This window comes from Achromobacter sp. CF-sbj1-Ac2-l (assembly GCF_052698165.1).
Genome location: NZ_CP199855.1, coordinates 897,661 through 953,687, shown reverse-complemented (window position 1 = coordinate 953,687; position 56,027 = coordinate 897,661). Strand labels below are relative to the sequence as shown.

The window sequence follows — 56,027 nt, the reverse complement described above, 5'->3', positions numbered from 1 at the left end:
CCGCACGATGGCGCGCTTGCCATGGTTGGGCATGATGAACGACAGCGACGAGCGCCGCACCTGGCGCCCGTGCAGCGTGACGCCGTGCGCGGCCGCCATGTCGGTGTACATGTGGCCGAGCCAGTCCGGCGCCAGCGAGCAGATCAGGTCGGGCTTCGTGCCCAGCTTGCCGCAGGCGAACGCCGCGGTGACGGCATTGCCGCCGAACGACACGGCGTAGTCACGCGCCACGCTTTTCTCGTCGCCGGTGGGCCATTCGTCGGCCAGCACGGTGACGTCGATGTAGGTATGCCCGATGAAAAGCGCTGCACTCATGAGACCGTCCGCGGAAAGATTTGCCGGATTGTAGGCCGGACACCGCCGGACGGGATCAAGCGGCGCTGGCTTCGCCGGCCTGCGCCAGCACGCGGCGGGCGCGGGTGATGACGGGCGCGTCCACCATCTTGCCGTCCAGCATGAAGGTGCCGGCGGCCTTGTCTCGATGCGCGTCAACCACGCGGCGGGCCCAGGCCAGCTCGGCCGGATCGGGCGCGAAGGCGGCGTAGATCACCGGCACCTGCGCGGGATGGATGCACAGCATGCCGCCGAACCCCATCTGCTGGGCGCGCGCGGCGGCGGCGGACAGCCCGGCGTGGTCCTCGACCCCCGGGAACACGCCGTCCAGCGCCGGCGCCAGCCCGGCGGCGCGGGTCTGCAGCAGCACCTGCACGCGGGCGTGGTCCAGCACGGCTTCGGCGCCGGCGGTGTCCGGCGCCAGGCCCAGGTCCAGGCCGTAGTCGAGGCTGCCGAACGCCAGCCGCGCCACGCCGGGCGTGCCGGCGACCTCGGCGGCGTTGAGGATGCCGCGCGCGGTTTCCAGGATCGGAATGACCGGCAGCCCCGCCTGCGCCACGTGGCGCACCTGCGCCAGGCTTTCGGCCTTGGGCAGCAGGATCCCGGCCACGGCGGGCTTGCCGCGGCAGGCCTTCAGGTCGTCGTCGTGCCACGAGGTGGAGGCGTCGTTGATCCGCACCCACACCCGCGCCTGCGGCTGGGTGCCGAGGAAGTCGCAGAGCGCTTCGCGGGCCGAGGCCTTGGCCAGGTGCTCGACCGCGTCTTCCAGGTCGACGATGACGGCATCGGCGCCGCTGGCCAGGGCCTTGGGGATGCGTTCGGCACGGGAGGCCGGCACGAACAGCGCGGTACGAACGACGGAATGCATCACACCACCTCCGAAGCATGGAATCGCGCCACCTGTTCGGGCGCGTATCCTAGTGATGCTAGCACCGCATCCGTGTTCTGGCCCACGGCGGGCACCGCCGCCATGCGCGGCGCGAAGGCGTTGCTGCTGGCCGGCGGCAGCAGCGCCGGCAGCGCGCCGGCCGGACTGTCGACCTGGCTCCAGCGGTCGCGCGCCCGCAATTGCGGGTGGGCCCAGACCCCGGCCATGTCGTTGACCCGGGCGTTGGCGATCTGCGCGTCTTCCAGCCGGTCGGTGACCTGCTGCACGCTGAGGTCGGCGAAGGCCGCGACGATCAGCGCGCGCAGGGCCTCGCGGTTGGCGGTGCGCAGCGAGTTGGTGGCGAAACGCGGGTCCTCGGCCAGCTCGGCCTGGCGCAGCACCTGGGCGCAGAACACGCGCCATTCGCGTTCGTTCTGCAGGCCCAGCATGATGGTGTTGCCATCGCCGGTGGGGAACGGGCCGTAGGGATAGATCGAGGCGTGGGCCGCGCCGGCGCGCACCGGCGGCGCCGCGCCCTCGAACGCGTAGTACATCGGGAAGCCCATCCACTCGACCATGCTCTCGAGCATGGAGACGTCCAGGCGGCTGCCCAGGCCGGTCTTCTGGCGCAGCAGCAGCGCGTTGAGAATGGCGGAATAGGCGTACATGCCGGCCGAAATGTCGGCGATGGAGCAGCCGGCCTTGACCGGGTCGTCGGCGGTGCCGGTGACCGACAGGAAGCCGCTTTCGCTCTGGATCAGCAGGTCGTAGGCCTTCTTGTCCTGGTAGGGGCCGCCTTCGCCATAGCCTGAGATGTCGCAGACGATCAGGCGCGGGTGCCTGGCGTGCAGCGCCTCGAACGACAGGCCCAGGCGCGCGGCGGCGCCGGGCGCCAGGTTCTGCACCAGCACGTCGGCCTGTTGCAGCAGGCGTTCCATGATGTCGCCGGCTTCGTCGCGCTTGAGGTCCAGCGTCAGGCTTTCCTTGGAACGGTTGGTCCAGACGAAGTGCGACGACAGGCCGCGCACGCGCTCGTCATAGCCGCGGGCGAAGTCGCCCGCGCCGGGACGTTCGATCTTGATGACGCGTGCGCCCATGTCCGCGAGCTGGCGGGTGCAGAACGGGGCGGCGATGGCGTGCTCGAGGCTGACGACGGTGATGCCGTCCAGCGGGCGGGGGGCTGGCGTGCTCATGCGGTGAACCTCAGTTCGGCCTGGTGGGCCAGCGTGCCGTCCTGCTCGGCCCAGAGCCGGGCCAGACCCGGCTCGTCGATGCGGCCGGCGACCTGGAAGGGCGTGGGCGCGATCAGCGGCCGCAGGCCGCGGTACGACAGGTGCGTGGGGCGCGCGCCGGGGTGGGCGCGCAGGAAGGCGGCGACCATCTCGGTGGCGATCAGCGGGCCGTGCACCACCAGGCCCGGATAGCCTTCGGTGGCGGTGACGTAGGGATGGTCGTAATGGATGCGGTGGCCGTTGAAGGTCACGGCCGAATAGCGGAACAGCAGCACCGAGGTCGGCTCGATGGTGTCGCGCCACTGCGCCTGCGGCGCCGGCTCGGTGCCGGCGAGCTTGGGCGGCGTGGGCTGGCGGTAGACGATGTCCTGCTCTTCCAGGATGGCCACCTCGCCGTCCTGGCGGTATTCGTGGCGCACCGTCACGAACAGCAGCGCGCCGGTGCGGCCGGCCTTTTCCTTGACGTCGGCCACCACCGAAACCCGTTCGGCCGGCACGCCCACCCTAAGCGGCTGGCGGAATTCGACGCGGCCGCCGGCCCACATGCGGTTGCGGTCCTGCGCCGGCGGCAGGAAGCCGCCGCGGGCCGGGTGCCCATCCGTCCCCAAGCCATCGGCCGCGACCGTGCTGATGAAGAACGCCCATTGCCACAAGGGGGGCAAGGGGTCGCCCACGGCGGGCGCGGGGCCGCCCAGCGTGGCGGCGATGCGCGCCGCATGGCCGGGGTCCATCGCGTCCGCCTGGCGCTCGCCGCTGCCGATCCAGCCGGCCGGGTCTGTCGATGTCATGCCGATATTCCTCTGATGATTGATCTGGTGGCTAGCATCCCGCATGGCGGGGACACTGTGAATTCATTTTTCCTCAAGGCCGGCTTTGGGGCGCCTGAATCGTGCGCCCGGCGCCCGCCGCCGTAATATAGGCGCCATGCACTTCGATCTCGCCGACCTCCGCCTTTTCATCCACATCGCCGAATCCCCCAGCCTGACGCAGGCCGCCAAGCGCGCCCACCTGTCGCTGGCCGCGGTCAGCGTGCGCATCAAGGCGCTGGAGAACCAGCTCAACACCCGCCTGTTGTACCGCGACAGCCGCGGCGTGGAAATCACCCCGGCCGGCCAGCGGCTGTTGCAGCACGCGCGGGTCATCATGCGCCAGGTCGATCACCTGAAGCACGACTTCCAGGAGCAGGCCGACGGCGATGCCGGCCACATCCGCATCTTCGCCAACACCACGGCGGTCACCGAATTCATGCCGGACATCCTGGCGCGGTTCCTGGCGGGCCATCCCGGCGTCACCGTCGACCTGCAGGAACGCCTGACGCGCGACATCGTGCGCGGCGTGCTGGACGGCACCACCGACCTGGGCATCGTCGCCGGGCCGGTCGACGCGCCCGAACTGCAGACCATCCACTTCAGCACCGACCGGCTGGTGCTGGTGGTGCCCAATGGCCATCCGCTGCAGGAGCAGGACAAGGTCAAGCTGGCCGACGCGGTGCGCTATCCGTTCATCACCATGCATGAGGGCTCGACCCTGGTGGCGTTCCTGCGCGACCAGCTCGAGCGCATCGGCCAGCGCCTGCCGCAACGCATCCAGCTTTACAGCTTCGATTCCATCTGCCGGATGGTGCAGGCGGGCGTCGGCGTCGGCGTGATCCCGGATTCGGCCGCGCGCCGCTACGGCGCGGAGATGAAGCTGCGCGTGGTGGAGCTGGACGAGCCCTGGGTGGTGCGCGAACGCAAGCTGCTGGTGCGCGACATCGACGCCCTGCCCGGCTGCGCGCGTGAACTGATCGAGCAGATCCGGCAGCCGGCGGCGGCCTGACGCGCTGGCGGCGGGAGGCGCCCCAACCGTCCCGCGCGCAGCGATGCCTCGTCCAGCAGGTTGTTCACACGACACGCCGCCTCGCGCCGCAAGCCCTAGCGCCCCGTGAACGCCGGCGCGCGCTTCTGCGCGAAGGCGCGCATGCCCTCCAAGTAGTCGTCGGTATAGCCCAGCTCGCGCTGCAAGGCGCATTCCAGGTCGAACTGCTGCGCCAGCGTGTTGCCGCTGGACGCATGCAGGGCGGTCTTGGTCGCGGCATAGGCGCGAGTCGGTCCGGCGGCCAGCGTGGCGCGCACGTCAGCCAGGGTGGCCTGCAGGTCCGCGTCCGGCACCACGCGCCAGATCAGCCCCCAGGCCTCGGCCTGGCGCGCGCTGACGGCCTCGCCGAACAAGGCGGCGCCCATGGCGCGCGCCGAGCCCACCAGGCGCGGCAGGAACCAGGTGCCGCCGGCGTCCGGCAGCAGGCCGATCTTGCTGAAGGCCTGGATGAAGCGCGCCGACTCCACCGCGAACACCACGTCGCAGGCCAGCACCAGGCTGGCGCCAGCGCCGGCCGCCACGCCGTTCATGACGCACACCACCGGCGCCGGCAGCGCGCGCAGCCGCAAGATGAGCGGCTTGTACAGTTTTTCCAGGTTCTCGCTCAGGTCGCGGCGCGAACCGTCCTCGGCCGGCTTGCGCTCGCCCAGGTCCTGGCCGGCGCAGAAGCCGCGGCCGGCGCCAGTCAGGATCACGCCGCGCAAGCCGGCGTGCGCCTCCAGCGCATCCAGCGCCCGCGCCAGCTCGGCGTGCATGACGGCGGTAAAGCTGTTCAGGCGCTCGGGGCGGTTGAGGGTGATGAGGCCGACGCCCTGCTCCAGCGTGAACGTGATCTCGGTGTAGCGGTCATGGCTCATGCCAGTTCCTCCAGCACCGCCAGTTGCTCGGCGCTGTCGCCCAGCAACAGGTCCGCCACCGTCAGGCGCTTGAAGTAGTCGCCCACCTCCAGCTCGTCCGTCATGCCCATGCCGCCATGCAATTGCACCGCCATCTGCGCCACCAGCCGGCCCGCGCGCGCGATTTCGAGCTTGGCCGAGGCCAGCATGCGGCGGCGCTGCGCCGGGTCGGGTTCGGTCAGCGCGGCCACCGCCACGTAGGCCATCGATAGCGCCAGTTCCTTGGCCACCAGCATTTCCGCCAGGCGATGCTGCAAGGCCTGGAACGCGGCCAGCGGCTGGCCGAACTGCTTACGCGTCTTGAGATAGTCGACGGTGATCTCCAGCAACCGCTCCATCGCGCCCGCCGCATGGGCGCACAGCGCCGCCGTCCCCCATTGCAGCGCCTGCGCCAGGGCCGCGTCGGCCGTCTCGCCCCGCGTCAGCAGCGCGTCCGCGCCAAGCGATGCCGCGTCGAAATCCAGCCGGGCGCAACGCGCGCCGTCCAGCGTCGGCGTGTCGGTGACGCGTACCCCAGTGACATCCGCCGGCACCGCCAGCAGCAGCGTGGCACCGTCGTCGGCGCGCGCGCTCACCAACCAGGCATGGGCCGCGGCGCCATGCCACACCAGGTGCTTGGCGCCGTCCAAACGCCAGCCGTTGCCGTCGCGCGTTGCGCGGCAGCCATTCGGATCGGCCTGGTAGCGGCGTCCGGGTTCCTGGTACGCCACGCTGACCACCTGCTCGCCCGAGGCGATGGCGGGCAACCAGCGTTCACGCGCGGCGGCGTCGCAGGCGCCGATCAGGGCCGCGCCCATCACGGCGCTCGGGATCACCGGCTCGGCCACCAGCCCGCGCCCCAGTTCCAGGTGCACCGGCAGCAGGCTGGCCGGCACTTCGCCGAAGCCGCCCGCTTCCTGCGGAATGTTCAGCCCCAGCACGCCCAGCTCGGCCAGCGCGCTCCAGGCCGCCGGATCGAGCCGGCCGGCGGCCTCGCGGGCGCGGCGCCGAGGCCGGGTCCACGCCTGGTCCACCAGGCGGCGCAGGCTGTCGGCCAGCATGCGCTGTTCTTCGGTATAGAGGAAATCCATGTGTCGTGCTCCTTGCGGCGCGCGCCTGTCTTGCAATCCAGGCGGGCGTCCGGATTGGCGGATTACAGGCCCAGCACCAGGCGGGCGATGATGCCCTTCTGCACTTCGGTGGTGCCGCCGTAGATCGAGGTCTTGCGCATGTCGGCATAGCCCGCGCCCGATGCCGCGGCCATCTCCGGGCCGGGGCCGTGATAGGCGGCCTCGGCCAGCATCCATTCGGGGTCGTACGGCCAGGCATCGGGGCCGGCCACTTTCATCTGCAGCATAGCCAGGTCCTGCTGAATCTCGGAGCCGCGGATCTTCAGCACCGAAGCCTCCGGGCCGGGCGTGCCGCCATTGCTCGCCGCCACGCGCAGCAACAGCATTTCCAGCGCCATGATGTCGACCTCGATACGCGAGATGCGGTCCCGCATGCGGCTGTCGGCCAGCAGCGGCCGGCCGCGCGACGTGGCGCGGGCCGCCATGTCCTTGAGGATGCCGAGTTCGCGATGGCAATGGCCCAGGCCGGCGATGCCGGTGCGTTCGTGGCCCAGCAGGTACTTGGCATACGTCCAGCCCTGGTTCTCCTCGCCCACCAGGTTGGCGACCGGCACCCGCACGTTCTCCAGCCACACTTCGTTCACATCGTGCCCGCCGTCGAGCGTGCGGATCGGACGCACGCTCACGCCCGGCGCGCGCATGTCCAGCAGCAGCATCGAGATGCCGCGCTGGGCGCGCGCCTCGGGGTCGGTGCGCGCCAGGCAGAACATCCAGTCGGCGTACTGCGCCAGCGTGGTCCAGGTCTTCTGGCCGTTGACCACGTATTCATCCCCATCGCGCACCGCGCGGGTCTTGAGCGAGGCCAGGTCCGACCCCGAGCCGGGCTCGGAATAACCCTGGCACCACCAGTCCTGTACCCGGGGAATACGCGGCAGGAAGCGCGCCTGCTGCTCGGCGCTGGCGTACTTCATCAGCACCGGGCCGATCATGGACAGGCCGAACGGCAACAGGCGCGGCGCGCCGGCCTTGAAGCACTCCACTTCGAAGATCAGCCGTTCCAGCGCGTTCCAGCCGGTGCCGCCGTGCTCGACGGGCCAGTTCGGCGCGCCCCAGCCCTGGTCGGCCAGGATGTTGTGCCAGCGCACGTAGTCGTCGCGCTCCAGCCGCTGGTGCCGGCGCACCTTGTCGCGGATGTCACGCGGCAGCCGGTCGGCGGCGAACGCGCGCACCATTTCGCGGAACCGGATCTCTTCCGGCGTCCAGGTCAGATTCATGGCCTACCTCCTTTGGCGGCTATCTAGCCATGCCGACCCGGCGCCGGACAATCTGCGGTTGCCGAAGGCGGGCTTTTGCCTCGGTGTAGGGCCATCGCGAACGGGCACTACGGGCCGGCAAAAGGCCTGCTTCAGCAATGAAGAATGGCACCTGCCGGCGCCAGCCCCGACACTGGCGGCTCATCCATCCGAAACCGTATGCCATGACCGCAACCGACCCACGCGCCACCGAAGGCGTCGAGGCGCAATACCGCCAGACGCTCGATCAGGGACGCTTCCAGATCCAACATTGCGACGCCTGCGACCGCGCCGTGTTCTATCCCCGCATGCTCTGCCCGCATTGCGGCGCGGACCTGTTGTCCTGGCGCACGCCGGACGGGCGCGGCACGGTCTATTCCACCACCACCGTGCGGCGCAAGCCCGAGGCGGGCGGCGACTACAACGTGGCGCTGGTCGACCTGCTCGAAGGCGTGCGCCTGATGAGCCGGGTCGAGGGCGTGGCGCCCGACGCCGTGCGCATCGGCATGGCGGTGCGGGCCCAGGTGGCCGTGACGGAAGGCCGCGGCCTGCTGGTCTTTGTTCCCAACAAGGAGGCGCAATGACGCTGAACGATCTGCGCGGCGCCGTCGCGGTGGCGGGGGTCGGCCATGCCGGCCTGGGCCAGGCCCACGGCTACACCGAAATGGAAATCCTGGTGCAGGCGGCGCAGCGCGCGGTGGCCGACGCCGGCCTGTCGATGCGCGACATCGACGGCCTCTGCACCGCCAGCGTGGCGGCGCCGATGTGGGCGATGCCGGTCATCGAGCACCTGGGCATCCGCCCCAGCTTCATCGACAGCACCATGCTGGGCGGTTCCAGCTTCGTGGCGCACCTGCTGCCGGCGCTGCACGCGCTGGCCTCGGGCCAATGCAACGCGGTGCTGGTCTGCTATGGCAGCACGCAGCGCACCTCGACGCTGAGCCGCGCCGAGATCGGCCGCGTGCGCAAGCAGTTCGATCCGCAACCCTACGAGACGCCGTACGACCCGTTGAGCCCGCTGTCGTCGTATGCGCTGGCCGCGGCGCGCCACATGCACCAGTACGGCACCCGCCGCGAACACCTGGCACAGGTCGCGCTGGCCGCCAATCAATGGGCCCAGCTCAATCCCGAGGCGCAGTTGCGCGAGCCGGCCACGCTGGAACAGATCCTGGCCGCGCGCATGGTGTCCGACCCGTTGAGCGTGCGCGATTGCTGCCTGGTCACCGACGGCGCCGGCGCCTATGTGCTGGTGCGCGCCGACCGCGCCCGCGACCTGCCGCGCCCGCCGGTCTACGTGCTGGGCAACGCCACCGCCGTGTGGAACCGGCAGATCTCGTCGATGGAGGACCTGACCGTCACCGCCGCCAGCGAATCGGGCCGCCGCGCCTATGCCATGGCGGGCGTCTCGGCCCAGGACATCGACGTGGTCGAGCTGTACGACGCCTTCACCATCAACACCCTGCTGTTCCTGGAGGACCTGGGCTTCTGCGCCAAGGGCGAGAGCAAGGACTTCATCGCCGACGGCGCCATCGCGCCCGGCGGCCGGCTGCCGGTCAACACCAACGGCGGCGGCCTGTGCTGCGTGCATCCGGGCATGTACGGCGTCTTCATCATGATCGAGGCCGTGCGGCAACTGCGCGGCGAGGCCGGCGCGCGCCAGGTGGCCAACGCCGAACTGGCGCTGGTGCACGGCAACGGCGGCACGCTGTCCAGCCAGGCCACCGCCATCCTCGGCACCGCCGCCACGCTTTGACTCCGACCGCAGCAACCATGTCGCACTCAGAACCGCTCACCCGCATCCACCAGTTGCTGGCCCGCCAGGCCGGCAGCCAGCCCGACGCCATCTGCCTGTACGAGGAAGGCGGCGGCATCCTGACCTATGCGCAACTGTGGCAACGCGCCGAGGACGCGGCGCGCTGGCTGGCGGCGGCGGGCGTGAACCCGGGCCACCGGGTGCTGATGGTCGGCGAGAACTGCGCCGCCATGATCGCCGCGTTGTTCGGCTGCGGCATCATCGGAGCCTGGCCGGTTGGCGTGAACGCGCGCTTGTCGACGCGGGAAATCGCCGCCATCAGCGCCCACGCCCAACCCGAGATCACGCTCTACACCAGCGGGGTTTCCGGCGCCGCCGCCGCCCATGCCGACGCGGCCGGCGCGCAACCCGCCGATGCCGCCGCCTGGGGGTCAGGCGTGCGGGCACGGCGCGCGGATTCTCCTACCCAACCCGAAACCGGCGCCCAGGCCGCCGAGGTCGCCACCGTGATCTACACGTCCGGCACCACGGGCGCGCCCAAGGGCGTCATGGTGCCGCACCGCGGCCTGCTGCATTTCGCCGGCGTCTCGGCCGCGTCGCGCCGCCTGACGCCACGCGACATCGGCTACGCCGCCCTGCCGCTGTCGCACATCTTCGGCATCGCCACCGTGCTGATGGCGACGCTGCACGGCGGCGCCAGCCTGGTGCTGCGCAGCCGCTTCGATCCCGAGGACGCCTTCAAGGCGCTGGCCCACCCCGGCGTCAGCATCCTGCAGGGCGTGCCGACCATGTTCAACCGCATGCTGGCGGCCGCGCCGCCGCGCGCTGAACTGCGCGCACCGGCGCTTCGCTACGTCTACACCGGCGGCGCGGCGCTGGACCCGACGCTCAAGCGCGACGCCGAACGCTACTTCGGCGTCGCCATGCATCACGGCTATGGCATCACCGAATACGCCGGCTCCATGTTCATCACCGACATCGACGCCCCGCCGACCGATTGCAGCGCCGGCTTCGCGGTGGACGGCGTGCAATTGCGCATCGGCCGTCCCGACGACGACGCGCCGCGCCCGGGCGAACGCGGCGACATCCTGATCCGCGGCCCCGGCGTGATGCTGGGCTACTACCGCGACCCGGCGCAGACCGCGCAGGCGCTGCTGCCCGGCGGCTGGCTCAACACCGGCGACATCGGCTACCTGGACGACCGCGGCGCGCTCTACATCGCAGGCCGCTCCAAGGACCTGATCATCCGGTCCGGCTTCAACGTCTACCCGATCGAGGTGGAGGCGGTCATCAACGCCTTTCCCGGCGTGCGCCTGTCGGCGGTGGTGGGCCGCCCCACCGAGGACCACAACGAGGAGGTCATCGCCTTCGTCGAACCCCTGGCCGACGCGCGCCTGGACACCCATCTGCTGATGCTGCACCTGCGCGCCCAACTGGCGCCGTACAAGCGGCCGGCGCAGATCCACTGCATCGACACGATTCCCACCACCGTCAGCGGCAAGATCCTCAAGCAGCCGCTGAAAGAAAGGCTGGCGTAGGCGCGGCCCCGCTGTTCCGCTCCGCGACCGGCTCATTCCACAAGGAGACATGAGCGTGAACATCAAGACCCTGCTCGCCGCGGCCGCCGCCGTGGCGGCCATGGCGACCGGCGCCAGCGCCGCCGCCGACAGCGCCTACCCCGACCGCCCCATCCGCCTGCTGGTGGGCTACGCCCCCGGCGGCCCCGTGGACACCACCGCGCGCGTCTTCGCCAAGTACCTGGGCGACAAACTGGGCCAGGCGGTCGTGGTCGAGAACCGCGCCGGCGCCAGCGGCATGATCGCCTCCGACGCCACCGCCAAGGCGCCGCCCGACGGCTACCTGCTGGGCTTTGCCGCCAGCCCCACGCTGACCATGTCGCCGCTGGTCCAGCGCAGTACCCTGTTCGATCCGCGCAAGGACTTCTCGCTGATCGGCCTGGTCGTCGACTACGCCAACGTGCTGCTGATCGGCCCGCAGGCCCCGGCCAAGAGCGTGGGCGAGCTGGTCGACTACGCCCGCGCCCATCCCGATGCCGTGTCGTTCGGCTCGGCCGGCATCGGGGCGTCGAACCACCTGTCGGCCGAACTGCTGAAGAAGCAGGCCGGCGTGCCGATGCTGCACGTGCCGTATCGCGGCAACTCGCCGGCGATGATGGACGTGGTCAGCGGCAAGATCACTTTCATGTTCGACATCACCAGCACCGCGATTCCGTTCATCAAGAGCGGCAAGGCGCGCGCGCTGGCGGTCACCTCCCGCACCCGCAACCCCGAGCTGCCCGACGTGCCCACCATGATCGAGGCCGGCATGAAGGACTACGAGGTGGTCGGCTGGTACGCGCTGGTCGGCCCGCGCAAGCTGCCCGATGCGGTGCAGGCGCGCCTGACCCGCGCCCTGTCCGAGGTGTCGAAGGACCCCGCCTTCCGCCGCGCCATGACCGACGGCGGCTACACCATCAACACCGGCGACGGCGCCGCGCTGCAACAGCGCATCGACCGTGAATATGCGCTGTGGGCCGATGTGATCCAGAGCGCCAACATTCAGGCCAACTGACTTTCAGGGAACACCGCCTATGACGCCAACCGCATTGCGCACGCAGACCCGATTGCCCATCATCGGCGCCCCCATGTTCCTGGTCTCCGGCCCGGACCTGGTGGCGGCGCAATGCGGCGCCGGCATCATCGGCACCTTCCCTGCGCTCAACGCCAGGCCGCAGGAGCAGCTTCACGAGTGGATCACGCGCATCGAGGACAGGCTGGCGCGCGCGCGCCGGGCGGCGCCGCACGCTGTGATCGCGCCCTATGGCGTCAATCTCATCGTCCATCCCAGCAACGCCCGCTGGCAGGGCGACCTGGCCATCTGCGCCGAGCGCCGCGTGCCGCTCGTCATCACCTCGCTGCATCCACCCGAAGCGGTGGTGCGCGCCGTCCACGCCTACGGCGGCCAGGTCTACCACGACGTCACCACGGTGCGCCACGCCCGCCGCGCCCTGGAGGCGGGCGTCGACGGCCTGATCCTGGTCTCCGCCGGCGCCGGCGGCCACGCCGGCCGGCTCAACCCGATCGCCCTCGTCAACGAAATCCGTGCCTTTTACGCTGGTCCCCTGGCCCTGTCCGGCTGCATCAGCCACGGCAAGGACATCCTCGCCGCCCAGGCCCTGGGCTGCGACTTCGCCTACATGGGCACCCGCTTCATCGCCACCCGCGAATCCCTGGCCAACGACGCCTACCGCGAAATGATCCTGCGCGCCCAGGCCGCCGACGTCACCTACACCCCGTACTTCTCGGGCGTGCCCGCCAACTACCTGAGCGAGAGCATCCGCGCCGTGGGCCTGGATCCCGCCCAGCTTCCCGACTACGACGCCGCGCCCCCGAACCTGGACAAGAACACTCGCCCCAAAGCCTGGAAAGACGTCTGGAGCGCCGGCCAGGGCGTGGGCGCCGCGCAGGAAGTCCTGTCGGTGGCCGAACTGGTGAACCAATTGGAAACGGAATACCAGGAAGCCAAGACCGCGCTGCTGCGCTGACGCGCTGACGCGCACTCACCCCCCAGCGCGCAGCGTCATCCCAAACCGCAAGACACCACGTAGGCCTCAAAAGGCCGCCCGCGCGGCCGCCTTGAGGCGGGCCCCGCAAGCTACTCCACCCCCACGCCGAAGATGGCCAAAATGCCAAGAACACCCCCCCTCCCCAACCCGCGCCGCTGAGTCACATCGCGAGCGTGTGCGGGGGCAGGCGGGGGACGGCGGGGCGTGTAGATGCGCCCGGCGGAAACCATAGGGAGCCGAAGGCGTACGAGGTTGAGCCCGGGGCAGTCCGGAGCGAACGCTCCGGACCGCAATCGTAGCCCCGCCGTCCCCCACCTGCCCCCGCACACGCGTCTAAAGAACCCAAAAGCCCTACTCCAACTTGATCCCCGCCTTCTTGATCACATCCCGCCACTTGGCCACTTCGCCGCGCACGAACGCCCCAAACGCCTCCGGGCTGCCGGGCTTGGGTTCCGCCCCCGCCGCCACCATCGCCTTGGCCGTCGCGGGATCCGACAACACCTTCACCATGTCCGCATTGACCCGCGCCACGATGTCGGCGGGCGTCCCCTTCGGCGCCAGCACCCCGCTCCACGAATACGCCTCGTACCCCGGCACGCCGGACTCGGCGATCGTAGGCACGTCCGGCAACATGCTCGACCGCGTCGGATTCCCCACCCCCAACGCGCGCACCTTGCCCGTCTTCAGATGCGGCACCGCCGACGGCCCGTCCGCGAACATCACCTGCACCTGGCCGCCCAGCAGGTCCTGCATCGCCGGCGCGCTGCCCCGGTAAGGAATGTGCTGAATCTTCACGCCCGCCATCGCATTGAACAGCTCGCCCGCCAGATGCGTGCCGCCGCCCGTTCCGGAGGAACTGAACGACAGCTTGCCCGGATTCGCCTTGGCATAGGCAATGAGTTCGCTCACCGTATTCACCGGCAGCGACGGATTCACCACCAGCACGATGGGGAACACCGCCGCCATGCCCACCGGCACGAAATCGCGCGTGATGTCGTAGGTCAGGTCGCCGCGCAGGCTCGGCAGCACCGCATGGTGGATGGAAGCGAAGAAGAAGTTGTAGCCGTCCGGCTCGGCCTTGGCGGCGAACTGCGCGCCAACGATGCCGCCGGCGCCCGAGCGGTTGTCCACCACCGTCGGCACCGACCACAGGTGGCCCAGCGGCTGCGCCGTGAAGCGCGCGGTGGTGTCCACCGGACCGCCGGCCGGAAACGGCACGATGAAGGTCACGGCGTGGCCGGGCCAGGCGGCGGCGCGGGCGAAGGTGGGCAGCAACGTCGTGGCGCACGCAGCGCCCAGCCCCGCGATCACGCGGCGGCGTTGAGGATCTAGCAAGGCAGTCTCCTGAGTCTCGTTCTTGTCGGTGGCGCGGCCGCAAACCACACCGGAACAACGCGGTGCCTTGCCGCCTGCCGGCCCCATTTTTCTACTGCCTGCGCGTCAGGCGCGGCCGGGGCTTTTTTTATTATTTGCCGCGCGGCCGCTTTTGCCGCTACACATTTTCAAAAGCCCCTCTTTCGCCGCGAAGCCGTGTTCGCTGAACGGACACTATCGCGCATCTGATGTGGCGCCACGGCGACGGCCATGCGGCCCGTCAAGCCGTCGGCGCGGGCGGAACGCCCCGCTCGCCGCGCCACGACACCGCCCCCGCCGCGGCTACTGTCCTCGCGCCGCGCGCTGCACGTGTTCGATGAAGCACTCGGCGAAGCTGGGCAGGTCGCGGCCGCGCTGGCGGCACAGCAGGCGGTCGCGCAGGGCCCAGGGATCTTCCAGTTTCAACACGTGCAAGGCATCGGGCCGGCTGTAGCGCGCCGCGCAGGCGCGCGGCACCACGGCGATGCCGGCGCCGGCCTCGACCATGCGGCACACGGCCTCGAAACTGCCCACGTGCACACGCTGGCAGATGCGCTTGCCCAGGCCGCTGGCGATGTCCTCCAGGAAGGTCTGGATGGCGCTGTCGGGATGGATGCCGACGAACTGATAGGCATCGATCAGGTCGGCAAAATGGGCGGACTTCGACGCCGCCAGCGGATGGTTCAGCGCCGTGACCACGGTGAGCTCATCGCGGAACAGCGGCGTCACATCCAGGCCCTCGACGTCGATGTTGCCGGCCACCAGCCCCAGGTCGCCGGCGCCCGCGCGGATCGCGATGACGATGTCGCCGGAGATCTTCTCTTCCAGCTCGACGTCCACGTCGGGGTTCTCGGCCAGGAAGGTCGACAGCGCATCCGCCAGGAAGGAATTGGTGGCGGTGGTGTTGGCCAGCAGCCGCAGCCGCCCTTTCAGGCCGCTGGCGTAGGGCTGCAGGTCGGCGTTCAGGCATTCGAGCTGGCGAAACACCGCGTTGGCGTGCTTGAGCAGCACCTCGCCAGCCGGCGTCAGCGCCACGCCCGTCGCCATGCGCACCAGCAGCCGCGCCTTGAAGGCCTCTTCCATGTGCTTGACGCGCGCGCTGGCGGCGGGCAGCGACAGGAAGGTGCGTTCGGCCGCGCGGGTCAGATTGAGCGTTTCCCCCACGTTCACGAAGAGCCGCAGGTCAGTCAGATCATGTCTCATGTTCCACCACACAGAAGGGGGGCATTTCTAATTTTGAATTCTTCGAATGCCGTGACGACCATACCATGGGGCAACCCCGTAAACCATACGGTTTGACGCGGAACTGTTTCCCACGCGGCGCGCGCCGCGGCATCTGGAGTAAGCCCCAATGAGCGGTATTGTTTCCGGCAAGGTAGTGGTCGTTACAGGCGCGGGCGGCGGCATCGGCCGCGGCATCGCGCTGGCCATGGCGCAGGCGGGCGCAAAGGTCGTGGTCAACGACATCGGCGTCTCGCTCACCGGCGAGGGCGGCGGCGAAGGCCCCGCGCAGGCCGTGGCAAGCGAGATCGTCGCGGCGGGCGGACAGGCCGTCGCCAACACCGACAGCGTGGCCGCGTACGACAGCGCCAGCCGCGTCATCCAGACCGCCATCGACGCCTTCGGGCGCATCGATGCGGTGGTCAACAACGCCGGCAACCTGCGCGACCGCGTATTCCACAAGATGAGCGAGGAGGAGTGGCGCCAGGTCATCGACGTGCACCTGAACGGCTCGTTCTTCATGAGCCGCGCCGCCGCGCCCTATTTCCGCGAGCAGGAATCCGGCGCCTTCGTGCACATGACGTCCACGTCCGGGCTGATCGGCAATTTCGGCCAGGCCAACTATGCCGCCGCCAAGCTCGGCATCGTCGCGCTGTCCAAGTCGATCGCGCTCGACATGGCGCGCTACAACGTGCGCTCGAACTGCATCGCGCCGTTCGCCTGGAGCCGCATGACCAGCTCCATTCCCGCCGAGACCGACGAGGAGAAGGCGCGCGTCGAAAAGCTGAAGAAGATGGAGGCCAACAAGGTCGCGCCCATGGCGGTGTACCTGGCCAGCGACGCGGCCAGCGCCATCACCGCGCAGGTGTTCGCGGTGCGCGCCAACGAGATCATGCTGATGAGCCAGCCGCGGCCGCTGCGCAGCGTGCACCACGGCGAAGGCTGGACGCCCGAGCTGATCGGCGAGATCGCCGTGCCGGCCATGCGCAAGCATTTCTACGCGTTGGAGCGCTCGCCCGACGTGATCGACTGGGATCCCATCTGAGGCCGCCATGCCACTCGATTACGCAACCGTGAAGCACTGGCGCTTCGACGACGTGCGCCAGCACTACGACGACAAGGACACGATGCTCTACGCCCTGGGCATCGGCCTGGGGCAGGATCCGGAAGACGAGCGGCAACTGCGCTACGTGTACGAGAAAGACCTGCGCGCCTTTCCCACCATGAGCGTGGTGCTGGGCTATCCGGGCTTCTGGATGAGCGACCCGCGCGCCGGCATCGACTGGGTCCGGCTGGTGCATGGCGAGCAGCGCCTGGCGGTGCACGCGCCCCTGCCCACGTCCGGCACCGTGATCGGCAGGAGCCGCGTCACCCACGTGATCGACAAGGGCGCGGACAAAGGCGCGATCGTGGTCACCGAACGCACGCTGCACGACAACGCCGGCACGCACCTGGCCACCTTGCGGCAAAGCACTTTCTGCCGTGGCGACGGCGGCTTCGGCCAGGGCGACGCCAGCCCCGAGCCGCTGCCCGCCGCGCCGCAGGGCGAGCCGGAGCGCCGCTGCGAACTGCGCATTCCGCCGCAGGCGGCGCTGCTGTACCGCCTGAACGCCGATCGCAATCCGCTGCACGCCGACCCCGAGGTCGCGCATCAGGCGGGTTATCCCAAGCCGATCCTGCATGGCCTGTGCTCCTACGGCATCGCCGCGCACGCGCTGGTCAAGACCTGGTGCGACTACGATGCCTCCCGCCTGACCCGGCTGGATGCGCGCTTCTCGGCGCCGGTCTATCCGGGCGAGACCTTGCAATGCGATATGTGGCGCATGCCGGACGGCCAGATCCGCTTCATCGCCCGCGCCGTCGAACGCGACGTCGTCGTCATGAGCCATGGCGCCGCCGAGGTGCAATCATGATGCGTCCGCCCGCATTGGACGGCATCCGGGTGCTGGACCTGTCGCGCATCCTGGCAGGCCCGTGGTGCACGCAGAACCTGGCCGACCTGGGCGCCGACGTCATCAAGATCGAGCGTCCCGGCGTCGGCGACGACACCCGCGCCTGGGGCCCGCCCTTCCTGAAGGACGGCAATGGCGTCGACACCAACGAATCCGCCTATTACCTCAGCGCCAACCGCAACAAGCGCTCGGTCGAGGCCGACATGGCCACGCCGCAAGGCGCGGCGCTGATCCGCGAACTGGCGACGGTCAGCGATATCCTGGTCGAGAACTTCAAGGTCGGCGGGCTGGCCAAGTACGGCCTGGACTATGCCAGCCTGAAGGCCATCAATCCGCGCCTGATCTATTGCTCCATCACCGGCTTCGGCCAGGACGGTCCGTTCGCGCAACGTCCCGGCTATGACTTTATGATCCAGGGCATGGGCGGGCTGATGAGCATCACCGGCGAACGCGACGACCTGCCCGGCGGCGGACCGCAGAAGGCCGGCGTGGCAGTCACCGATATCGTCACCGGCATGTATGCGACGGTGGCGATCCTGGCGGCGCTGCAGGAACGCCACCGCAGCGGGCTGGGCCAGCACCTGGACATCGCGCTGCTCGACAGCCACGTGGCGCTGCTGGCCAACCAGAATTCCAACTATTTCAATTCCGGCGTGGCGCCGACGCGCGCCGGCAACGCGCACCAGAACGTGGTGCCCTACCAGGTCTTCGCCGCCAGCGACGGCCATCTGATCGTGGCCACCGGCAACGAATCGCAGTACCGCGCCTATTGCAAGGCCATCGGCGCGCCGGAGCTGGGGGACGATCCGCGCTTTGCCACCAACCGGCTGCGCGTGGCCAATCGCGAGCTGCTGGTGGAGCTGCTGGCCGACATCATGCGCCAGGGCCGGCGCGATGACTGGATCGCCAAACTGGAGGCCGTGGGCGTGCCCTGCGGCCCGATCAACAATATCGCCCAGGCCTTCGCCCACCCGCAGACGCAGGCGCGGCAATTGCGCCGCGACCTGCCGCACCCGGGGGGTGGCGCGGCGCCGGTGACGGCCAGCCCGCTGCGGTTCTCGGACTCCCCCGTGGTGTACCGACGCGCGCCGCCGCTGCTGGGCCAGCACACCGAGGAGGTGCTGCGCGAGGTGTTGGGAAAATCGCCACGGGCCATCGCGGAATTCGTGTCGACGCGGATCCGCTAACGTGATTGAGGATCTCACTTATCAGACGATATAACGAATGAAGGCTCACATTCGGCCAGGGTTTTGACCTTATGATTTCGGCCACCGTCCGATCCACTCCCTATTGCGCCGAGCGAGCCACCATGCCAGTGACCAGACCCTTGAGGCGCGTGTTCCGGCGCCTGTTTCGGCGCACGCGCGACACACGGAATGCGGATCTTCTCGGCCAGATCGCGGCCATCCACAAGGCGCAGGCGGTCATCGAGTTCGACCTGGACGGCCATGTGCTCATGGCCAACCAGAATTTCCTCGATGCCATGGGTTACACGCTCGACGAACTGCTGGGGCAGCACCATCGCATCTTCGTCGCAGCCGATCGACGCGACTGCCCGCAATACCAGGCCTTCTGGGCCAAGCTCAAGCGTGGCGAGTACGACGCGGGCCGCTACCGCCGCATCCACAAGGACGGCAGCGACGTCTGGCTGCAGGCCAGCTACAACCCGATCCTCGACGCCTCCGGCCGGCCCTTCAAGGTGGTCAAGTACGCCACCGACGTCACCGAGCAGCAGCGCCGCCAGGCCGACACTGAGGGCCAGCTTGCCGCCATCTCCAAGGTGCAGGGCATCATCGAGTTCGGGCTGGATGGCACCATCATCCGCGCCAACGACCTGTTCCTGGACGCCATGGGCTACCGCGAAGACGAACTGCGCGGCCGCCACCACAGCATGCTGGTGCTGCCCGAGGAAGTCCGCGGCCCCGCCTACAAGGAATTCTGGCGCAAGCTGCGCGGCGGCGAATACGACACCGGCCAATACCTGCGCATCGGCAAGGGCGGCCGCCGCGTCTGGATCGAGGCCAGCTACAACCCGATCTTCGATGCCGAGGGCCGGCCCTTCAAGGTGGTGAAGTTCGCCACCGACATCACCAAGCGTTTCACCGCCGCGCAGACGCTGCGCGTGGCCGTGCAGGGCCTGACCGAGAACGCCGAGCGCGCCAGCCAGGCCAACACGCTGGCCCGCGACGCCTGCCAGGTCGCCGAGGAAGGCGGCAAGACCGTGGCCGGCGTGGTGGCCACCATGGGCGCCATCACCGACAGTTCCAAGCGCATTTCGGAGATCATCGGCGTGATGGACGGCATCGCGTTCCAGACCAATATCCTGGCGCTCAATGCCGCGGTCGAGGCGGCGCGCGCCGGCCCGCACGGCAAGGGCTTCGCCGTGGTGGCGGCGGAAGTGCGCAGCCTGGCCCAGAACAGCGCATCCGCGGCCAAGGAGATCAAGGACCTGATCACCACCTCGGTCCAGCAGATCGGCAACGGTGCCGAACAGGTGCAGTCCGCCGGCGCCACCATGGAGAACATCGTGACCTCGTCGCGGCGGGTCACCGAGATCATGGGCGAAGTGGTGGAGGTCTCGCTGGCGCAATCGGCCAAGCTGGGCGAAGTCACCGAGGACATCACCCAGATGACGGCCGAGGCGGCGCACGAACTGCAGAGCGCTTATGAGACCCAGGACCGACCCGAGGCGGCGCGCGAAGCGGCGTCGGCGCGGGCCGCGGCGCCCCGCGCGCCGGCGTCCTCGCAATCGGCGCTGGAGTACGTGCGCTACTGACCGGCCCTGATCGGGCGGCCACGGGCGCCCGCGCCGACGGCAGGCCGCGAATCGTCCCCGGGAAAAAAAGGGCGCCGTCACCGGCGCCCTTTTCGCGTTCCTGTCGCCCGTTTACGCGGCGGCGACCGGGATCTTGCCGATCCGGGCCTGCCATTCCTTCGGCCCGGTGGTGTGGACCGAAGTGCCCTGGGCGTCAACCGCCACGGTCACCGGCATGTCCTTCACGTCGAACTCATAGATGGCTTCCATGCCCAGGTCGGCGACACCCAGCACCTTGGCGCCGCGGATCGCCTTGGACACCAGGTAGGCCGCGCCGCCCACGGCCATCAGGTAGGCCGAGCCGTGCTTCTTGATCGACTCGATCGCGACGGGGCCGCGCTCGGACTTGCCGATCATCGCGATCAGGCCAGTCTGCTCCAGCATCATGTCGGTGAACTTGTCCATGCGGGTGGCGGTGGTCGGACCGGCCGGGCCCACCACTTCGTCGCGCACCGGATCGACCGGGCCGACGTAGTAGATGACGCGGTTGGTGAAGTCCACCGGCAGCGGCTCGCCCTTGGCCAGCATGTCCTGGATGCGCTTGTGCGCGGCGTCGCGGCCGGTCAGCATCTTGCCCGACAGCAGCAGGGTCTGGCCCGGCTTCCAGCTGGCGACCTCTTCCTTGGTCAGCGTGTTCAGGTCGACCTGCTTGGACTTGTTGTAGTCCGGCGCCCAGTGCACTTCCGGCCATTCCGACAGCGACGGCGGGTCCAGGCGCGCCGGGCCCGAGCCGTCCAGCTCGAAGTGGGCGTGGCGGGTGGCCGCGCAGTTCGGGATCATGGCGACCGGCTTGGAGGCCGCGTGCGTCGGGAAGGTGTTGATCTTGACGTCCAGCACGGTGGTCAGGCCGCCCAGGCCCTGCGCGCCGATGCCCAGCGCGTTGACCTTTTCGTACAGCTCGATGCGCAGCTCTTCGAGCTTGTTCTGCGGGCCGCGGGCCAGCAGTTCGTACATGTCGATGTCTTCCATCAGCGACTGCTTGGCCATCAGCATGGCCTTTTCGGCGGTGCCGCCGACGCCGATGCCCAGCATGCCCGGCGGGCACCAGCCGGCGCCCATGGTCGGGACCGTCTTGAGCACCCAGTCCACCAGCGAATCGCTGGGGTTGAGCATGGCGAACTTGGACTTGTTTTCCGAACCGCCGCCCTTCGAAGCCAGTTGCACGTCGACCTTGTCACCCGGGACAAGCTCGACGTGCAGGATACAGGGCGTGTTGTCGCGAGTGTTCTTGCGGGCGAACAGCGGATCGTCCAGCACCGAGGCGCGCAGGGGATTGTCCGGGTTCAGGTAGCCGCGGCGCACGCCTTCGTCGCACAGTTCCTGCAGGGTGCGCTTGGTGTCGAAGCGCACGCCCATGCCGACCTTCAGGAACACGTTGACGATGCCGGTGTCCTGGCACAGCGGGCGCTTGCCCTCGGCGCACATGCGCGAGTTGGTCAGGATCTGCGCCATCGCGTCGCGCGCGGCCGGGCTTTCCTCGCGCTCGTAGGCGCGGGCCAGGTGGCGGATGTAGTCGACGGGGTGGTAATAGCTGATGAACTGAATGCCATCGGCTATCGACTGGATGAAGTCTTCTTCTTTGATGAGGACGGACATGGCGATATGCGATTAACGAAGGGAACGTGAAAACGCGGCCGACCTACCGGCCAGCCGCGCTGGTGAAAGGATTGCTTTTGCCGCCGGGCCGCCCCAAGGCAAAAGAGCCCCCGCGGGGGGCAGCTAGCTCGCATGGCGAGCGCGGCGTGGGGGCACCCATTTATTTGCCTTGCCAGACCGGCTTGCGCTTCTCCGCGAAAGCCGTGGCGCCTTCCTTGGCGTCGGCCGACGAGAAGATGTGGGCGATCAACGGACGCTGGCGGCTGAACATCTCTTCCTGGGTCCAGTCGCCGGACTGCGCCACGATGCTCTTGGCGGTCTGCACCGACAGCGGGCCGTTCTCGACAATGGCGCGGGCCAGTTCCAGCGCGCCGGCCAGGGCGCCGCCCGGCTCGGTCAGGCGGTTGACCAGGCCGAAGCCGTAGGCGCGCTCGGCGCCCAGCATGTCGCCGGTCAGGATCACTTCCATGGCGATGTGGTACGGCAGGCGGCGCGGCAGGCGCAGCATGCCGCCGGCGCCGGCCACCAGGCCGCGCTTGACTTCGGGCAGGCCGAACTTGGCGTTGCTGGCGGCCACGATCAGGTCGGACGCCAGCGCCATCTCGCAGCCCCCGGCCAGCGCATAGCCTTCGACCGCGGCGATCAGCGGCTTTTTCGGCGGCGCTTCGTTCAGGCCGGCGAAACCGCGGCCCTCCACGTACGGACGCTGGCCCGACTTGGCGAAGGCCTTCAGATCCATGCCCGACGAGAACGTGCCGCCCGCGCCCGTCAGGATGCCGATGCGCACGTCGTCGCGGCTGTCCAGTTGATCCAGCGCGGCGGCCATGGCCTGGGCGGTTTCCAGGTTGATGGCGTTCTTGGCCTCGGGGCGATTGATGGTGATGATCTGGATGCCGTCGGCGACTTCCACCTTGATCAGGTCAGACATGCGGATGCTCCTTCCGGGGTTTTGGGGATGTTGGTTTTATATAAGACTGGTCAACCTGGAATGATACGACCAATGCCGGACAGCCGCAGGGCGCCGCGCCGCCGGTGTCCGCCTGGAGCACGCCTCGTCCGAGATGTAACGGCCAGGATGTAACCGCAATCCCGGGGTCCGCCCCCGGGGCCGCCCCGGGCCAGTTAAAATGCCCGGTTTCCCACGCCCACGGCAGACGTCGCCCGGCGATCGAATTCCAAGAATCCTATGCTCACCTTTCAGCAAATCATCCTTACGCTCCAGGAATACTGGGACAAGCAGGGTTGCGCCCTGCTGCAGCCCTACGACATGGAAGTCGGCGCCGGCACCTCGCACACCGCCACGTTCCTGCGGGCGATCGGCCCGGAGCCCTGGCGCGCGGCCTACGTGCAGCCCTCGCGCCGCCCCAAGGATGGCCGCTACGGCGAGAACCCCAACCGCCTGCAGCACTACTACCAGTACCAGGTGGTGCTGAAACCCGCGCCCCCGGAAATCCTGGACCTGTACATCGGCTCGCTCAAGGCGCTGGGCATCGACCCGACCCAGCACGACATCCGTTTTGTCGAGGACGACTGGGAAAACCCGACGCTGGGCGCCTGGGGCCTGGGATGGGAAGTGTGGCTCAACGGCATGGAAGTGACCCAGTTCACCTACTTCCAGCAGGTCGGCGGCCTGGATTGCACCCCGACCACGGGCGAGATCACCTACGGCCTGGAACGCCTGGCCATGTACCTGCAGGACGTGCAGAGCGTGTACGACCTGGTCTGGACCGAAGGCGCCAACGGCCGCCGCGTGCTGTACCGCGACGTGTTCCACCAGAACGAAGTGGAACAATCCACCTACAACTTCGAATACTCGTCGGCCGAGATGCTGTTCGCGCACTTCAACGACTACGAAGCCGAGGCCAAGCGCCTGATGGACGTGCCGCTGGCCCTGCCGGCCTATGAAGCCACGCTCAAGGCCGCGCACACCTTCAACATGCTGGACGCGCGCGGCGCGATCAGCGTGACCGAGCGCGCCGCCTATATCGGCCGCATCCGCAACCTGTCGCGCGCCGTCGCGCAGGCCTACTACGATTCCCGCGAACGACTGGGCTTTCCCATGCTGGGCCGCGACAAGGCCGCCGGGGAGGCTGCATAAATGACGACGAACATCCGCCCCCTGCTGGTCGAGCTGCTGACCGAAGAACTCCCGCCCAAGGCCCTGCAGAAGCTGGGCCAGGCTTTCGCCGAGTGCGTGCGCGCCACGCTGGCGCGCCACGGCCTGCTGGCCGACGGCTGCGCCGTCGAGCCCTACGCCACGCCGCGCCGCCTGGCGGTGCGCCTGTCGGCCGTGCTGGCCCAGGCGCCCGACCAGGCCTACGCCGAAAAGCTGATGCCGGTGAAGATCGGCCTGACCGAAGACGGCAAGGCCACCCCGGCGCTGCAGAAGAAGCTGGCCGCCAAGGGCCTGGAAAACATCGACCTGGCCACCCTGGAACGGGAATCCGACGGCAAGCAGGATTACCTGGTCGCCCGCGGCACCGCCCCCGGCGCCGCGCTGGCCGCCGGCCTGCAGGAAGGCATCGACGCGGCCATCGATGGCCTGCCGATCCCCAAGGTCATGCGCTACCAACTGGCCGACGGCGAGACCACGGTCAAGTTCGTGCGCCCGGCGCACGGCCTGATCGCGCTGTTCGGCGCCGACGTGGTCCCCGTGACCGCCCTCGGCCTGACCGCCGGCCGCGAGACGCTGGGCCACCGCTACATGAGCAGCGGCGCCATCGCCATCGCCGATGCCGACGCCTACGCCGCCACCCTGGCCGAAAAGGGCCGCGTGGTGGCCTCGTTCGAAGGCCGCCGCGACGAGATCCAGCGCCAGTTGCTGGACCACGCCGGCCGCCTGTCGGCCACGCTGGGCGACGACCCCGAAGTGGCCGCCCTGCTCGATGAAGTCACCGCCCTGGTCGAACACCCCACCGTCTACGTCGGCGAGTTCGAGGAACAGTTCCTGCAAGTGCCGCAGGAATGCCTGATCCTGACCATGCGCCTGAACCAGAAGTACTTCCCGCTGTTCGACCCGGCCAGCGGCCGCCTGACGCACCGCTTCCTGATCGTGAGCAACATGCGCACGGACAACCCGGTGAACATCGTCGAAGGCAACCAGCGCGTGGTGCGCCCGCGCCTGGCCGACGCCCAGTTCTTCTTCGAGACCGACCGCAAGACGCCGCTGGCCGCGCGCGTCGAGCAACTGGGCTCGATCGTCTACCACAACAAGCTGGGCACCCAGCTCGAACGCGTCGAGCGCGTGCGCGCCATCGCCCGCGACGTGGCCGGCAAGCTGGGCGGCGACGTCGCCGCCGCCGACCGCGCCGCGCTGCTGGCCAAGGCCGACCTGGGCTCGAACATGGTGGGCGAGTTCCCCGAGCTGCAAGGCATCATGGGCGCCTACTATGCCGCCGGCGACGGCGAGCCGGACTGCGTCGTGCAGGCGCTGCGCACCCAGTACCGCAACCGTTACGACACGCCGGTCTCGCAGGACGACCTGACCGCCGCCACGCTGTTCATCGCCGAACGCGCCGAGACCCTGGTCGGCATCTGGGCCATTGGCCTGGCGCCCACCGGCGAACGCGACCCCTTCGGCCTGCGCCGCGCCGCGCTGGGCCTGATCAGCGCCTTCGAGCAACTGGCCGCCGGCGGCTGGCTCAAGCTCAACCAGGACGGCCCGCTGTCGCTGGACGGCCTGCTGGCCGCCACCGCCGCCACCTTCCCGGCCGGCAAGATCCCCGCCGACACGCTGGCGGAAGTGCGCGCCTTCATCTACGAACGCTACCGCAACCAGTTGATCAACGAGCACGACCGCAACGCGGTCGAGGCCGTCATCGCCCTGACGCCGCCGCTGCACCAGGTGGGCGAGCGCGTGCGCGCCGCCGCCGCCTTCGCGCAGATGCCCGAAGCCGCCAGCCTGGCCGCCGCCAACAAGCGCATCGGCAACCTGCTCAAGAAGGCCGAGGGCGAGATCGGCGCGGTCAATGACGCCGCGCTGGTCGAGCCCGCCGAAAAGGCGCTGGCCGCCGCCATCGCCGCGCTGCGTCCGCAGGCCGAGGCGCAACTGGCCGCCGGCGACTTCGCCGCCAACCTGCGCACGCTGGCGCAGGCGCGCGAGCCGGTGGACGCTTTCTTCGCCGACATCATGGTCATGGCCGAAGACCCCGCGGTGCGCGCCAACCGGCTGGCGCTGCTGGGCCAGTTGCACACCCTGATGAACCAGGTCGCTGACATTTCCAGGCTGGCACAGTGAAGCTCATCATCCTCGACCGCGACGGCGTCATCAACCAGGACAGCGACGCCTTCGTCAAAAGTCCCGACGAATGGATCGCCCTGCCCGGCAGCCTGCAGGCCATCGCCCGCCTGACGCAGGCGGACTGGACGGTGGTGGTCGCCACCAACCAGTCCGGCCTGGCGCGCGGCCTGTTCGACATGGACACGCTGACCGCCATCCACACCAAGATGCGGCGCGAGCTGGCCGCCGTCGGCGGCAGCGTGGACGCCGTCTTCATGTGCCCGCACGGCCCGGACGATGACTGCACCTGCCGCAAGCCGCGTCCCGGCATGTTCGAGCAGATCGGCCACCGCTATGACGTCGACCTGGCCGGCGTGCCGGCCGTGGGCGACTCGCTGCGCGACCTGCAGGCCTCCACCGCTGCCGGCTGCGCGCCGTGGCTGGTGCTGACCGGCAACGGCAAGAAGACGCTGGCCAAGGGCGGCCTGCCCGAGAACACGCGGGTCTGCGACGACCTGTCGGCCGTGGTCGACGCCTTGCTCCAGGACAACTGATGGCCCGGCTGCGCTCGCTCCTTTATTTCCTGTTCCTGGCCATCACGGTCATCCCCTATGCCTTCGCCTGCGTGCTGTGGGCGCCGCTGCCGCTGCACCTGCGCTACAAGCTCACGGTGGGCTGGCCGCGCCTGGCGATCTGGGGCGCCAAGGTGTTCTGCGGCATCCGCTGGCAGGTCAAGGGCTGGGAAAACCTGCCTGACGGCCCGGCGGTGCTGCTGTCCAAGCACCAGTCGGCCTGGGAAACGCTGTTCTTCCCGGCCTACATGCCGCGCGAAGTCTGCTTCGTCTACAAGAAGGAACTGCACATGGTGCCGTTCTTCGGCTGGGGCCTGGCGTTGCTGCGCATGATCGCCATCGACCGCTCCAAGGGCCGCGACGCCTTCGAGCAGGTGGTCAAGCAGGGACAGGTCCGGCTGGACGAAGGCCGCTGGCCGCTGCTGTTCCCGGAAGGCACCCGCGTGCCGCCCGGCAAGACCGCGCGCTTCAAGATGGGCGGCGCGTTGCTGGCCTCGCGCACCGGCGCGGTGGTCATCCCGGTGGCGCACAATGCCGGCGAATGCTGGCGCCGCAATGCCTTCGTCAAATATCCGGGCATGGTTACGCTGTCCATCGGACCCGCGATAGAATCGAAGGGAATCTCCCCCGAGGAACTGAACCAGAAAGTGCAGGACTGGATCGAAGGGGAAATGCGGCGTCTCAATCCAGAAAGGTATGCCCAGCACTGACCAGCTCGAACTCCTGTTCGACGTGCAAGACTCCGACGCGTCTGCTGACGCGTCGCCCTTGAGCGCGTCTCCCGCGCCGCCCAAGGCGCCGGTGGCCACGCCGCCCGCGCCGCTGTTCCCTCCTCCTGCCTCTTCCGCGCCCAAGCCGGCCGGCGAACCGCTGCTGACGCTGTCGCCCAACGCCGCCGCGCGCGTGCCCACCCCCTGCCCCGATCCGCTGCCGCCCGGCGCGCGCTGGCGCGAGGTGGACACCGATCCGCAACCCATCGGCTTCGTGCTGCTGCGCTCGCGCCGCCGCAGCATCGGCTTCGTCATCACCGACGACGGCCTGCGCGTCACGGCGCCCAACTGGGTCACGCTGGCGCAGATCGACGACGCGGTGCGCGAGAAATCCCGCTGGATCGTCGCCAAGCTGCGCGAATGGCACACCCGCAAGCAGCAGCTCGCCATGGCCCACACGCGCTGGCAGGCGGGCGGCGAGCTGCCCTACCTGGGCAAGCGCATCGTGCTGGGCGTGGGCGGCGACAGCCGCCAGACCCGCCTGTCCGGCGATGCCGACGCCCCGGCCGACGGCGACACGCTGTGGCTGGCGCTGCCGGCCGACGCCGACCAGGGCCGCATCCGCGACGCCGCCCAGGCCTGGCTGCAGCAGCGCGCCGGCGCCTGGTTCGGCGCCCGGCTGGCGCACTTCCTGCAGATCAGCGGCCTGAAGATCCGCCGCTGGCGCCTGTCGTCGGCGGCCACGCGCTGGGGTTCGTGCACCAGCGACGGCAACATCATGCTGAACTGGCGCCTGATCCATTTCGCGCCGGCCATCATCGACTACGTCATCGCGCACGAACTGGCGCACCTGCGCGAAATGAACCACAGCCAGGATTTCTGGCGCGAGGTCGGCCAGATCCTGCCCGACTTCGAGGAAGCCAAGAACGTGCTGCGGCGCCACGACCCCGCCTCGCTGCCGCAATTCTAGGGTCGGTGCGAGAGACGCCCGCGCAACCGGCCCAGGGGCGTGTTCCCACTAAAAGAAGCCTCGCATGAGCACCCACGGAGACACACCATGCTTCTGCTGATTCCCGGCCCGGTCACGACCGATGCGCGGGTGAAGGCCGCCATGGCGCAGGACTATGCGCCCTGGGACAACGAATTCCGCGCGCTGTACCGCCAGGTCTGCGCCGACGTGCTGCGCGTGGCCGAGGCCGACGCGGACACGCACGTGGCGCTGGCGCTGCCGGGCTGCGGCCACTTCGCGGTGGAAGCCGCCATCCGCACCCTGGTGCCGTCCGGCGGCCGCCTGCTGGTGCCGTCCACCGGCGCCTACGCGGGCCGCCTGCAGAAGCTGGCCGCCGAGGCCGGCCGCGTCGCCGTGCCGCTGTACGTGGGCGCGCGTGACCGCGTCGACCCGCAGGCCGTGGCACAGGCGCTGGAGCAGGACCCGAGCCTGACGCACGTTGCGCTGGTCTACAGCGAGACCGGCAGCGGCATCTGCCACGACGTGCCGGAACTGGCCCGCATCGCCCACGCGCTGGGTCGCCGCGTCATCGTCGACGCGGTCTCGGCGTTCGGCGCATTGCCGCTCGACATGCGCGCCCTGCCCGCCGTGGACGCCGTGGTGCTGACGGCCAACAAATGCCTGGAAGGCCTGCCCGGCGCCGCCTTCGTGGTGGGCCGCCGCGACAGCCTGGAGGCCGCGCGCGGCAACGCCGGCAGTTGGTCTCTGGACCTGGCCGACATCTACCAGCACACCCTGGCGCCCAACGCCGGCCCGCGCTTCACCCCGCCAGCGCCGACGCTGGCGGCGCTGGCCGTGGCGCTGGAGCTGTATCATCATGAAGGCCGCGAAGCCCGGCTGGCGCGCTACACCGCCAACATGCGCACCCTCTACGACGGCGTGGCCGGCCTGGGGCTCCGCCCCTACCTGCCGCCCGCGCTGCAGGGCCCGATCGTCGTCAACGTGCATGCGCCCGACGCGCCGACCTGGAACCTGCAACTGTTCGTGGACGCGCTCAAGCAGCGCGGCTTCGTGCTCAGCAATTTCACCAACACCGAACTGCCCACTTTCCGGGTCGGTTGCATCGGCGCCTTCGGGCCCGACCAGATGCGGCTTGCGGTCGACGCCATGGGCGGCGCGCTGCAAGACCTCGGCATAACCGGGGAACCCCACGTCCAGGGTTTCCCGCCACCTCTCATCGCTTAAGGAATTCCACCATGCGTATGCTCCACACCATGCTGCGAGTCGGCAATCTCGACAAGTCCATCGACTTCTACACCAACGTGCTCGGCATGCGCGTCCTGCGCCGCAACGACTACCCGGACGGCAAGTTCACGCTGGCCTTCGTCGGCTACCAGGATGAATCGGAAGGCGCGGTGATCGAGCTGACCCACAATTGGGACACCGACAAGTACGACCTGGGCAACGGCTATGGCCACATCGCCCTGGAAGTCGACAACGCCTACGAAGCCTGTGACAAGGTCAAGGAACGCGGCGGCAAGGTCACCCGCGAGGCCGGCCCGATGAAGCACGGCACCACCGTGATCGCCTTCGTCGAGGACCCGGACGGCTACAAGATCGAGTTCATCCAGAAGAAAGGACGAGTGGACTGAACCCACCCGCCATCGCCATGATCCACTCCATCCTCAAAATGGGCGATCCCCGGCTGCTGCGCGTCGCGCCGCCGGTCGAGCGCTTCGATACCCCCGAGCTGCACGCCCTGATCGAAGACATGTTCGAGACCATGGCGGCGGCGCAAGGGGTGGGCCTGGCCGCGCCGCAGATCGGCGTCGACCTGCAACTGGTCATCTTCGGCTTCGACCGCAACGAGCGCTATCCCGACGCGCCGGCGGTGCCGCAGACGATCCTGTGCAATCCGGTCATCACGCCGCTGTCCGACGACATGGAAGACGGCTGGGAAGGCTGCCTGTCGGTGCCGGGGCTGCGCGGCCTGGTGCCGCGCTACCGCCACATCCGCTACCAGGGCAAGGATCCCTACGGCCGCGACATCGACCGCGAGGCCGAGGGCTTCCACGCCCGCGTGGTGCAGCACGAGTGCGACCACCTGATCGGCCGGCTCTATCCTTCCCGGATCCAGGATTTCTCGAAGTTCGGCTTCACCGAAATCCTGTTCCCGGGCATGGATCCGAATCAGGACGACTGATCGTTCTTCGGGGCGGGAGCCGGGTCCGGCGCCTGCCCCGGCGCCAGTTCCTCCGGCGCGAAATCATCCACCTGCAGCACCCGCGCGACGATCGCCTCGGCCTCTTCCAACTGCGCCGCCTGCGTCGCCGTGATGGCGCCGTGCCGGTGCGCCTCGCGCCAATCGCGCACGCCAGACTGGCGCAGCCGGTCACGGATCGGTTGCACCGCGTCGACCAGGGCGAAGGCGCGGGTCAGCAGCGCCAGCGGATCCTCATCGCCCTGGGCGCCCGCTGAACGTTGCAGGTCGGCCGCCAGCCGCGCATGGGTCGGCGACGGCTTGAGCAGCAGCTCCGCGCATTCGCGGCTGAGCGCGTCGTCCGGCCCCTTGGCCAGCCGCAACGGCAGGATGGCGGCGCGCAATGCCCAGGCCAACGGCCGGCCAGGCAGGTTCGACAACACCTGGTCCATGCGTTTTTCGATCTCGGCATAGCCCTGCGCCATGCACCAACGCACCAGCGGCAGGTCGTCGTGCTTGCGCCCCTCGTCTTCCCAGCGCTTGAGCACCGCCGACAACAGATAGAGTTCGGCCAGGATGTCGCCCAGCCGCGCCGAGATCATCTCGCGGCGCTTGAGGCCGCCGCCCAGGCGCGCCAGCGCGGCGTCGGCCAGCAGCGCGAAGCCGGCCGCATAGCGGCCCAGCCGACGGTAGTGGCCGGCGGTGGGGCCGGATACCGGCGACGGCGCCAGCAGGCCGCCGGTCCAGGCGCGGCCGATGGCGCGCAGCGTGTTCATGCCGGTATGGCGCAGGTGGCGCCAGAACACGTCGTGGAACACTTCCATGCCGCGTTCTTCGTCGGGATTGCCCAGCGCCAGGATCTCCGGCATCAGGTAGGGGTGGGCGCGGATCGCGCCCTGGCCGAAGATGATCAGGTTGCGCGTCAGGATGTTGGCGCCCTCGACCGTGATGGCGATGGGCACCGCCCGGTACAGCGCGCCCAGGTAGTTGCTGGGTCCGTCGATCACCGCGCGGCCGGCATGCACGTCCATGGCGTCGTTGACCGACACCCGCATGCGCTCGGTGGCGTGGTATTTCATGATGCCCGACACCACCGCCGGCTTCACGCCCTGGTTCAGCGCGGCGCAGGTCAGGCGCCGGGCCGCTTCCACCAGGTAGGCGTTGGCCGCCAGGCTGGCCAGCTTTTCCTGCACGCCCTCGAACTTGCCAACGGGGATGCCGAACTGCTCGCGCACCCGGGCGTACATGCCGGTGGCGTGCGCGCTCATCACGCACGCCGCCGCCGACAGCGACGGCAAGGAAATGCCGCGCCCCGCCGCCAACGCGCTCATCAGCATCTGCCAGCCGTGCCCGGCGCGCTCGACGCCGCCGATCAGCGCGTCCAGCGGCACGAACACGTCGCGGCCGCGATTGGGTCCGTTCTGGAACACCTGCATCGCCGGCAGGTGGCGGCGGCCGATCTCGACGCCGGGCGCATCGGTCGGCACCAGCGCCACCGAGATGCCGATATCGCGCGCGCCGCCCAGGATGCCGTCGGGATCCGACATCTTGAACGCCAGCCCCAGCACCGTGGCCACCGGCCCCAGCGTGATGTAGCGCTTGTGCCAGTTCAGGCGCACGCCGATCAGCTCACGACCGTCCACCACCTGGCGACAGACCACGCCGGTATCCACCATGGACGCGGCATCCGAGCCGGCCTCGGGGCTGGTGAGGCCGAAGCACGGCACCTCGCGGCCGTCGGCCAGCCGCGGCAGCCAATAATCGCGCTGGGCCTGGGTGCCGAACTGCATCAGCAGCTCGCCCGGCCCCAGCGAATTGGGCACCATGACCGTGACGCCGGCGGTGATGGAATAGGCGGAAATGCGCCGCACGATCTCGGAGTGGGCGTAGGGCGAGAAGCCCAGGCCGCCGTGGCGCTTGGGGATGATCATGCCGAAGAAGCGCTGCGCCTTCAGGAAGGCCCAGACCTCGGGCGGCAGGTCGCGCCGATGCCAGGTGATGTCCCATTCGTCCAGCATGGCGCACAACTGCGCCACCGGGCCGTCGATGAAGCGTTGCTCATCCGGCGTCAGGGCGGCGGCGGGCACGTCCAGCAGCTTGCGCCAGTCGGGATTGCCGGTGAACAGGTCGGCTTCCCACCAGGTGTCGCCGGCCTCGATGGCCTCGCGTTCGGTGGCCGAGAGCGGCGGCATCGCGTTGCGGGCCCAACGGTATGCGGGTTCGGAGATGCGGCGCCGGCGCCAGGCGTTGAAATCCATGTGCTCTCTCTCGTTCGATGCCACTGGGCATATCAGGGCAAAGTACCAGAATTGGGCCATCGGGGACAAACCCCATGGGTCCGACTCTGCGACAATGGGCCTCCCCGCGCTGGTGCGCATTCCCTTCGCTATCCGGGCACACACCGCATGCTGAACAAACTCTGGCTGGGCTTCTTCCTGACTGCCGCCGCGGCCGCGCTGTACCGCTGGCTGGCCATCGGCGACCCGGACGTGTTCCGCGCCATGGTCGCCAGCCTGTTCGACATGGCGCGGGTGTCGGTCGAGGTGATGGTGCTGCTGTTCGGCACGCTGACGCTGTGGCTGGGATTCCTGCGCATCGCCGAAAGCGCCGGGCTGGTGGAACGGCTGGCGCGGCTGCTGGGACCGCTGTTCGCGCGCCTGATGCCCGAGGTGCCGCGCAACCACCCCGCGATCGGCTTGATCACGCTCAACTTCGCCGCCAACGGCTTGGGCCTGGACAATGCCGCCACGCCCATCGGCTTGCGCGCGATGCGCGAACTGCAAGCGCTCAATCCCAAGCCCGACACCGCCAGCAACGCCCAGATCCTGTTCCTGGTGCTCAACGCCTCGTCGCTGACGCTGCTGCCGGTGACGCTGTTCATGTTCCGCGCGCAGCAGGGCGCGGCCGACCCGACCCTGGTGTTCCTGCCCATCCTGCTGGCCACCAGCGCCTCGACGCTGGCCGGCTTCCTGGCGGTGGCGGCGTGCCAGCGCCTGCGGCTGCTCGATCCGGTCGTGATGCTGTGGCTGGGCGGCGCGGCGCTGCTGCTGGGCGGCTTCATGGCGCTGCTGGCCAGCATGTCGGCCAGCGCCATCGCCGCGCTGTCGTCGCTGATGGGCAACCTGGCGCTGTTCGGCATCCTGCTGGCCTTTCTCATCGTCGGCGCCTGCAAGAAGGTGCCGGTCTACGAGGCCTTCATCGAAGGCGCCAAGGAAGGCTTCGACATCGCCAAGAGCCTGCTGCCCTACCTGGTGGCGATGCTGTGCGCGGTCGGCGTGTTGCGGGCCTCGGGCGCGCTCGACTTCCTGCTCGACGGCATCCGCTGGCTGGCCGCCAATGCCGGCTGGGACACGCGCTTCGTCGACGCGCTGCCGACCGCGCTGGTCAAGCCGTTCTCGGGCAGCGCGGCGCGCGCCATGATGCTCGAAACCATGACGCACTTCGGCGTGGACAGCTTCCCCGCGCTGCTGGCGGCGGTGGTGCAAGGCAGCACCGAAACCACCTTCTACGTGCTGGCGGTGTATTTCGGTTCGGTCGGCATCCTGCGCGCGCGCCATGCGGTGGGTTGCGCGCTGGTCGCCGATCTGGCCGGCGTGCTGGCGGCCATCGGCGTGTGCTACTGGTTCTTCGGCTGAACGGCGCCGGCCGCCAGCCACGCTGCCGCGACGGCGCGCCGGGCCTGCCTACAGGCGCCGCGCGCCGCGAGACCGCTCAATCCACCAGCAGGATCTTCATGCCGTTGGTGCCGCCGCTGTCGCGGTAGAAGTCGCCCTTGGTCAGGATCACCCAGTCACCCGCTTTCACCAGATTGCGCTTCTTCAGCTCGTCGATGGCGGCGTTGCTCAGATCCGCCGGCTCGTAGTCCGACGGCGCGAACGGGATGGTGTAGACGCCGCGGAACATGGTCACGCGGTTCTGCGTGATGCTGTGCGGGCTGTAGCAGTAGATCGGCACGCCCGAGCGGATGCGCGACATGATCAGCGGCGTGTGGCCGCTTTCGGTCAGCGCGATGATGGCCTTGACGCCCGGGAAATGGTTGGCCGCGTACATGGCCGCCAGCGCGATGGTTTCGTCGCAGCGCGTGAAGGTCTCGCCCAGGCGATGGTGCGACTGCGTGCTGGTGGGATGCTTTTCCGCGCCCAGGCAGACGCGCGCCATGGCCTGCACCGTCTCGACCGGATACGAACCCGAGGCGCTTTCGGCCGACAGCATCACCGCGTCGGTGTAGTCGAGCACCGCGTTGGCCACGTCCGAGACTTCGGCGCGCGTGGGCATCGGGCTGGAGATCATCGACTCCATCATCTGGGTCGCGGTGATCACCACCTTGTTCAGGGTGCGGGCATGCTGGATGATGCGCTTCTGGATGCCGACCAGTTCGGCGTCGCCCACTTCCACGCCCAGGTCGCCGCGCGCCACCATCACGCCGTCGCTGGCGCGGATCAGCGCGTCCAGCGCCTCGTCGTCGGCCACCGCTTCGGCGCGCTCGATCTTCGCGATGATCCAGGCTTCGCTGCCGGCGGCGCGCAGCAGTTCGCGCGCCTCGTCGATGTCGCTGCCATAGCGCGGGAACGACACCGCCACGTAGTCGAGCTGCATCTCGGCCGCCAGCTTGATATCGACGCGGTCCTTGTCGGTCAGGCTCGGCGCCGACAGGCCGCCGCCGCGCCGGTTGATGCCCTTGTTGTTGGACAGCGGGCCGCCCACCGTGACGGTGGTGTGGACTTCGTCGCCCTCGACGCGGTCGACCACCAGCACCACGCGGCCGTCATCGAGCAGCAGCTCGTCGCCGACGCGGCAGTCCGTCACCAGCTCGGGATAGTCGATGCCGACGATGCTGGCCGTGCCGGCGTCCTTCGGATGCACCCGAGACAGCGTGAACGGCTGGCCCACCTGCAACTGCACCAGCTTGTCGGTGAAACGCGCGATGCGGATCTTGGGGCCCTGCAGGTCGCCCATGATGGCGACGAAGCGGCCCTGCCGCGCGGCGCTCTCGCGCACCAGGCGGGCGCGCTCGCGGTGGTCGTCGGCGCTGCCGTGCGAGAAGTTCAGCCGCGCCACGTCCAGGCCGGCCTTGATCATGGCGTCGATGCGTTCCGGCGTCGACGTCGAGGGGCCCAGGGTGGCGACAATTTTGGTGCGGCGCAATACAGGCATGGCGATCCACTCTCACATGAACAACGAAAGCGCTATGGTACGACGGCGGCGGACACGCGGGTATCATGATCGACATCCCGACCCTCAACGCACCGTGGCCGACCTCGTGAAAATCGTCATCGCACCCGACTCCTTCAAGGAAAGCGTCTCCGCCCCCGACGCGGCCGCGGCCATCGCGCGCGGCGTCAAGGCCGCCTGTCCCGGCGCGCACACGGTCTGCATTCCGATGGCGGACGGCGGCGAAGGCACGGTCGAGGCGGTGCTGGCGGCGGCCGGCGGCCAGGCGCGCGAGCGCACGGTCAACGATGCGCTGGGCCACAAGGTCGACGCCGTGTGGGGCCTGCTCGAGGACGGCACCGCCATCATCGAGATGGCCGCGGCCGCCGGCCTCGAACTGATCGCGCCGTCCAAGCGCGATCCGATGCGCGCCAGCAGCCACGGCGTGGGTGAATTGATCCTGGCGGCGCTGGATGCCGGCGCCGAACGCATCATCCTGGGCCTGGGCGGCTCCGCCACCAACGACGGCGGCGCCGGCATGCTGACCGCGCTGGGCCTGCGCCTGCTCGATCAGGACGGCCGCAGCCTGCCGCCGGGCGGCGGCGCGCTGGGCCAACTGGCCAGCATCGACATGCGCGGCCTCGATCCGCGGCTGGCGAAGACAAGCATCGTCATCGCCTCCGACGTCGACAATCCCTTGTGCGGCCCGCAGGGCGCCTCGCACGTCTTCGGTCCGCAGAAAGGCGCCACGCCCGAACAGGTGCAGACGCTGGACGCCATGCTCGGCCACTTCGCCGACATCTGCGCGCGCCAGTTGGGCAGCGACCGCCGCCACGATGCCGGCGCGGGCGCCGCGGGCGGCCTCGGCTTCGCCGCCAAGACGTTCCTGAACGCGCACTTCCGGCCCGGCGTCGAGATCGTCGCCGAACTCGGCGGCCTGGCGCAGGCCATGGAAGGCGCCACGCTCGCCTTCACCGGCGAAGGCCGCATGGACGCGCAGACCCTGCGCGGCAAGACGCCGGCGGGCGTGGCCCGCATTGCACACCAGGCCGGCGTGCCGGTGGTGGCGCTGGCCGGCTCCCTTGGTGAAGGCTACGAAGCGCTGCACGCCGGCGGCATCAGCGCCGCCTTCAGCCTGGCGCCCGGCCCCATCACTTTGCAGCAAGCCCTGGCCGATGCCGAACGCCTGCTGCACGACCGCGCCCGTGACGTGATGCAATTGTGGATGGCGGCGCAGAAGCGCATGCTGTAGCGGCCACCGCGCGTCATCACGAAAAAAAGCCCGCTGTACGCGGGCTTTTGCTTGCCTGGCGGCGGTACGGCATCAACCGCCCTGCAGCACGCCGGCCTCGACCAGCGCATCCGACAGGCGGATGTAGCGATCCACCGAGATATCCTCGGCGCGCGCGGTGGGCGCGATGTCCAGCGCTTCCCAAGGCACCTGCGGCGCCCAGTCGGCCAGCACCCGGCGCAACATCTTGCGGCGCTGCGAGAAGGCGCGGGCCACCACGGTCTCGAAGGCGCGCGCGCTGACCGGGCGCAGGCGCTCGGCCGGCAACGGCACCATGCGCACGATGGCCGACACCACCTTGGGCGGCGGATCGAAGGCCTCGGGCGGCACGTCGAACAGCTTGTGCATGCGATAGCGCGACTGCAGCATCACCGACAGGCGGCTGAAATCGCCGCTGCCGGGCTGCGCGACCATGCGGTCGATCACTTCCCGCTGCAGCATGAAATGCTGGTCGCGGACATGGTCGGCCCAGGTCATCAGATGGAACAGCAGCGGACTGGAGATGTTGTAGGGCAGGTTGCCTACCACCCGCAGCCCCGCGCCGAACTGCGAGAAATCCACCGTCAGCGCGTCGGCCTCGACCACGGTCAGGCGACCTTCCTCGAACTGCTTGCGCAGGCGCGCCGCCAGGTCACGGTCGATCTCGACCGCGGTCAGGTGATCGAGCCGCTCGAGCAGCGGCCGCGTCAGCGCCGACAGGCCCGGCCCGATCTCGACCACGGTGTCGGTGCGAGCGGGACTGACCGCCCGCACGATCGACTCGACCACGCTCTCGTCGGTCAGGAAGTTCTGGCCAAAGCGCTTGCGCGCCTGGTGTTGAGACATGAAAAACCCGGGCTGCGATCAGCGGTTGTTCTGGTTGATACGGTCCTGCTTTTCCAGCCGGTTGTCGATGTACGCCTGGGCGCGCAACTGATCCAGCCAATCTTCGAAAGCGGGTTGGGCACGGCGCTCGAACAGCGTCTGGCGGGCGCGCATGCGGGCCAGGTCGTCGGTGGCGTCGTGCTGGCGGCGCTCTTCGACCTGGATCAGGTGCCAGCCGAACGGCGTCTGGATCGGTTGGCTGATCTCGCCCGGCTTCAGCGCATTCATCGCTGCCTCGAAGGTCGGCACGGTCTCGCCCGGATTGAGCCAGCCGAGGTCGCCGCCCTGCGGCGCGGTCGCGTCCTGTGAGTATTGACGCGCCATGTCCGAGAACTTGGCATCGCCCGCCACCAGGCGCTGGCGCACCTGTTCAAGGCGCTGGCGGGCCTGCTCGTCGCTCATGACGGTCGAGGTCTTGATCAGGATGTGGCGCGCATGCGTCTGCATCACCTCGACCGGACCTTGCGGCGCCTGGGCCTGGGGTTGCGGACGCGGCTGCGGTGCCGGCGCGGGAGCGGGGGCGCGGGCGGTGCGGCTGGGCGCCGGTTGCGCGGTGCCGCGGTCCATCACCTTGAGGATGTGGAAGCCGTTGCCGCTCTGGAGCAGCGTCGACACCTGGCCCTTCTGCAGATTGCCGAGGGCCTTGGCGAACAGGTCGGGCCAGCCGTCCAGCGGACGCACGCCCATCACGCCGCCTTGCAGGGCTTCGGGGCCGTCCGAATTGGCGGCCGCCAGGCTGGCGAAGTCATCGCCGCGCTTGGCGCGGGCCAGCAGGTCCTCGGCCTTCTTGCGCAACGCGGCGACCTGATCGGGCGACGAGCCTTCCGGCACGCGCACCAGGATCTGCGCCACGGCGTAGAGCATCGGACCGGCCGGCGCGGCGGCCTGCTCGGGCGCGGCTTCCGGCGCCGGTTGCGGCTGGGCCTGTTGCGCCGACGGGGGCGCGGCGCCGAACGCCGGATTGCGGCGCTGGTCCCTCAGGAACGCATCGACCTCGGCATCGGAAATGACGATGGTGGAGTCGACCGCGCGCTGGCGCAGGCGATCGGAGCGGATCTCGTCCTTCAGGGACTTGCGATAACTGTCCCAGGAGGTGCCGGACTTCTCGATTTCCTGGCGCAACTGGGCCGGGCTGATCTTGTTGCGGTCGGCAATGGTCTTGATGGCCTGGTCGACCTGGGCATCATCGACGCGGATGCCGAGACGGTCGGCCTCGTGGCGCTGCACCCGTTCCATGATAAGGCGCTGCAATACCTGGTGCTGCAGGGTCTTGTCGTCGGGCACCTGGATGCCGCGGGCCTTCAGTTCGCCGGCAATGCGCAGCGACGCATCGCGCAATTCGCGCAGGGTGATCACGTCCTTGTCGACCACGGCGGCGATGCCGTCGACGAACTGCTCCCCGGCGGGCGGCGCGCTTTTCTGCGTGGTCGGCGCATTCTTGGCGCCCTTGGCGTTCGGCTCGGCCGCGTGCGCGGCGGAGAAAGCGGCGCAAACGGCCAGCAACAGCGCGTTGCCGGAGAAGCGACGCAAAGAGTGCAACCTACGCATCATTCATACCTTTCAAATGTGGTCCCGGTGGGCGCAGGCGGGGTGATGCGCGAGTAACCGGGGATACTTCTGTTCAGCAGGTTCATCGGATCGGTTCCCAGGGAACCCAGTCCGGTCAACTCCAACTGGAAAAACAGCGCCGTGTTGGCGTCGGTGGCGGACACGGCGTAGCGTTGGAACACCATCCGGCCAACCCAGCAGCAATCGCCCTTGTATTCGAGGCCGGCGATGGCCTGCGTGATACGCGGGGAGTCGTTGGTACCGCTGACCGTGCTGGACGGACCGTCGCGCAGCGAATAGTCCACGCGGCCCACGCCGTACCAGCGCTTGGTGAACGGCCATTGCACTGCCAGGCTGATCTGGTTCTGCCCTTGCGGCTGATAAGCCACGCCCGGCTGCGGATCACGCTGATAACGATAGGCCAAGGCCACCGTCGTCAGGCGCTGCGGCGACCAACGGCCGCTGAGCAATCCGCGCGACCAGCGGTTGTCGTAGGGGTTGTACTGCGCCGCCACGTCAGTCGAGAACGTGTCGGTCAAAGCGGCGCTGGCGCCCACCAGGAAGTCGGAGCGCACGTTCTCGCGCGGCGTCTCGCCGGGCAACGTCACTTGCTGGTCGGCGAAATACAGTCGTTGCGCCACGGCCAGCGACGCGCGTTCGAAACCGGTGGAGGCATCGAGCCAGCGCGTGGTCAGCGCGGCGGTCAACTGATTGGCGTTGGAAATGCGATCCCAGCCACCGGTGTAGATATTCTCCTCGAAGGCCTGCGAAAAGCTGAAGTCGGACAGCGATGTGTCGTAGACCGGAATCTTGGATTGGTCGCGGTACGGCACACGCAGGTAGTACAACCGCGGCTCCAGGGTCTGGATCGAATCCTTGCCGAACAACGTGGTGTCGCGCTCGAAGATCAGGCCGGCGTCCAGCGACATGATGGGCACCGTGCGCGACTGCGAGCGCGGGTAGCCGAACGAGGTGCCGGCATTGGCCGTGCCCGAGTTCAAACCGAGCCAGTCACCGTGATACCAATCCGTCTGGTACTGGGTGTAATTGACCCCGGCCTTGGGAATCACGAACCAGCCCGGACGGACGATCGGATATGACACAGTCGGGTAGGTCTGCAGGCGGTCGCCGTTGGGACCGTTGCGATTGCCCAGGAACAGCGGCTTGCTGAAACGCACCGCGGTCGAGGTCCAGTCCACGTCGAAGCCGCCCCAGTCGTAGCGGGCGCCGCGCAGGTACAGCTCGGGCTGCTTGTCATAGGGCGGCGTCAACAGCGCATCCGGATCCTGCAGGGTCTGGTACTTGTAGACCTGCGCATAGGCGCTCCAGTATGTCGAGGACCAGCCCACCCGCGCGCGCTGCGGCAGGTAGGTGGTGGACGCCTGGTTCAGGCCCAGTTGCGAAATATCGCGGAAGTAGTCGTTATCCGAGACCTTGGCCACGTCCCAGTCGGCGTAGAAACCGTTGCCCAGCAACTGCTGATGGCGCCACCAGTACATCCAGCGGTCTTCGCCACTGACGTTGTCGTTCGGCAAATAAGCGCCGTAGAAGCTGCCAGCGTAGCTCGCGCCGAGGTAGCGGAACTCGCCGCCCAACTGCAAACCGCGCTTGGAAAAGTAGCGCGGCTGGATCGTCGCGTCATAGTTCGGCGCGATGTTCAGGTAGTACGGCAGAGAAAAGTCGAAACCGCCCTTGCTGGTGGTGCCATAAGTCGGCATCAGGAAACCCGACTTGCGTTCCTTCTTGACCGGGAAGGTCATGTAGGGCGACGCCAGGATCGGCACGTCCTTGAAGTACAGCACGCCATTGCGGGCCACGCCTTCGTTTTCATCGAAGTCGATGTCGACCGTCTTGGCCTTGATGTACCACGACGGCGTCTCGCACGAGCAGCCGCTGTAGGTGACCGTATGCAGCCGCATCTGCGACTTGCTGAAGATGTCGGCGTGTTCCGCCACGGCGAAGCCGCCGGTGGCGCCCAGCCAGAAATTCGGTTTCTCGACTTCGCCGGAGTACTTGTCGACGTTGAACTTGGCGTTGGGCCCCGTCACCAGGGTGCCGTCGCGCATCATGCGCGCGTTGCCCTGCACGTCCACCTCGCCGGTATCCTTGCGGTAGTTGATCCGATCGCCCTTGATGACGCCGTCGATGCGGCGGACCTGGGCCGCGCCGGTCAGGGTCAGGTCGGAATCCGGATCACCCTCGATGGTGTCCGCTTCCATATAGGCCGGGATGTTCCCGTCCGGCAGGCGGTGCACCCGCAGCCCGGGGGAAGTGCGCAGCTCAGGAGCCGCCGTGATCGACGTCGACGCGGGAGCCGAGCCTTGGCTGCCCTGGGCCTGAACGGCCCCGGCGACGCTGATAGCAGATAGGATCAACCACCGAACCTTGCGCACGAGTGAAAACAGCCCTTTTTGACGATGGGGGAACCAGGCGATGGCGCCCGGCAGGGGCCCATGCTAACGGAAACGAGCCGGTATTATAGAGAAGCCGCGCCAGACGCCCAGCCTTATGTGCGCGCAACCCAATTTTCCGCAATATTGCCCTTCTGACACGGATCTTCCTTGAAAAACGATCATGACCCCCGCCTGGAGCAGATCCGCGCCTGGCTGCAAGGCCTGCCCGCCGCCCTGGGACTGGCGGTGGACAGCCTGCGCCCCGCCTCCGCCGACGCCAGTTTCCGCCGCTATTTCCGCCTGGACGCCGCCGGCCGCACCCTGATCGTGATGGACGCGCCGCCCCAGCATGAGGACTGCCGCCCGTTCCTGCACGTGGACCAGTTGCTGCGCGACGCCGGCCTGAACGTGCCCGACGTGATCGCGCAGGACCTCGACCAGGGCCTGCTGCTGCTGTCCGACCTGGGCGAGCAGACCTATTACCAGCGCATCCAGGACGGCGTGGACGACGCCCGCCTGCAATCGATGTACCGCGACGCCCTGGCGGCGCTGGTGCGCCTGCAGCAGGCCCAAACCACCGGCCTGGCCCGTTACGATACCGGGCGGCTGGCCGACGAACTCAAGCTGTTCCCCGAGTGGTACGTGCAGAAGCACCACGGCGCCACGCTCGACGACAAGACCGCGCAGGCCCTGGAAAAGATCTTCGCGCTGCTCTCGGCCAGCAACGGCAACCAGCCCACCGTGCTGGTGCACCGCGACTACCACTCGCCCAACCTGATGCTATGCGACCAGCCGCAATACGGCCCCAACCCGGGCGTCATCGACTTCCAGGATGCGCTGGCCGGCCCCATCACCTACGACCTGGCGTCGCTGGTGACCGACGCCCGCACCACCTGGGAAGAACCGCAGCAGCTCGACTGGGCCATCCGCTACTGGGAAATGGCGCGCGCCGCCGGCCTGCCGGTCGACGCCGACTTCGCCGAATTCCACCGCGCCTATGAATGGATGGGCCTGCAGCGCAACCTGCGGATCCTGGGCGTCTTCGCCCGCCTGAACCACCGCGACGGCAAGGCCCACTACCTGGCCCACATGCCGCGGGTGAACGGCTACGTGCGCCAGGTGGCGCAGCGCTACGGCGTCTTCACGCCCCTGCTGCGCCTGCTGGACAAGCTCGACGACCGCCAGGTCAGCGTCGGATACACCTTCTGATGCGCGCCATGATCCTTGCCGCCGGCCGCGGCGAACGCATGCGCCCGCTGACCGACCGCCTGCCCAAGCCGCTGCTGCCGGTCGGCGGCAAGCCCCTGATCGCCTGGCACCTCGAACGGCTGGCCGCGGCCGGCTTACAGGACGTGGTCATCAACCACGCCTGGCTCGGCCACGAGATCGAACGCGCGCTGGGCGACGGCGCGGCCTTCGGCCTGCGGATCCGCTACTCGCCCGAGGCCAGCGCCCTGGAAACCGCCGGCGGCATCGCCCAGGCCCTGCCGCTGCTGGGGCCGGACCCGTTCCTGGTGATCAACGGCGACATCTGGTGCGACTGGGACCCCGCCGCCGCGCCGGCCCTGGCGACCGCGCTCCCGCCCGCCGGCGCCTGGCTGCTGATGGCCGACAATCCGCCGCAACACCCGGCCGGCGATTTCACCCTCACGGCCGACGGCCGGGTCGAGGACGGCGGCGAGGCCCGTTTGACCTTTTCCGGCATCGGCGTCTACCATCCCATGCTATTCGCGGGGATTGCCCGCGGCACGGCCGCGCGGCTCGCGCCCCTGCTCCGGCAAGCCATGGAACAGGGCCGCGTCCGTGGCGCCCGCCACGCCGGCCGATGGGCCGACATCGGCACCCCCCAGCGGCTGGCCGACCTGGACGCCGAACTCCGCCGCGGCGCGCCGTGAGTCCGGCCAATGCCCACATATTTCACAATATCAAGGTGCGCAACGAGGCTTGTCCGCGCGCCCATCGCCCCGGCTTAACCGGGTATTCTCTGACGCTTTGACTGGTGCGCGCGGCGCAGGGTCAGGCAACACACAGGACGTTTTCTAGGAATGGGGATGTTTGGAAGATCGCAACGGGCCGTATTCAAGCCCTCCGTTTACCAACCGGGCCAACGCACGCGCCGCATGCCGCGCTGGCTGGTCCTGCTGCTGGTGGGCATTGCCCTGGGCGCGGGCGGCGTGCTCTTCCTGCAGACCAACTACGGCCCGCAGCGGCTGACCGTCGAGCAATCCGAACAACTGCACAGCGAACTGAGCGCCTCCAAGCTCGAGAACCAGCGCCTGCAAAGCCAACTTGAAGAGGCCACGCAGCAACGCGACGCCAACAAGTCCGGCCACGAAAAACTCACCGCCGACCTGGCCGACGCCCGCGCCAGGCTGGAAACGCTGAACAAGGAACTGGTGCTGTTCCAGGACGCCATGCCGCCCGATCCCCGCGGCGGCAACCTGGGCATCCGCTCGGCCACTTTCAAGCGCCAGCCCGGCCAGCTCGACTACCAGGTGCTGGTGATGCGCGAAGAGCGCAATGGCGCGCCATTCAAGGGGACGCTCACCTTCTCCATCGACGGCAGCTACCCCAACGGCCGCGCCGCCACCATCACGCCGGAAGGCCCCACGCTCAACGTTGACCGCTACGACTACGCGCTGGGCCAGTTGAAGCTGCCCGACGGCTTCACTCCCAAGGTCGTGGTGCTGCGCGTCATGGACGGCAGCCAGAAGCAACAGGCCATGCGCATCTACTACGTGCGCAACTGAGCGCTGTCGCGCGCCGACAAGACCCGCCCGCCCCGGCGGGTTTTTTTTGCCGCGGCCAAATGGTTGCGCACACAACCAATCCGACGATATAGTTGCGCAAACAACTAATATCCTGGAGACAGCATGGCACTCCCAGCCCGCGTGCCCGTCCTGATCGTCGGCGGCGGTCCGGTCGGGCTCACCCTGGCCGCGCTGCTGGCGCATTACGGCATCGCCTCGCTCACGCTCGAGGCCGACGACGGCTATTGCAGCGGCAGCCGCGCCATCTGCATCTCGCGGCGTTCGCAGGAAATCCTGGGCTGGGCTGGCGCCGACGCGGCGCTGACAGCCACCGGCCTGCCCTGGAGCGGCGGGCGCAGCTACTACCGCGACCGCGAAGTGCTGCACTTCGAAATGTCGCACGACCCGACACAGCGCTTCGCGCCGATGGTCAACATCCAGCAGTACTTCGTCGAGGAATACGCGCACCAGGCCATGCTGCGCCAGCCCGGCCAGGCCGTGCTGCAGTGGTCGGCCCGGGCCGTCTCGGTGCGTCCGGGCCCGGACGGCGTCGACGTCGAGGCCGAGATCGACGGCCAGCATCACACCGTGCGCGCCAACTGGCTGGTGGCCTGCGACGGCGGCCGCAGCAGCGTGCGCGACGCGCTGGGCCTGAAGCTGGAGGGCATGCAGTACGACGGCCGCTACGTCATTGTCGATATCGAACAGGCGTCCGACCGCCCCGTCGAACGACTGGCCTGGTTCGATCCGCCGTCCAATCCCGGCTCCACCCTGTTGATGCACCGCCAGCCCGGCAACGTCTGGCGCGTCGACTACCAGATCCGCGACGACGAGGATGCCGCCGAGGCGGTCAAGCCGGAGAACGTGCTGCCGCGGGTGCAGAGCCATCTGGACATGATCGGCGAGACCGCGCCATGGAAGCCGCTCTGGATCTCGCTCTACAACGCCAAATGCCTGACGCTGGAACGCTACCGTCACGGCCGCGTGCTGTTCGCCGGCGACGCCGCCCACCTGGTGCCGATCTTCGGCGTGCGCGGCCTGAACTCCGGCCTGGACGATGCCGGCAATCTTGCCTGGAAGCTGGCCTGGGTGCTGCGCGGCCAGGCTTGCGAGGACCTGCTCGACAGCTACAGCGGCGAGCGCGTCCACGCCACCCGCCAGAATCTGGCCTACGGCGCCAAGAGCACCGAGTTCATGGCGCCGCCGGATTTCGGCTTCCGCCTGATGCGTGAGGCCGCTCTGCGGCTGGCCCTGACCGACGAACGCGCCCGGCCGCTGATCAATCCGCGTCAATCCGCCCCCATCTCGTATGACGGCTCGCCGCTGAACCTGCCTGACGGCGCGCAAGGCCAGCCACTCGCCGCGGCCCCCGGCCAGCCCGCGCCCGACCTGCTGCTGGCCGACGCCGACGCGTCGCCGCGCTACCTCAGCGCCTGTTTCGGCCAGGGTTTCGTGCTGCTGGCCTGCGCCGCGGACGCCCGCGCCGCCCAGACCCTCCGCACGCTCGCGGCCATCACCCGGCACAGCGCCAGTCCGTTGCAGGCCATCGTCGTCGACGGACCGGCGCCTGACGCCTGGCGCGACCCGCACCGCCACCTGCGCGAGCGCTTCGGCGCGCAGCCCGGCACGGTCTGGCTGCTGCGGCCGGACGGCTATGTGCTCGGCCGCTGGGCCATGGCGGACGAGCGCGTCCTGCGCGCCGCGCTGGCCCCCTACTATCCGATGATCGCCCCCTCGCCCCGGGAGCCACAAGCATGAGCAATGATGAACTGGACCGGGTGTACACCCTGATGGCGCAGGCCCTGACTCGCGTCGGCCCCACGCAGGCGCCGCTGTTCCTGTCGATCCTCGGCCTGTCGGCGCTGGCGCGCCTGCCGGATGCCGAGGCCGCAACCGCCCTGCTGGCGCAGGCCGAGGCGGCCAGCGCCGCCCCTGTGGCACACTATCCCGCCGCCACCGCCGATCGCCCGACGTGACCACGCCCGCCCTCGAACGATTCCTGACCTACCGCCTGCACGTGATCAACAAGATCACCGACCGCGACACGAATCGTGCCTATCTGGAAGACTGCGGCATCCCGCTGGGCGAGGCGCGCTGCCTGGCCGCGATCGGCCGCTACGCGCCGCTCTCGGTCAACGACCTGGCGCTGGCCGCCAACCTGAACAAGGGCCAGGCGAGCCGTTCGGCGCAGGCCCTGGTCGAACGTGGACTGATCAGGAAAAAGGACTCGGCGGCCGACGGCCGCGGCGTGGTGCTGTCGCTGACGGCCGCGGGCGATACCCACTACCGGCGCATCATCGATCTGATCGCGCGCCGCAACCAGGAGATCTTCGGCTGCCTCAGCGCCGACGAACAGCGCCAGCTCGGCGACATGCTCGACCGCCTGATCGCGCATCAGCGCGACCCCTCCGGCACGCGCGAAGGCTGATCCGTCTAAGCGGCCGCTTTCGGCGCGGTCGCGCCCATCTGCGCGGCGGCCTCGTCCATGAACTGCGCCATGCGCACGTCCAGCTCGGTCACGCCGCCGGCATCGTGCGTGGTCAGCATCACGTCGACCCGGTTGTAGACGTTGGTCCATTCGGGGTGGTGGTTCAGCTTCTCGGCGAACATCGCCACTCGCGCCATGAAACCGAAGGCGGCGTTGAAATTGGCGAAACGGAAGCGCTTTTCGATCGCGTCGCGCATCGCGACGGCCTGCCAACCGGACAGGGCCGCGATCGCGATATCGGTGCCGATGCGGGCAGGGGGAAACATGCTCATGGCGAACTCCAGGAAAAGCCAGGGAAGAGCGCCGCGCCGTTCGCGTCGGCGACGGCCCGGCGCCATCACGGCCATCGGCATGCCGTCGGCGCATGATGGGCGCGGCGCCCGCATGCTACTACTGCTTGACTGCGTACAGGTAGATCTCGACCCGGCGGTTCAACGCCCGGCCGTCGGCGGTGGCGTTGTCGCCGATCGGGTCGTTGGGCCCGCGCCCTTCGATCGTCAGCCGCGTCGCCGCCACGCCCTGCCGCGACAGATACTCCGTGACGCTGCGCGCCCGGTTCACGGACAAGGTCTGGTTGTGCGCCAGCGCGCCCGTGCTGTCCGTATGGCCCACCACCTTGGCGCGCAATTCGGGATGCTGGTTGAGCGAGCGCGCCACGCTGTCCAGCACCGGCAGCAACGCCGGCTTGAGGTCGGTCTTGTCGGTATCGAACGACACGTTGCTCGGGATGTTGACCTTCAGGCTGCCATCCGGCATCTCGACCACGTCGATGCCCAGCGAGGTCGCGCCGGACTTCTGCACGTCTTCCTTCACCACCTTCCAGTTGTAGCCGATCAGGCCGCCGGCCACGGCGCCGATGCCGGCCCCGACCGCCGCGCCGGTGCCATGGCCGATCAGGGCGCCGATGCCGGCCCCCACGGCCGCGCCCGCCCCGGTCCCCACCGCGGTGTTGGTCTGCTGTTGCGTGGCACACCCCGCCACCAGCACACCCATTGCCGCGACTACAGCGATACGCTTGAGCATTGTTCTTGATTGCATGACAACCTCCACGATCCTGTCGGTGCGCCGGCGGATGCCGGCAGGGACCATGTTAAGGCCTGTCCCGCCCGCTGCGGGAATCGCGAGCGCGCAACAGTTTGTACCGCCCCCGGCTAGCGCACCGCCGCGCCCGCGCCGAACCCGGCCAGCCACGGCAACGCGTCATCCAGTCGCGGCGACTGCGCCTCGGGCGCCGGCGCGCCTTCAGGCAAGGCCAGGCCCACGCGGTTGTGCCAATAGGTGCGCAGCCCCACCTTGCTGGTGCCGAACAGGTCGTAGCCTGAGCCGGCCACGAACGCCGCCTGCGTGGCCGGCACCTCCAGCCGCGCCAGCGCCAGTTCGTAGGGCCGGGGATCCGGCTTGTAAAAGCCCGCTTCTTCCGAAGTCACCACCACATCCCAGTCCACTCCGAGCAGACCCGCCGCGCGGTGCCCCAGGCGTCGCGAACAGTTGGTGACCACGCCCAATCGGCAGTGCGGACGCAGCGCCCGCAGCAGCTCGCGCGCGCCGTCCCAGACCGGCAGCCGGTCCCACTCCGCCTCCAGCGCCGCCGGCGCGCTGGCCGGCAGCCCCACCGCCGCGGCGGCGGTCTCGACCAATTGCTCATAGGGCTGGTAGGCGCCACAGCCATACGTCAGGCGCAGATACTCTGCGCGCCAGGCGCGGCCGCGCGCCTCGGCGCCGGCCGCGGCATTCCACACCGTCCAGGAATCCAGCAGCGCGGTCAACAGATCGAACAGCACCGCGCGGGGATAGGCGGCGGACGGGGCAATTACAGGCATGGGGGCACTCCTTGGATTCGATGCCCTCACTATAGAGAGGACATCGCTCGCGGTGATTTAGCCAGGATGCAATCACCATTCAGTCCAGGCTTAATCCTGTCTGCCCGCCGATGGCGTACTTCGCGGCGCCCGGACCCGGCGGTGCGCCGTGATACCGCCCCACGGGCCGCCCCACAGGCCGTCCCGCGATGGCGTTTGCAATTCCATCGGACAACGATACAATTGCCCGCCTAACGATTGCATTTGCAATCGTATTTCCCCTGGCGGGCCGACTGGCAACCAAACTTACGACGCTCGCCCCATCCGGACTTTGCAGCATGCGTCTCTTGAACATCGAATCTTCCCCCCGTGGCGCCCGCTCGGCGTCGATCGCCATCGCCCAGTCGTTCCTGGCCGCCTGTCGCCAGGCTCACCCCGAACTCGAGGTCGACACCCTGAACGTGTGGGAAGAAGACCTGCCCGACTTCGACAGCCGGGCGATCGGCGCCAAGTACAAGGGCGTCGCCAAAGCCCCGCTGGACGATGCCGAGGCCACGATCTGGGCCCGCATCACCGAACTCGCCCGGCGCTTTCAGCAGGCCGACCGGATCGTGCTTGGCGTGCCGATGTGGAATTTCGACTATCCGTACAAGCTCAAGCAACTGATCGACCTGGTCAGCCAGCGCGGCATGCTGTTCAGCTTCGACGGGCGGGCATACGGCCCGATGCTGAGCATCCCGCGCGCCCTGGTCATCCACGTCCGCGGCCAGGGCCACGACCCCATCGCCTATCCCGCCAGCCCCGGCTTCGCGCACCAGGCCGACTACCTCGACTTCTGGCTGAAGTTCATCGGCGTCAAGGAAGTGCGGCGCCTGATGGTCGAACACACCTGGGACGCCCTGGCCACGGACACCATCGCGCAGGCCAGGATCAGCGCGAGCGCGATCGCGCAGGATTTCTAGCGCGACGCCAGCGGCAGCGGCCGGCCCCGAGCCATGGGGGGCAAGCCCGAGGGCGCCCACAGGCCTGGAAAGTCACCGGCGCGCGGAAAATGAAAAAGGCCGTCGACGTGAAAAAGGCCGTCGACGTGAAAAAGGCCGTCGACGATTAACGTCGACGGCCTTCGAAATTTTGGTGGGCTGTGAGTGGCTCGAACACTCGACCTACGGATTAAGAGTCCGCTGCTCTACCAACTGAGCTAACAGCCCTGCATGTTCAATCACAACCACTACTCGGTAAACGCCGCTTTCGCGTTGTCGCCGCTGCGTTTGTTGTGTTTGACCAGCGAAGAAGCGAGATTATAGGGACCTTTTTTTAATTGTGCAAGTCCATTGCAGATAGACCCCAAAAAAAGACGCGGGCCCTTCGACGCGGGCGCCCTCGCCCTGGCCTCATGCCGCGCAGGGAGCGCCGGATCAGGCTGCGTACCCGCCGTCCACCGCCAGGCTCGCACCCGTCACGTAGCGCCCGTCGGGGCCGGCCAGGAACGCCACCATGCCGGCGATGTCGCGCACTTCGCCATAGTGCGGCAACGACAACACCGCCACCAGGTCGCCCGCACGCTCGCCATCGGCCGGATTCATATCGGTGTCGATCGGACCCGGATGCACCACGTTGGCGGTGATGCCGCGCGCGCCCAGGTCTCGCGCCAGGCCGCGCGTCATGCCCAGCAGCGCCGACTTACTGGCCGAGTACAGTGTCACGCCGGCGCGGCCCGAGCGTTCGGCCAGGCAACTGCCGATGTTGATGATGCGGCCGCCGTCCGGCATCGAGGCCTGCGCCGCCTGGATCGCGACAAACGGCGCGCGCACGTTGATGTTCATCGTGCGGTCATAGTCCTCCAGCGTGACCTCGTCCAGCGGGCCGGCCAGGAAGATGCCGGCGTTGTTCACCAGCACATCCACCGGGCCCAGTTCGCCGATGGCCTGCTCCACCGCCCGCCGCACTTGCGCCGGATCGGCCGAGTCGGCCTGGATGGCTCGCGCGCGTCGTCCCTCTGCCTCGAGTTCGCGCGCCAGCGCCTGCGCCGTGTCGCGCGACGAGGCGCTGACGTAGGTAAAAGCCACGTCCGCGCCTTCCGACGCCAGGCGGCGCACGATTGCCGCGCCGATGCCACGGCTGCCGCCGCTCACGAAAGCCACTTTTCCGATCAGGTTCTGCATGGATTCACCATAATTTGTAGTGTTCAGTACAAATATCATCGACTGCCGCCAAGCGGCCGTCAACGATTTTTTATCAATCAACACAAAATAACTCTCGCGAGTAAAATCCGGGTCATGGCAGAACGTGGGCGTCCCAGGAACTTCGACCGGGCCCAGGCCTTGCGCAAGGCCATGGAAGTCTTCTGGTCGAAGGGATATGAAGGAGCATCGCTAACCGATCTGACGGCCGCGATGGGCATCAACTCGCCCAGTCTCTATGGCGCATTCGGCTCTAAAGAGGGACTATTTCGCGAAGCGGTGCAGCTTTACCGCGACACCGACGGCGCCGCATCGCGCCGCGCGCTGACCGACGCCCCCACCGCCCGCGCGGGCATCTGCGGCATGCTGCTGGCGGCTGCCGAACGCTTCACCACCCCCGGCGCTCCGCCGGGCTGCCTGATCGTGCTGGGCGCGCCGGCCGGCGCCGACACCGACGCCGGCGTGGGCGTGTTCCTGGGCGACAATCGGCGCGAAATGCAAGGCCGCATCCTGGCCCGCCTGACCGCCGGCGCCGCCGCCGGCGAATTGCCCGCCGGCACCGACCTGAAAGGCTTGGCCGCGTTCTACACCACCATCCTGCACGGAATGTCGATCCAGGCGCGCGACGGCGCCAGCCGCAAGACCTTGCAAGCGGTCGCGCGCCAGGCGATGTGCGCCTGGGATGCGCTCGCCGGCCTGCCCCATTCCGGCCCGCCCCCAGGCCGCGCCCACGCCTGACGGTCCTACCTTCCATGCTCCGCCTCGACCTCCGGCGTCTCATCCTATGGATCAGCCTGCTGTCGATCTTCCTGGTGCTGGCCGCGGGTCTGCATGCCAGCTACCTGGTGCAACGCGACCTGCTGTTGCACAACGCGCTCGAAAGCAACCGTGTCTATGCCGCCAAGCTCGCCGCCACCACGGAATATTTCCTTGCTGACCTGCGGCGTCACCTGGCCTACAGCGCCGACATGCTGGCCGACATGGAGACCCACCCGGAACTGATGTCGTCGGAGACGCGGCGCCAGGAAGAGCAACTGGGCCATTTCAATTCCAGTTTCGTGGTGTCGGCGCAGGGCAAAGTGCTGGCGGTGTCGACCTCCTACCCGCAACTGATGGGCCAGCAGATGACCAGCGACGCCGCCCGGACCGCCCTGAGCACGCGCCGGCCGTTCATCAGCGAACCCTTCCGCGCCAGCACCGGCCGCTGGCTGATCCTGTACACCCATCCGATCTTCTCGCGCGACTACCGCTATCTCGGCTATATCGCCGGCACGCTCTACCTGCACGAAGACAACGTGCTGGATCGCCTGCTCGGCCAGCATTTCAACCGCGACGACTCGCTGCTGTATGTGCTGGCGCGTGACGGCACCCTGATCTATCACCCCGACCGCAGCCGCCTGGGCAGCATGTCCGCGAACAAGACCGCCTTGGCCGCGGCGCTGCGCGGCGAAACCGGCGAAGCGCGCTTCACCGACGCGACGGGCACCGAGATCCTGGCCGGCTTCGCGCCGGTGCCCAGCACCGGCTGGACCATCGTCGCGCAGCGGCCGGTGGCCAGCACCCTGCTGCCCCTGAACGACCTGCTGATGGCGACCGCGCGCAACACCCTGCCGCTGCTGCTGATCTCGATCCTGCTGATCTGGCTGCTGTCGCGCTGGATCGCCCGCCCGCTCGGGGAACTGGCCAGCATCGCCAAGCACATGCAGGATCCCGACTCGGCCGAGCGCATCCGCAAAGTGCGTTCGTGGTATTTCGAAGCCTCGCAGCTCAAGCGCGCGCTGCTGATGGGATTGAACTCGATCCAGCACAAGATCCGCGACCTGCGCCGCGCCTCCACCACAGACACCCTGACGTCGCTGCTGAACCGCCGCGGCCTGAACGAAGCCATGGCGCTGCTGCAGGCCGCCGAGACGCCGCTGGCCATCGTGGCGCTGGACATCGATCACTTCAAGAACGTCAACGATCTGTACGGCCATGCCGCCGGCGACCGCGCGCTGCAGGTGCTGGCGGCGTTGCTGATCGAGGGGTCGCGCAGCGGCGACACGGTCGCGCGCAGCGGCGGCGAGGAGTTCGTGATGCTGATGCCGGGTGCGCCGCTGGCGGCCGCGGTGGCCACGGCCGAGCGACTGCGCCAGAAGCTGGAGGCGCTCGGCACCGAAACCGGCCTGCCCGCGCCGATCACGCTGTCGGCCGGCGTGGCCTGCTACCCGGAGCACGGCGCCACGCTGGATGAGGTGATCCAGCGCGCCGACCGCGCCCTCTACTACGCCAAGAACCACGGCCGCAACGCGGTCTGCGTCGCCGACAACCAGGCGCGCGACGGCGCCCGCATGGCGTTGCCGCGCTGACGCCGCCTACTTGCCCTTGGGCGCCGGCGCCTTGGGCGGGGTGCGCATCTGCTTGAGCAGCGTGCCGCAGGAGTTGTCGTCGGAGGTGCTGGGCGCGATCAGCGCCAGCAGACCCGCCGCCGGCGTCAGGATCACGCCCAGCGCCACCATGCCCGCGCCGCGCGCCGCCAGCGGCCCCACGTGCACGCCCACGTCCGGCTTGCCGAAGGTGCCGCGCACATACAGCGGCGAACGCAGCGAGAAAATGCGGAAGCCCTTGCTGTCGGGCGTGATGTCCAGGTCGAGCCTCTCGTTCTTGAAGTCGGTGGTGCCGGTGATGTTGATCAGCGCGTTCTCGGTGTCGAACACGAACACGCGCGGCGTCATCACGCCGCTCTTCATCTCCAGGTCGGCCGCGCCGCAGTTGATCTTGACCTCGTCGTCGCCGAACAGCTTCGAGACGACGTAGTTGCCGACGTTCAGGCCGGCAATCTCCATCAGGCTGCGGCTGATGACGCCATCGTTGACCAGCATCTTCACATCGCCGCTGGCCGAGCCGAGCAACGCGGCCACGGAATTGCCCGTGCCCGACAGCGCCAGGTCGCCGTTCAATTCGCCCAGCGCGCTCTGCATCGACTCCGCCGACGGGAACAGTTGCTTGAGCCGCAATCTCCGCGCGTGCATCTCGACTCGCCCCGTCAGCGGCGCCTTGGATCCGTCCAGCCGCACGGTCGCCGCCATGTTGCCGCCGGCCATGCCGAAGCGCAGCGGATCGAGCGTGAGCTGGCCGTCCTGCAGGATCAAGTGCACCGTCAGGTCCGTCAACGGCAGCTTGGCATCGTGCACGATGCGGCCGGCCTCCAGCGCCACATCGGCGTCCATGTCGCGCCAACGGTCGGTGCGGAACGCCTGGGTCGGCAGCACCTTGCCGTTGGGCGGCTTGGCGGGGGCGTCCTTGGCTTTGTCCTGGGCCGGGGCGGGCTTGCCGGACTGCACGCCGATCAGCGGCCCCAGGTCGGCCATGCGCAACTGCTTGGACGACAGCTTGCCGGTCAGTTTCGGACGCGGGGCCGCCAGCGAGAACGTCACGTCGCCATGCAGGTCGCTGTTGCCGACGCGGCCATTGAAATCACGGTATTCGAACACCGCGCCGCCGGCGTGGCGCAGCCTGGCCACCAGGTGGCCATCGGTGGAATACGGTGGGGTGTCGGGCAGCGTCACGCCGGTCAGCGGATACAGTTGCGCCATCGAGCCGCCCGACAGCTTCAGACGCAGGTCCAGCGCGCCCAGGTTGGCCGGGTCGGTCAGGGTGCCGGTGATGGCCGCCTTGGTGCCGCCGATCGACACGTCGGCCTGCACCGGGAACGGTTGCTTGGGATCCTGCAACGCCAGCATGCCGCCGACCTTGCCTTCGCCTTTGGTGGGAAGGTTCTTGAATTTGCCGTCGACCTTCCAGCCGAAGACATAGTCGCGCGGCGCCGCGGCGGCGGCGTCTTCGGGCACGAAGGCCGCGCCGGCCACGTCGGCGAATGGCACGGGCTTGCCCAGCGGATCGACCAGCACGGTCAGGTCCGCCTGCAGGATCGCATCGGACAGGCCGACGCTGCCTTTGTCGAAGCCGATTTCATTGATGTCCAGCACCCACGGCGAAGGCTCGCCGGTCTCGGGCAGGGTGAATACCCAGTTCGCGCGACCGTCAGCCAGGCGCTCGAGGTCGGCGGCGGGCTCGGTCAACTGGATGCGCCGGATCACGACCCGGTGGGCCAGCAGCGGCAGCGGCGACAGGCTGAACTCACCGCGCTTGAGGGTCGCGAACTCCGGCACCCTGGCCCATTCGGTATTGGCGACGCTGATGTCGTTGGCCACGATGTGCGGCCATGGCACCCATGCGCGCCAACCGCTCTCGTCCGATTCACGCGACCATGTCACGGTCAGGTCGCCATTGATGGCGAACGGCCGTCCGATGGCCGCGCTGACGCGTTCGTTGATCATCGGCCGGGCACGGTTCCAGTCGAAGGTGGCGACCAGCACGACCAGCACCGCCACCAGGACGACGAGGCTGCCCACAATCCCGACCGCTATTTTTGTTTTGCGCGTCATCGTTATTATCCTTGCCGTTGCCGCCGGAGCGCCGATGCACCGGCCCTATTTACCCTAAAGGGTAGCGCGCCGCGCGCGGCGGGTTAAGCTTGCGGGCCCCATAATGTGTACGGATTTTTCCGTGTCATAGAGCGCGGTCGGCAAAAGTTACAAAGCCGCCCCCGCGGGATCCCGCCGTTTGCCCCCGCACGGAAGGATTTCCACCGTTTTTTTGACGCCCGCCCTGTTCAAATGCGCGGCGATCGACCGGCAACCGTCCTGGCGGCGGCGCAGTAGTATTACCTGGAGGCCCGATGCGGCATTCGAGCTTGATTTTCGTGGTGGCGGCGTTCGCGCTACTGACCCTCAGCCGCCTGGCCCTGGCCGCCTGGCAATGGCAGCGCGTGCGCAACGCCGGCGGCCTGGCTCCCCTGCTGCTGGGCGGGCTGCGCATCGACGCGCACCAGATCGGCGTGCTGGGCGCGCTGCCGATCGTGCTGTCGCCGTGGCTCGGCCACCTGCCGTTCGCCGCCACCGCCGCCGGCATCTGGTATCTGGTCGCGTTCATCCTGCTGGCGTTCCTGGAAGTCGCCACGCCGCCCTTCATTCTCGAATACGACACCCGTCCCAACCGGTTGTTCGTCGAATACCTGAAGCACCCGCGCGAAGTCTCGGGCATGCTGTGGCGCGGCTACAAGGGCGCGCTGCTGGGCGGCTTTGGCGCC

General features: G+C 68.7%; 51 protein-coding genes and 1 tRNA gene (2 of these 52 only partly in view). 30 read left to right on the top strand and 22 right to left on the bottom strand.

The window, feature by feature from the left end; all coding sequences use genetic code 11:
* The 4 genes in view from ACUDCK_RS04405 to ACUDCK_RS04390 are tightly spaced (at most 55 nt apart) and all read right to left on the bottom strand, a layout consistent with a single transcriptional unit that may run on beyond the window.
* A protein-coding gene (locus tag ACUDCK_RS04405; protein ID WP_175168177.1) for a sugar kinase crosses the window boundary here: on the bottom strand, positions 1-315 show its beginning. 582 nt of this gene lie to the left of the window's left edge; 315 of the gene's 897 nt are visible here — the first part of the coding sequence; it begins with the start codon at positions 313-315; its stop codon lies off the left edge, out of view.
* A 55-nt stretch (positions 316-370) separates the two neighbouring features.
* A complete protein-coding gene (locus ACUDCK_RS04400) occupies positions 371-1,204 on the bottom strand; it encodes an HpcH/HpaI aldolase/citrate lyase family protein (RefSeq protein WP_175168176.1) in 834 nt (277 codons plus the stop codon).
* Positions 1,201-2,394 (bottom strand): CaiB/BaiF CoA transferase family protein, encoded by a 1,194-nt coding sequence (locus tag ACUDCK_RS04395; RefSeq protein ID WP_054501839.1) that lies wholly within the window; start codon positions 2,392-2,394, stop codon positions 1,201-1,203. The genes ACUDCK_RS04400 and ACUDCK_RS04395 overlap by 4 nt, the downstream gene beginning before the upstream one ends.
* Positions 2,391-3,221: an FAS1-like dehydratase domain-containing protein gene (locus ACUDCK_RS04390; RefSeq protein ID WP_175168175.1), complete on the bottom strand. Its 831-nt coding sequence runs from the start codon at positions 3,219-3,221 to the stop codon at positions 2,391-2,393. Before ACUDCK_RS04390 ends, ACUDCK_RS04395 begins: the two co-directional genes overlap by 4 nt.
* 136 nt (positions 3,222-3,357) lie before the next feature.
* On the opposite strand from ACUDCK_RS04390, the gene ACUDCK_RS04385 reads away from it, so the two are divergent.
* Positions 3,358-4,251, top strand: coding sequence for a LysR substrate-binding domain-containing protein (locus ACUDCK_RS04385; RefSeq protein WP_049055670.1), 894 nt, complete (start codon positions 3,358-3,360; stop codon positions 4,249-4,251).
* Between the two features lie 95 nt (positions 4,252-4,346).
* Here the strand turns inward: ACUDCK_RS04385 and paaG are convergent, their stop codons facing one another.
* From paaG to ACUDCK_RS04370, 3 genes are all read right to left on the bottom strand, one after another.
* A complete protein-coding gene (paaG, locus tag ACUDCK_RS04380; protein ID WP_063583361.1) occupies positions 4,347-5,147 on the bottom strand; it encodes a 2-(1,2-epoxy-1,2-dihydrophenyl)acetyl-CoA isomerase PaaG in 801 nt (266 codons plus the stop codon).
* Positions 5,144-6,256 (bottom strand): acyl-CoA dehydrogenase family protein, encoded by a 1,113-nt coding sequence (locus tag ACUDCK_RS04375; protein ID WP_175168174.1) that lies wholly within the window; start codon positions 6,254-6,256, stop codon positions 5,144-5,146. Before ACUDCK_RS04375 ends, paaG begins: the two co-directional genes overlap by 4 nt.
* A 62-nt stretch (positions 6,257-6,318) precedes the next feature.
* The gene (locus ACUDCK_RS04370) at positions 6,319-7,509 is read right to left on the bottom strand and encodes an acyl-CoA dehydrogenase family protein (protein WP_175168173.1); all 1,191 of its coding nucleotides are present in this window, start codon (positions 7,507-7,509) and stop codon (positions 6,319-6,321) included.
* Positions 7,510-7,712: 203 nt separating this feature from the next.
* Between ACUDCK_RS04370 and ACUDCK_RS04365 the strand changes: the two genes are divergently transcribed.
* From ACUDCK_RS04365 to ACUDCK_RS04345, 5 genes are read left to right on the top strand one after another with little or no spacing between them, the layout of a single operon-like run.
* Entirely contained in the window at positions 7,713-8,111 is a 399-nt protein-coding gene (locus ACUDCK_RS04365; RefSeq protein ID WP_175168172.1) for a Zn-ribbon domain-containing OB-fold protein, read from the top strand.
* Entirely contained in the window at positions 8,108-9,280 is a 1,173-nt protein-coding gene (locus tag ACUDCK_RS04360) for a thiolase (RefSeq protein WP_054501845.1), read from the top strand. Before ACUDCK_RS04365 ends, ACUDCK_RS04360 begins: the two co-directional genes overlap by 4 nt.
* A 17-nt stretch (positions 9,281-9,297) precedes the next feature.
* Positions 9,298-10,818: a class I adenylate-forming enzyme family protein gene (locus ACUDCK_RS04355; RefSeq protein ID WP_175168171.1), complete on the top strand. Its 1,521-nt coding sequence runs from the start codon at positions 9,298-9,300 to the stop codon at positions 10,816-10,818.
* 55 nt (positions 10,819-10,873) lie between these two features.
* On the top strand, positions 10,874-11,851 hold the full coding sequence (locus tag ACUDCK_RS04350) for a Bug family tripartite tricarboxylate transporter substrate binding protein (protein ID WP_175142041.1): 978 nt from the start codon (positions 10,874-10,876) through the stop codon (positions 11,849-11,851).
* 19 nt (positions 11,852-11,870) lie between these two features.
* Positions 11,871-12,824 carry an NAD(P)H-dependent flavin oxidoreductase gene (locus tag ACUDCK_RS04345; RefSeq protein ID WP_175168170.1) on the top strand — a complete coding sequence of 318 codons (954 nt, stop codon included), beginning with the start codon at positions 11,871-11,873 and terminating at the stop codon, positions 12,822-12,824.
* Positions 12,825-13,196: 372 nt separating this feature from the next.
* Here the strand turns inward: ACUDCK_RS04345 and ACUDCK_RS04340 are convergent, their stop codons facing one another.
* Both ACUDCK_RS04340 and ACUDCK_RS04335 read right to left on the bottom strand, forming a co-directional pair.
* On the bottom strand, positions 13,197-14,180 hold the full coding sequence (locus ACUDCK_RS04340) for a Bug family tripartite tricarboxylate transporter substrate binding protein (protein WP_175168169.1): 984 nt from the start codon (positions 14,178-14,180) through the stop codon (positions 13,197-13,199).
* Between the two features lie 321 nt (positions 14,181-14,501).
* The gene (locus ACUDCK_RS04335; protein ID WP_054501852.1) at positions 14,502-15,401 is read right to left on the bottom strand and encodes a LysR family transcriptional regulator; all 900 of its coding nucleotides are present in this window, start codon (positions 15,399-15,401) and stop codon (positions 14,502-14,504) included.
* A gap of 148 nt (positions 15,402-15,549) precedes the next feature.
* On the opposite strand from ACUDCK_RS04335, the gene ACUDCK_RS04330 reads away from it, so the two are divergent.
* From ACUDCK_RS04330 to ACUDCK_RS04315, 4 genes are all read left to right on the top strand, one after another.
* Positions 15,550-16,464, top strand: a complete 915-nt coding sequence (locus ACUDCK_RS04330) for an SDR family NAD(P)-dependent oxidoreductase (protein ID WP_144657167.1) — start codon at positions 15,550-15,552, stop codon at positions 16,462-16,464.
* Between the two features lie 7 nt (positions 16,465-16,471).
* Complete coding sequence (locus ACUDCK_RS04325; protein ID WP_175168168.1) at positions 16,472-17,332, top strand: MaoC/PaaZ C-terminal domain-containing protein; 861 nt, start codon at positions 16,472-16,474, stop codon at positions 17,330-17,332.
* Positions 17,329-18,558, top strand: coding sequence for a CaiB/BaiF CoA transferase family protein (locus tag ACUDCK_RS04320; protein ID WP_175142037.1), 1,230 nt, complete (start codon positions 17,329-17,331; stop codon positions 18,556-18,558). The genes ACUDCK_RS04325 and ACUDCK_RS04320 overlap by 4 nt, the downstream gene beginning before the upstream one ends.
* 122 nt (positions 18,559-18,680) lie before the next feature.
* On the top strand, positions 18,681-20,147 hold the full coding sequence (locus ACUDCK_RS04315; RefSeq protein ID WP_445659289.1) for a methyl-accepting chemotaxis protein: 1,467 nt from the start codon (positions 18,681-18,683) through the stop codon (positions 20,145-20,147).
* Positions 20,148-20,258: 111 nt separating this feature from the next.
* Here ACUDCK_RS04315 and ACUDCK_RS04310 read toward each other — a convergent pair whose 3' ends face one another.
* Both ACUDCK_RS04310 and ACUDCK_RS04305 read right to left on the bottom strand, forming a co-directional pair.
* The gene (locus ACUDCK_RS04310) at positions 20,259-21,782 is read right to left on the bottom strand and encodes a fumarate hydratase (RefSeq protein ID WP_445659288.1); all 1,524 of its coding nucleotides are present in this window, start codon (positions 21,780-21,782) and stop codon (positions 20,259-20,261) included.
* Positions 21,783-21,942: 160 nt separating this feature from the next.
* Positions 21,943-22,710, bottom strand: coding sequence for a crotonase/enoyl-CoA hydratase family protein (locus tag ACUDCK_RS04305; RefSeq protein ID WP_054416447.1), 768 nt, complete (start codon positions 22,708-22,710; stop codon positions 21,943-21,945).
* 258 nt (positions 22,711-22,968) lie between these two features.
* Between ACUDCK_RS04305 and glyQ the strand changes: the two genes are divergently transcribed.
* The 8 genes from glyQ to def all read left to right on the top strand — a co-directional run bounded on the left by glyQ (position 22,969) and on the right by def (position 30,435).
* A complete protein-coding gene (glyQ, locus tag ACUDCK_RS04300; RefSeq protein WP_006388861.1) occupies positions 22,969-23,880 on the top strand; it encodes a glycine--tRNA ligase subunit alpha in 912 nt (303 codons plus the stop codon).
* A complete protein-coding gene (gene glyS, locus ACUDCK_RS04295) occupies positions 23,881-26,019 on the top strand; it encodes a glycine--tRNA ligase subunit beta (RefSeq protein ID WP_445659287.1) in 2,139 nt (712 codons plus the stop codon). It begins immediately after the preceding gene.
* Positions 26,016-26,555 carry a D-glycero-beta-D-manno-heptose 1,7-bisphosphate 7-phosphatase gene (gene gmhB, locus ACUDCK_RS04290; protein ID WP_116792237.1) on the top strand — a complete coding sequence of 180 codons (540 nt, stop codon included), beginning with the start codon at positions 26,016-26,018 and terminating at the stop codon, positions 26,553-26,555. Before glyS ends, gmhB begins: the two co-directional genes overlap by 4 nt.
* A complete protein-coding gene (locus ACUDCK_RS04285) occupies positions 26,555-27,283 on the top strand; it encodes a lysophospholipid acyltransferase family protein (protein ID WP_049071494.1) in 729 nt (242 codons plus the stop codon). The genes gmhB and ACUDCK_RS04285 overlap by 1 nt, the downstream gene beginning before the upstream one ends.
* Positions 27,270-28,253 carry a M48 family metallopeptidase gene (locus ACUDCK_RS04280; protein WP_175168166.1) on the top strand — a complete coding sequence of 328 codons (984 nt, stop codon included), beginning with the start codon at positions 27,270-27,272 and terminating at the stop codon, positions 28,251-28,253. Before ACUDCK_RS04285 ends, ACUDCK_RS04280 begins: the two co-directional genes overlap by 14 nt.
* 87 nt (positions 28,254-28,340) lie before the next feature.
* Positions 28,341-29,477 (top strand): 2-aminoethylphosphonate--pyruvate transaminase, encoded by a 1,137-nt coding sequence (locus ACUDCK_RS04275; RefSeq protein WP_175168165.1) that lies wholly within the window; start codon positions 28,341-28,343, stop codon positions 29,475-29,477.
* Positions 29,478-29,488: 11 nt separating this feature from the next.
* The gene (gene gloA / locus ACUDCK_RS04270) at positions 29,489-29,884 is read left to right on the top strand and encodes a lactoylglutathione lyase (RefSeq protein ID WP_049071490.1); all 396 of its coding nucleotides are present in this window, start codon (positions 29,489-29,491) and stop codon (positions 29,882-29,884) included.
* 17 nt (positions 29,885-29,901) lie between these two features.
* Positions 29,902-30,435 carry a peptide deformylase gene (gene def, locus ACUDCK_RS04265; RefSeq protein ID WP_006388854.1) on the top strand — a complete coding sequence of 178 codons (534 nt, stop codon included), beginning with the start codon at positions 29,902-29,904 and terminating at the stop codon, positions 30,433-30,435.
* Here the strand turns inward: def and ACUDCK_RS04260 are convergent.
* The gene (locus tag ACUDCK_RS04260; RefSeq protein WP_175168164.1) at positions 30,423-32,690 is read right to left on the bottom strand and encodes an acyl-CoA dehydrogenase; all 2,268 of its coding nucleotides are present in this window, start codon (positions 32,688-32,690) and stop codon (positions 30,423-30,425) included. The genes def and ACUDCK_RS04260 overlap by 13 nt on opposite strands.
* A 147-nt stretch (positions 32,691-32,837) precedes the next feature.
* Here ACUDCK_RS04260 and ACUDCK_RS04255 point away from each other — a divergent pair, with 147 nt between their 5' ends.
* A complete protein-coding gene (locus tag ACUDCK_RS04255) occupies positions 32,838-34,067 on the top strand; it encodes a nucleoside recognition domain-containing protein (protein ID WP_063583964.1) in 1,230 nt (409 codons plus the stop codon).
* A gap of 76 nt (positions 34,068-34,143) precedes the next feature.
* Here the strand turns inward: ACUDCK_RS04255 and pyk are convergent, their stop codons facing one another.
* A complete protein-coding gene (gene pyk, locus ACUDCK_RS04250; RefSeq protein WP_049071484.1) occupies positions 34,144-35,586 on the bottom strand; it encodes a pyruvate kinase in 1,443 nt (480 codons plus the stop codon).
* 106 nt (positions 35,587-35,692) lie between these two features.
* Between pyk and ACUDCK_RS04245 the strand changes: the two genes are divergently transcribed.
* Entirely contained in the window at positions 35,693-36,835 is a 1,143-nt protein-coding gene (locus ACUDCK_RS04245; protein ID WP_064526522.1) for a glycerate kinase, read from the top strand.
* A gap of 72 nt (positions 36,836-36,907) precedes the next feature.
* Here ACUDCK_RS04245 and rsmA read toward each other — a convergent pair whose 3' ends face one another.
* Genes rsmA through ACUDCK_RS04230 form a run of 3 tightly spaced genes read right to left on the bottom strand, consistent with a single transcriptional unit; the run spans position 36,908 to position 41,679 of the window.
* Positions 36,908-37,699, bottom strand: coding sequence for a 16S rRNA (adenine(1518)-N(6)/adenine(1519)-N(6))-dimethyltransferase RsmA (rsmA, locus tag ACUDCK_RS04240; protein ID WP_054501863.1), 792 nt, complete (start codon positions 37,697-37,699; stop codon positions 36,908-36,910).
* Between the two features lie 18 nt (positions 37,700-37,717).
* Entirely contained in the window at positions 37,718-39,289 is a 1,572-nt protein-coding gene (locus ACUDCK_RS04235) for a peptidylprolyl isomerase (protein WP_054501864.1), read from the bottom strand.
* Positions 39,286-41,679, bottom strand: coding sequence for an LPS-assembly protein LptD (locus ACUDCK_RS04230; RefSeq protein ID WP_064526482.1), 2,394 nt, complete (start codon positions 41,677-41,679; stop codon positions 39,286-39,288). The genes ACUDCK_RS04235 and ACUDCK_RS04230 overlap by 4 nt, the downstream gene beginning before the upstream one ends.
* Positions 41,680-41,847: 168 nt before the next feature.
* Between ACUDCK_RS04230 and ACUDCK_RS04225 the strand changes: the two genes are divergently transcribed.
* The 6 genes from ACUDCK_RS04225 (at position 41,848) to ACUDCK_RS04200 (ending at position 46,857) form a co-directional block, all read left to right on the top strand.
* Positions 41,848-42,888, top strand: a complete 1,041-nt coding sequence (locus tag ACUDCK_RS04225; protein WP_064526485.1) for an aminoglycoside phosphotransferase family protein — start codon at positions 41,848-41,850, stop codon at positions 42,886-42,888.
* Positions 42,888-43,574 (top strand): N-acetylmuramate alpha-1-phosphate uridylyltransferase MurU, encoded by a 687-nt coding sequence (murU, locus tag ACUDCK_RS04220; RefSeq protein WP_064526488.1) that lies wholly within the window; start codon positions 42,888-42,890, stop codon positions 43,572-43,574. Before ACUDCK_RS04225 ends, murU begins: the two co-directional genes overlap by 1 nt.
* A 156-nt stretch (positions 43,575-43,730) precedes the next feature.
* Entirely contained in the window at positions 43,731-44,429 is a 699-nt protein-coding gene (locus ACUDCK_RS04215) for a DUF6776 family protein (RefSeq protein WP_054501868.1), read from the top strand.
* Between the two features lie 123 nt (positions 44,430-44,552).
* On the top strand, positions 44,553-46,187 hold the full coding sequence (locus tag ACUDCK_RS04210) for an FAD-dependent monooxygenase (RefSeq protein ID WP_175168163.1): 1,635 nt from the start codon (positions 44,553-44,555) through the stop codon (positions 46,185-46,187).
* Positions 46,184-46,405, top strand: a complete 222-nt coding sequence (locus tag ACUDCK_RS04205; RefSeq protein WP_054501870.1) for a hypothetical protein — start codon at positions 46,184-46,186, stop codon at positions 46,403-46,405. The genes ACUDCK_RS04210 and ACUDCK_RS04205 overlap by 4 nt, the downstream gene beginning before the upstream one ends.
* Complete coding sequence (locus ACUDCK_RS04200) at positions 46,402-46,857, top strand: MarR family winged helix-turn-helix transcriptional regulator (protein WP_054501871.1); 456 nt, start codon at positions 46,402-46,404, stop codon at positions 46,855-46,857. Before ACUDCK_RS04205 ends, ACUDCK_RS04200 begins: the two co-directional genes overlap by 4 nt.
* A 5-nt stretch (positions 46,858-46,862) precedes the next feature.
* Here the strand turns inward: ACUDCK_RS04200 and ACUDCK_RS04195 are convergent, their stop codons facing one another.
* The 3 genes from ACUDCK_RS04195 to ACUDCK_RS04185 all read right to left on the bottom strand — a co-directional run bounded on the left by ACUDCK_RS04195 (position 46,863) and on the right by ACUDCK_RS04185 (position 48,737).
* Complete coding sequence (locus ACUDCK_RS04195) at positions 46,863-47,189, bottom strand: 4a-hydroxytetrahydrobiopterin dehydratase (RefSeq protein WP_054501979.1); 327 nt, start codon at positions 47,187-47,189, stop codon at positions 46,863-46,865.
* 118 nt (positions 47,190-47,307) lie between these two features.
* Positions 47,308-47,955: an OmpA family protein gene (locus ACUDCK_RS04190; protein ID WP_054501872.1), complete on the bottom strand. Its 648-nt coding sequence runs from the start codon at positions 47,953-47,955 to the stop codon at positions 47,308-47,310.
* A 113-nt stretch (positions 47,956-48,068) separates the two neighbouring features.
* Positions 48,069-48,737 (bottom strand): HAD family hydrolase, encoded by a 669-nt coding sequence (locus ACUDCK_RS04185; protein WP_054501873.1) that lies wholly within the window; start codon positions 48,735-48,737, stop codon positions 48,069-48,071.
* Positions 48,738-49,054: 317 nt separating this feature from the next.
* Here ACUDCK_RS04185 and ACUDCK_RS04180 point away from each other — a divergent pair, with 317 nt between their 5' ends.
* Positions 49,055-49,678 (top strand): FMN-dependent NADH-azoreductase, encoded by a 624-nt coding sequence (locus ACUDCK_RS04180; RefSeq protein ID WP_054501874.1) that lies wholly within the window; start codon positions 49,055-49,057, stop codon positions 49,676-49,678.
* A gap of 170 nt (positions 49,679-49,848) precedes the next feature.
* Here the strand turns inward: ACUDCK_RS04180 and ACUDCK_RS04175 are convergent.
* Together ACUDCK_RS04175 and ACUDCK_RS04170 are read right to left on the bottom strand one after the other, a co-directional pair.
* Positions 49,849-49,924, bottom strand: a tRNA-Lys gene (locus tag ACUDCK_RS04175).
* Between the two features lie 207 nt (positions 49,925-50,131).
* Entirely contained in the window at positions 50,132-50,878 is a 747-nt protein-coding gene (locus tag ACUDCK_RS04170) for an SDR family NAD(P)-dependent oxidoreductase (protein ID WP_144657139.1), read from the bottom strand.
* A gap of 114 nt (positions 50,879-50,992) precedes the next feature.
* Here ACUDCK_RS04170 and ACUDCK_RS04165 point away from each other — a divergent pair, with 114 nt between their 5' ends.
* Positions 50,993-51,634 carry a TetR/AcrR family transcriptional regulator gene (locus tag ACUDCK_RS04165; RefSeq protein ID WP_054501876.1) on the top strand — a complete coding sequence of 214 codons (642 nt, stop codon included), beginning with the start codon at positions 50,993-50,995 and terminating at the stop codon, positions 51,632-51,634.
* 14 nt (positions 51,635-51,648) lie between these two features.
* Positions 51,649-53,244: a GGDEF domain-containing protein gene (locus tag ACUDCK_RS04160; RefSeq protein ID WP_054501877.1), complete on the top strand. Its 1,596-nt coding sequence runs from the start codon at positions 51,649-51,651 to the stop codon at positions 53,242-53,244.
* 6 nt (positions 53,245-53,250) lie between these two features.
* On the opposite strand, the gene ACUDCK_RS04155 is transcribed toward ACUDCK_RS04160, so the two are convergent.
* Entirely contained in the window at positions 53,251-55,323 is a 2,073-nt protein-coding gene (locus ACUDCK_RS04155; RefSeq protein ID WP_175168162.1) for an AsmA family protein, read from the bottom strand.
* Between the two features lie 293 nt (positions 55,324-55,616).
* On the opposite strand from ACUDCK_RS04155, the gene ACUDCK_RS04150 reads away from it, so the two are divergent.
* On the top strand, positions 55,617-56,027 hold the start of the coding sequence (locus ACUDCK_RS04150) for an LTA synthase family protein (RefSeq protein WP_336236209.1). It continues 1,515 nt past the right edge of the window; 411 of the gene's 1,926 nt are visible here — the first part of the coding sequence; the start codon lies at positions 55,617-55,619; its stop codon lies beyond the right edge, outside the window.

Excerpts from the sequence above, each read along its gene's own strand:
- ACUDCK_RS04395 (WP_054501839.1), bottom strand. The coding sequence starts at position 2,394 with ATGAGCACGCCAGCCCCCCGCCCGCTGGACGGCATCACCGTCGTCAGC.
- ACUDCK_RS04390 (WP_175168175.1), bottom strand. The coding sequence starts at position 3,221 with ATGACATCGACAGACCCGGCCGGCTGGATCGGCAGCGGCGAGCGCCAG.
- ACUDCK_RS04385 (WP_049055670.1), top strand. The coding sequence starts at position 3,358 with ATGCACTTCGATCTCGCCGACCTCCGCCTTTTCATCCACATCGCCGAA.
- paaG (WP_063583361.1), bottom strand. The coding sequence starts at position 5,147 with ATGAGCCATGACCGCTACACCGAGATCACGTTCACGCTGGAGCAGGGC.
- ACUDCK_RS04375 (WP_175168174.1), bottom strand. The coding sequence starts at position 6,256 with ATGGATTTCCTCTATACCGAAGAACAGCGCATGCTGGCCGACAGCCTG.
- ACUDCK_RS04370 (WP_175168173.1), bottom strand. The coding sequence starts at position 7,509 with ATGAATCTGACCTGGACGCCGGAAGAGATCCGGTTCCGCGAAATGGTG.
- ACUDCK_RS04365 (WP_175168172.1), top strand. The coding sequence starts at position 7,713 with ATGACCGCAACCGACCCACGCGCCACCGAAGGCGTCGAGGCGCAATAC.
- ACUDCK_RS04360 (WP_054501845.1), top strand. The coding sequence starts at position 8,108 with ATGACGCTGAACGATCTGCGCGGCGCCGTCGCGGTGGCGGGGGTCGGC.
- ACUDCK_RS04355 (WP_175168171.1), top strand. The coding sequence starts at position 9,298 with ATGTCGCACTCAGAACCGCTCACCCGCATCCACCAGTTGCTGGCCCGC.
- ACUDCK_RS04345 (WP_175168170.1), top strand. The coding sequence starts at position 11,871 with ATGACGCCAACCGCATTGCGCACGCAGACCCGATTGCCCATCATCGGC.
- ACUDCK_RS04335 (WP_054501852.1), bottom strand. The coding sequence starts at position 15,401 with ATGAGACATGATCTGACTGACCTGCGGCTCTTCGTGAACGTGGGGGAA.
- ACUDCK_RS04330 (WP_144657167.1), top strand. The coding sequence starts at position 15,550 with ATGAGCGGTATTGTTTCCGGCAAGGTAGTGGTCGTTACAGGCGCGGGC.
- ACUDCK_RS04325 (WP_175168168.1), top strand. The coding sequence starts at position 16,472 with ATGCCACTCGATTACGCAACCGTGAAGCACTGGCGCTTCGACGACGTG.
- ACUDCK_RS04320 (WP_175142037.1), top strand. The coding sequence starts at position 17,329 with ATGATGCGTCCGCCCGCATTGGACGGCATCCGGGTGCTGGACCTGTCG.
- ACUDCK_RS04315 (WP_445659289.1), top strand. The coding sequence starts at position 18,681 with ATGCCAGTGACCAGACCCTTGAGGCGCGTGTTCCGGCGCCTGTTTCGG.
- ACUDCK_RS04310 (WP_445659288.1), bottom strand. The coding sequence starts at position 21,782 with ATGTCCGTCCTCATCAAAGAAGAAGACTTCATCCAGTCGATAGCCGAT.
- ACUDCK_RS04305 (WP_054416447.1), bottom strand. The coding sequence starts at position 22,710 with ATGTCTGACCTGATCAAGGTGGAAGTCGCCGACGGCATCCAGATCATC.
- glyQ (WP_006388861.1), top strand. The coding sequence starts at position 22,969 with ATGCTCACCTTTCAGCAAATCATCCTTACGCTCCAGGAATACTGGGAC.
- glyS (WP_445659287.1), top strand. The coding sequence starts at position 23,881 with ATGACGACGAACATCCGCCCCCTGCTGGTCGAGCTGCTGACCGAAGAA.
- ACUDCK_RS04285 (WP_049071494.1), top strand. The coding sequence starts at position 26,555 with ATGGCCCGGCTGCGCTCGCTCCTTTATTTCCTGTTCCTGGCCATCACG.
- ACUDCK_RS04280 (WP_175168166.1), top strand. The coding sequence starts at position 27,270 with ATGCCCAGCACTGACCAGCTCGAACTCCTGTTCGACGTGCAAGACTCC.
- ACUDCK_RS04275 (WP_175168165.1), top strand. The coding sequence starts at position 28,341 with ATGCTTCTGCTGATTCCCGGCCCGGTCACGACCGATGCGCGGGTGAAG.
- gloA (WP_049071490.1), top strand. The coding sequence starts at position 29,489 with ATGCGTATGCTCCACACCATGCTGCGAGTCGGCAATCTCGACAAGTCC.
- def (WP_006388854.1), top strand. The coding sequence starts at position 29,902 with ATGATCCACTCCATCCTCAAAATGGGCGATCCCCGGCTGCTGCGCGTC.
- ACUDCK_RS04260 (WP_175168164.1), bottom strand. The coding sequence starts at position 32,690 with ATGGATTTCAACGCCTGGCGCCGGCGCCGCATCTCCGAACCCGCATAC.
- ACUDCK_RS04255 (WP_063583964.1), top strand. The coding sequence starts at position 32,838 with ATGCTGAACAAACTCTGGCTGGGCTTCTTCCTGACTGCCGCCGCGGCC.
- pyk (WP_049071484.1), bottom strand. The coding sequence starts at position 35,586 with ATGCCTGTATTGCGCCGCACCAAAATTGTCGCCACCCTGGGCCCCTCG.
- rsmA (WP_054501863.1), bottom strand. The coding sequence starts at position 37,699 with ATGTCTCAACACCAGGCGCGCAAGCGCTTTGGCCAGAACTTCCTGACC.
- ACUDCK_RS04235 (WP_054501864.1), bottom strand. The coding sequence starts at position 39,289 with ATGATGCGTAGGTTGCACTCTTTGCGTCGCTTCTCCGGCAACGCGCTG.
- murU (WP_064526488.1), top strand. The coding sequence starts at position 42,888 with ATGCGCGCCATGATCCTTGCCGCCGGCCGCGGCGAACGCATGCGCCCG.
- ACUDCK_RS04215 (WP_054501868.1), top strand. The coding sequence starts at position 43,731 with ATGTTTGGAAGATCGCAACGGGCCGTATTCAAGCCCTCCGTTTACCAA.
- ACUDCK_RS04210 (WP_175168163.1), top strand. The coding sequence starts at position 44,553 with ATGGCACTCCCAGCCCGCGTGCCCGTCCTGATCGTCGGCGGCGGTCCG.
- ACUDCK_RS04205 (WP_054501870.1), top strand. The coding sequence starts at position 46,184 with ATGAGCAATGATGAACTGGACCGGGTGTACACCCTGATGGCGCAGGCC.
- ACUDCK_RS04195 (WP_054501979.1), bottom strand. The coding sequence starts at position 47,189 with ATGAGCATGTTTCCCCCTGCCCGCATCGGCACCGATATCGCGATCGCG.
- ACUDCK_RS04190 (WP_054501872.1), bottom strand. The coding sequence starts at position 47,955 with ATGCAATCAAGAACAATGCTCAAGCGTATCGCTGTAGTCGCGGCAATG.
- ACUDCK_RS04185 (WP_054501873.1), bottom strand. The coding sequence starts at position 48,737 with ATGCCTGTAATTGCCCCGTCCGCCGCCTATCCCCGCGCGGTGCTGTTC.
- ACUDCK_RS04180 (WP_054501874.1), top strand. The coding sequence starts at position 49,055 with ATGCGTCTCTTGAACATCGAATCTTCCCCCCGTGGCGCCCGCTCGGCG.
- ACUDCK_RS04170 (WP_144657139.1), bottom strand. The coding sequence starts at position 50,878 with ATGCAGAACCTGATCGGAAAAGTGGCTTTCGTGAGCGGCGGCAGCCGT.
- ACUDCK_RS04165 (WP_054501876.1), top strand. The coding sequence starts at position 50,993 with ATGGCAGAACGTGGGCGTCCCAGGAACTTCGACCGGGCCCAGGCCTTG.
- ACUDCK_RS04160 (WP_054501877.1), top strand. The coding sequence starts at position 51,649 with ATGCTCCGCCTCGACCTCCGGCGTCTCATCCTATGGATCAGCCTGCTG.
- ACUDCK_RS04155 (WP_175168162.1), bottom strand. The coding sequence starts at position 55,323 with ATGACGCGCAAAACAAAAATAGCGGTCGGGATTGTGGGCAGCCTCGTC.